The sequence below is a fragment of the Nioella nitratireducens genome (genome assembly GCF_001879715.1).
Lineage (GTDB): Bacteria > Pseudomonadota > Alphaproteobacteria > Rhodobacterales > Rhodobacteraceae > Nioella > Nioella nitratireducens.
This window is the reverse complement of the sequence record NZ_MNBW01000018.1, coordinates 1-57,263: the sequence shown is the minus strand read 5'-3', so window position 1 is coordinate 57,263 and position 57,263 is coordinate 1. Positions and strand designations below refer to the sequence as shown.

Below are 57,263 nucleotides of genomic sequence, written 5' to 3'. Positions count from 1 at the left end.
GACGGCCATCGCGCAGGTGGAAGCTGAGATTGATGCTGATCAGCGCACCGCGCCCATGCGACCGCCAAAGCCGCGTCAGACCAACCGGGGATCATTGCCCAAGCATCTGGAGCGGGTGGAAGTGGTCATTGAACCCGAGCTCTCCTGCGCCTGCGGAGCCGAGCGCCATGTCATCGGCGAAGATGTCAGCGAACGGCTGGATATCATCCCCGCGCAGTTCCGGGTGATCGTCACCCGTCGCCCCAAATACGCGTGCCGATCCTGCGAAGGCGGGATCGCCCAAGCCCCGGCGCCAGCCCACATCGTCGCGGGCGGTATGCCGACCGAGGCAACGCTCGCCCATGTGCTCGTCTCAAAATATGCGGATCACCTGCCGCTCTATCGGCAGGCGCAAATCTACAGCCGCCAGGGGATCGATCTGGATCGTTCGACCCTGGCCGCATGGGTGGGCAAGTCGGCTTTCGAATTGACCCCTGTCTATGATGCCCTGATGGCTGATCTGAAGCGCTCCACCAAGCTCTTCATGGACGAAACACCCGCACCGGTTCTGGCCCCAGGGCGCAAAAGCACCAAAACAGGATACTTCTGGGCGCTGGCCCGTGATGACAGGCCATGGGGCGGTGAGGACCCGCCCGGTGTCGCCTTCACTTTTGCGCCGGGACGATCTGGCCAGCATGCGGACACTATTTTGGAGGGCTTCAGCGGCATCCTGCAAGTCGACGGCTATGCAGGTTACAACCGCCTCCTCAAGCGACCTGCGCAGGACGTGACGTTGGCCTACTGCTGGGCTCACGCCCGTCGCAAACTGCACGACGTCACTCAGTCAAGCACGGCCCCGATTGCGCAGGAAGGTCTGGCCCAAATCCAGGCGCTCTATCGCATCGAAAAAGACCTGCGGGGTCAGCCAGCCGATCAACGATGCGTTGCACGGCAGGAACGCTCAAAACCCATCATCGACGCCTTCGAACTCTGGCTCGCCCAGAACCGCGCCCGTGTCTCTGCCAAGTCACCGACCGGGGAGGCCCTGAAATACATCGCTAAATACTGGGACGGGCTGATCCGGTTCCTCGACGACGGTCGCATCGAACTGGATTCCAACCCCGTCGAGCGCACCATCCGTCCCATCGCCCTAAACCGCAAAAACGCGCTCTTCGCAGGCCACGATGCCGGCGCGCAAAACTGGGCCGTCATCGCGTCCCTGATCGAAACCTGCAAACTCAACGGGATCGAACCCCAAGGCTATCTATCCGGCGTCCTGACCGCCATCGCAGGCGGGCACAAACAAACCGATATCAACCTGCTGCTGCCCTGGAATTACGGCAATCACGTGTGAACGGCGCACCGCTTACCCAGAATCCTGCAAATGGCGACTACGCTTTTCGCGTTCGGCGGCGCCGAGGCGGTGACGGTGGCGCGGATTTCGGCGCGCTCCGGCTTGGGGCGCGCCACGGTCTACGGCTACTTCGCCGATGCGGGCGATCTGGCGGCAGAGGTCGAGGAGGCGGCGGTGCTGCGGTTGGGGCGGCTGATGTCGGACACGCGGTTCAAGCTGGGGCCGCGACGTTTGCGTTGGGTCGTGTCGCAGATGCTGCATCGCGGGCTGGCCGAGCGGGAGACCGCGCGTCTTCTGGTGCGGCTCTGGCGTGACCGGCAGGACGTGCGGTTGCTGTTGGAAGGAACTCTGCGCGCCGACCTCCGCGCCGCGGGCAGCGCCGCAGCGACGCTGGAGGCCAAGGTGATGGCCGCGACGCTGGTCGGGCTGGTCGAGGCGGTGCTGCTGGGCGAGTTGCGGCTGCATGACCTCGATTCGGTGGCGGTCCGGGTGATGGGATGCAGTGAGGCGATGCGGGGTGAGTGAAGGTTTGGTGCAGGTGGTGCGCAGCCTGTGGAGCGTCTTGGAATTTTTTGATCCCCTATCGCCGGGTTCGTCGATAATTCTCAATGAGTGCGGAAATCGCCAAGAACGCCAGTATTGCAAAATGACCGCCTGAAAAAACTCCGGTTCGATAATTCAATATGACGAGACAACCCCATATTGCCCAAAATATCCGGAAGCTGCGAGGCGCATTTTTGAAAAATCTCATATGCGAACGATCTCCACTCTGATGGGTGCTCTGAGCATGTGGTGCGCTGAAGCGTAGCCTACTGTGTGTTGGGCTTCGAGCAATGCCCCGCGCTGAATCAAGGCTGTACCTTGTGGCGGCAGTGGAGCGTATATCACCGCAGGAGCCGCGTTGAGAGCAAGGTGAACTGCATCAAACCTCTGGGCCAATCCATGACGGCCAGGGACCTTGATCGCCAGGTCGCGGAATCCCACGTCCGCGGCGCAGTGGTCGACAGCTACACGGCGCTTGGCATACCCGTCCCAGAGCCCGTACCATAAGTCCGTCGGAGCAAAGGGGCAGCCTTGTCATCACCCGATTTGCGCAACTATTCCGTCCCAAGGGTCAGTCTGGCCCATGTGCGATCCCCGTCAATTCGCCCATCAGCGTGGTGCATAGCCGCTCATATTCATCTTCGATTGCCCGCCGGTCGTCGAAAAGCCGAGCCATGCGGTCCTGCAGGCGGGCATAGGCGGCGCAAGTTGCCAAGTCCACGGGCCGACCTGCATCGAAGGCCGGGACCGAATCCAGCCGGTCGCTGAAATTCAGCCAGCCCTCTGATCCCAGCAGCCGAAAAACGCCGTGCCTCTTGGCGGCCATGTAGAGCGGAACTGCCCCGACCGCGAGCGCATCGTAGATCTTTTCCGAGACGTAATCCGGCTGGTGCGTGTTTTCGAAAGCCGACATGTACCGGCAGCTCAGGTCGAAGCGGCAGAGTTTGTCGGCATGCCAGTCGGTCAATTCCTGACGTGGCGGGGCGGACACCCACCCCTGACCCTCCCGAACGACCCGAGTGCCCCGGCACAGCGCGGCGAATTCGCTGCGATAGACCGACAGGGCCCAGAGACCGGCGCTGGGATAGCAGGGGTGAAGCAAGCGGCCGGTGCGCCGGATGTTCAGAAAGACCGCATCGTGACGCGCGTGCGCGAACTGGCGGTGCCAATCCTCGGCGGACATCCCTGCGTTGCGCGAGAACAGCGGGCGATAGTGTGCAATGTAGCGCGAGTCGGTCAGCAGGAAGTAGGGGATATGGCGGGCATGAAAAATGGCCGAGGTCTGGTGGCTCAACACAGTGTATTGGATGTGGCCCCGACCGGTGTCATACCGTTGGCTGCGCGCCAGCGGGTCCGGCATCCAGATACTGTCCCAGAAAGGCTCTTCGGACAGCAAAAGGACATGCAGGTGCGGCAACCGGTCCAGAAGCGCGAGGATCCGGTCCCCGAACAGCTCGAAATCCTTGTAGTGGCTGACAACGAGCAGCTGCGCGTCCTCGGCCGTGTCCACCAGCGCAATGCGATCCCCGAGGCGTTCTCGAATGGGTGCGTAGGCCAAGGGCTGGCGGTTGCGGTAGCCGCCATAGACAAAGACGGAAATCCTGACCGCCCCGGCGCGCCCCGGGCGGTGGCGAGAGGCAAGGCGTGTCACGAACCGCTTTGTTCGTTCTGACCCGGCACCGCGATCGGAGACACCAGCGTCCGGACCTGTCGCAATGGCCTGGTGATACGCCAGGACCGAGATGCATAGAGCTCCTCTACGGTAAGGGCCAACCCGTTGCGCTCCTCTTCCAACGCCGCAAATTGGGCCTGCATTTCGTCGAGCCTGTCCTGCAATGACTTGCGCTGCCGGGCCTCACTGCGAAGGTCGGTCAGAGCACGGGCCAGCGCACGTTGGGACTCGGATTCAATGAGGGTGCGACGTTTCTCGATTTCGGTCGCCTCTTTGGTCTGCGTTTCCGTGAGACGCGACATTTCTTCAAGCAGAAGCCCCAACTGCTCTCGCAAAAGGGTAATTTCCTGTTCCTTGCGTTCGGCTTCGAGCCGCCTTGCCTCTTCCTGGTTGCGCAGCGTTTCCTTGGCATCTTCTGCGGCACGCGTCGTGTCTGCCAGACGGCCCTTTAACGTCGCGATCTCTGTGCTTTCCCGTTCTGCCTGCTCTGCGATGACGCGTTGCGCCTCCTGAAGCTGCAGACCCAACTGCTCTCGCAAAAGGTTAATTTCCTGTTCGTGCAACTCTGCCCGTTCTCGCCCTGCCCGAAGGTCCTCGGTCAGGTGCTTCAAGCAGTCGAATCCTTGGACTGAACGACCGAGCGCCGGAAGAGGCAGGAGCGTGTCGCTGGTCGTCAGACTGCTTGCTTCGAGTTCGTCAAGGCAGTCGCGCAGACTGTCGAGCCGTGGGATCGTGTGCGACACCAGAAGGCGGGCGAGCGCCAGGCCGTCGGGAATGTCGGAATACTGCGGATCGGGGATCCGGGCCAAACCCAGCCACGCGCCTACCCGGGCCAGATCTTCCGCTGAGGCCGGTGGCGAGAACAGCCGACCGTCGCAAAGCCGGATGCGGCGGCGGTGGCGGCGAACATGAGAGAGAAGACTGCTGTGCCGGTCAAGCCAGTCGCTAACGGCGGGAACAGGATCCCGCCCGGCAAAAAGGGCCTCGGCGACGGCCGTAGCCGGCGTATCCCAAACCAGGCCGACCAAACCCTCTCCCGCGGTCAGTCCTTCGTCAAGGCCGCCGTCCGGGATCATATTCACCTGAGCGCCCGACTCGCAAAGCGCTTGCCTCACGCAATCAGCGATGTCCTCCGTTACGAAGATCGGAACGGATGAGGAAGGGGCGCCTGACTGCATGGCGGGGTTTGGCATCGTCACTTTTGAATTTTTCGTCATGCTTGTCTAATCTCATTTCCATCCAATGTCGACATGGGTGCCAGTGCCGCCATGCGACCGGACACTAGGGGTCATATTCCAACCTGGCGCAAAGCCGTTCGTAGGCTGCCGAACGGCGCTCTGCCTCGATCTCTTCCGGAACGGGCCGGCGCGGACGCGGGCCGATGGCGGGGCTGCTTCGCCCGCTGTCGCCTGTGATCCGGATTGCGCCGATCAGGTCGATGGCGAAGGCCTCATAAGGAAGCGCCAGATAGTCGCACATTCGTTCCAGCTGTCCCTGAGGATCGGAAACGAAATCCTCATAGCGAACGATCCGGCAGCCATCATGGCGGTCGAGGAAATCAGTCGCGCGGCGGCTGTATTCCGCGAGCGTGACGGGTTTGAAGTGGGTCCATCCGGCCTTCTGGAGCGACAGAAAGCTGTCCAGCGGATGGCGCACGCTGACGAGCGACAGAGTGGGGAAGGCGGCGGTGAGCATGTCGTGCACCGTCGGCCGGGCAGCGGCGTCGGCTTCGGTGCAGAATTGGGAGTGGGAATGGTCGCGCAACACCATCCGCAACCCGCGACGCGACAGCCCCGTGAGGATGCTGTCGACACTGGCACGGAATGCATCGCGGATCACGCCATCGTCAATTTTCCGGTTGGCGTGGTTCAATGCGTTGATCAAGTCAGTCGGTGCGAATCTCGGCTGTTCTCCGGGTTTGGCGTTCACCATGCGGCTCAGCGGGTCGATCTCACTTAGCAGCACCACATTGGGCAGGGCAGCGATGCATTTCGACATCAACGTGCCGCCGGTGCAGGCCAGGTGGTGAATGCTGCGGATCGGCTCGGGCGGGGCGATGCCCTGGCACAGGGCCTCGCATTGTTCCAGCAGGCTCGGCAGTGGTTCGGACCCTGCGCCGCCACCCTCCTGCCGGTAATCCTCCAACAGCGAGAGAGCCTCGTTCAGTTCCGTTGCCAGAACATCTGATACGAGATCGGAGCCCATGCTCACTTCCCTTTCCGGGGGCGGGCTCCACCCGTCCGCGACTTTGCCGCAGTTTTCGTATTCGTTTTTCGCGGTGCCTTGTTCTTTGTGACAGCAGGGGAGTCTTTGGCTGAGGCCAGTTGCAATTGCTGCAGGTGTTCGGCGGCCTGCGCCAGTTTGGGGGTCAGCTTGCGCAGCAGGTCCTCCTGTTTGCGGCGTTGTTCCTCGCTGGCCTCGAACCGGGCGCGCAGGTTGTCGAGGTCGAGCTGCAACATGGCATTGAGGCGCGCCTGAAAGGACTGCTCGGTTCTGGCCTGTTCTTCCCGGCGTTCCGCGGCATCGAGCGCGGCGGATTTCTCGGAGAGCTCAGCGTCCAGCTCTTCAACTCGCTCAGAGCGCGACGACAGTTCGGTCTGAAATGTGTCCAGCTTCTCTTTCAATTCGGACAAGGCACTGCCCTGTTCTGCGGCGCGGGTTTCTGCTTCCGCAAGCTGCGCGGCCCGGGCCTCCGCAATTTTCTCGGCATCCAGAACCGCCTTGTGACCATCTGCAATCTGTGCCCGAAGTGCGTGCAGTTCCTCGTCCTGACGTCGGAGCTTTTCGTCACGCTCCGCGAGCTTGGACCCGCGATCATCCAGCTTTGTGTTCAGCGTCTCCAGTTCTCCGGTGAGTGTCTTGAGTGCTTGCTCGCGCTCGGTCAGAACCTTTTCCCGGTCAGCGGCGTCGCGTCTTGCTTCGTCGATAATCGCGTCGCGTTCCGAAAGGGCATTTCTGATCTCAGCGAGGTCTGCCGCATGTGCCGACTGCTGAAGTCGAAGGGCTTCCAGCTCTTCGTCCCGCTTCGCCAGGATTTCCTGTTGGTCACGCGCCTCCGCACGCTCCGTTGCGAGCGTTTCGTTGCAGACGGAAAGCTCCCGCGTCATGGCGCTGTGCTCGGCCTTCAGACGTTCGATTTCCCGTGCCTGCGGATCGGCCGAAAACTCCAGTTCGGGCCAATCGGGATCGTCCTCATTGGCGGAAGCGAGGGCGAATCCGCTGGCAATCAATCTGGCCTCGATGTCAGTGCGTGCCGGGGCATCAGAAAAGAACGGTTCGATTCCGCAGCGCAGGTGAAGCGACGACAGACGTTCCAGCACCCCCGCGGCGTCCAGCGCATCGAGGAGGCTGGTCTCGGCACCGGGAAGATCAATGACGCATATCAGTGGCTCGGGTCTACCAGCCAACTCCGAGGCGAAGGTTTCCGGGTCGATAAGATCGACCGGCTTGCGATCAAGCTCCTGCAGGCCGGGGAACAGAAAAAGAAGCGCATCAGTTGGTTCGGAAAGGCTGACCAGTCCCGGCAGGGAGTGGAAGATTGCTTCGGTCTTCTTCTCGGTTCCAGGGGTCGGGATACTCTGCAGATGGGTGACCTTGCTGGCGGACCATCGTCCTGGCAGAAGCTCATCAGCGTCAGCCACCGGATCGAACAAGACAAGTTGCGGTGGTGCTTCGAACGCTTCGACCAGCGCCGAGAGTCTCTTTGAGGCCCCGCCGCAGCTGATGATGATCAGGCTACCCGTCCCGATTGGGCCGCCATGCTGTGTGGTGACAAAAGCGTCCAATTGTCCTGATCCTTCCTATCGCAGCATTTCTGCTCTGTTTTCCAAACCGAAAGGCTTTTGTTCCCGTTTGTCCACGTTTCACGGTGCCAGGTCAATTGAGTTCCAGGGGATCGCGGTCGGGACGCGGGCCGGTCGTCATATCCAGCCCCGGCGATCTTATGTTCGGAACCGGTCCCGATTGTTCAGGAACCACCGATAGGTCTCGGCGATTCCTTCTTCCAGTCCGATTCTTGCCGTCCAGCCCATACTGGCCAGACGGCTAACGTCCATCAGTTTCCGCATGGTTCCGTCGGGTTTGCTGGTGTCAAACGAGATGCGGCCCTGAAAACCGCTGATTTTCGCCACCAACTGGGCCAGGTCTCCGATCGAGATATCCGTGCCGCTGCCAACGTTGATGTGGCTGAGCATTGGCCGCGTGTTCGCGTCATAGGTTTTTTTGTCAATATCGAGCACAAAGAGGCTTGCCGCGGCCATGTCGTTCACATGGAGGAATTCCCGCATCGGTTTGCCCGTGCCCCAAATAGCCACTTCTTCGCAGCCCTGCTGCACCGCCTCGTGGAAACGACGAATGAGCGCGGGCAGGACATGGGAATTTTCCGGGTGGAAATTGTCGCCGGGTCCGTAAAGGTTGGTCGGCATCACCGAGCGGTAATCGGTACCGTGCTGTCTGTTGTAGCTCTCGCAGAGCTTGATTCCCGCAATCTTGGCGATTGCATATGGCTCATTCGTGGGCTCCAATGTGCCTGTCAGCAATGCGTCCTCGCGCATGGGCTGCGGGATGCCCTTGGGATAGATGCAGGACGAGCCAAGTTGCAGCAGGCGCCGCACCCCGGCGTCAAAGGCCTGATGGATCACGTTGCATTCAATCATCATGTTTTCGTAGATGAAATCGGCGGGGTAGGTGTTGTTGGCATGAATTCCGCCGACCTTGGCAGCCGCCAGGATCACCACGTCGGGCTTCTCGGTTTGCATGAAGTCGCGCACGCCCTGCTGGTCGGTCAGGTCCAGTTCTGACGAGGTGCGGGTGACCAGTTCAATTTCCTCGCCATCGGCAATACGGGCTTCGAAGTTGCGCAGGATTGCGCCGCCTACCATGCCGCGATGGCCCGCTATGTAGAGTCGTTTCATGCTTCCTCGCAAATAGGGGGTCTCATAGGTTGGCAGAAGCTTTGGACCGATCCACCACGGATATGGTGGCGTCGCATTCCGAAAAGGGGCAGCTTCAGAACATGAAATCCGCGGGGGGTCCCAGACCTCAAAGGCATTTCAAGGCCACTGTGGTCAGCCCGTCGCTAGCCGTTTTGTCGGATCCTCTCATGATCGGTGTTCCTTTTGCTATGCGTTCTCTACCGATATCGGGAGGTCCATCCCATGTTCCTTCAGCAGCGCGTGGCGCTTGGCGGTTTTCAGATCCTCGGCCACCATCTCCGCGCACATCTCCTGTGCGGTGATTTCGGGCACCCAGCCGAGTTTCTGCTTGGCCTTCGACGGATCGCCCAGGAGGGTTTCCACCTCGGCCGGGCGGAAATAGCGCGGGTCGATCCGAACCAACACATCGCCGGGTTTTACAGCCGGCGCATTGTCGCCCCCGACGGACTCGACGATACCCAATTCGTCCACGCCATTGCCTTCGAAACGCAGGGTAATGCCGAGCTCTGCGGCGGACCATTTGATGAACTGGCGCACGTTGTACTGCTGACCCGTGGCGATGACGAAATCTTCGGGTTTGTCCTGTTGCAGCATCATCCACTGCATGCGGACATAGTCCTTGGCATGGCCCCAATCGCGCAGGGCGTCGATGTTGCCCATATACAGACAGGGCTCCAACCCCTGGGCGATATTGGCCAGGCCACGGGTGATTTTCCGCGTCACGAAGGTTTCGCCCCGGCGCGGGCTCTCGTGATTGAAGAGAATACCGTTGCAGGCGTACATGCCATACGCTTCGCGATAATTGACGCAAATCCAGTAGGCATACATCTTGGCCACCGCGTAGGGGCTGCGCGGGTAGAAGGGGGTGGTTTCGCGCTGCGGGGTTTCCTGAACCAGGCCATAGAGTTCGGAGGTCGATGCCTGGTAGAAACGGGTGGATTTTTCCATGCCGAGGAAGCGGATCGCTTCGAGCAGACGCAGCGTTCCGATCGCATCGACGTCGGCGGTGTATTCGGGGGCCTCGAAGCTGACCGCGACGTGGGACTGCGCGCCGAGATTGTAGACCTCGTCGGGCTGCACCTCGGAGAGGATCCTGGTCAGGTTGGACGTGTCGGTGAGGTCGCCGTAATGCAGCTTGAGATGGGCGTGGTTGGCATGTGGATCTTCGTAGATATGATCGATGCGCTGCGTGTTGAACAGCGAGGCCCGGCGCTTGATTCCGTGCACTTCGTAGCCCTTCTCAAGCAGAAGTTCCGCGAGGTAGGAGCCGTCCTGGCCAGTGATTCCGGTGATGAGAGCGCGTTTTTTCATTTTAGTACCCTAATTCAAGTGGAGCCGGATAAGCTGATGCTGCGTTGAACCTAATCCCGAACGGTTGATAGCTTTACAGGGTGTTTATAAAGTAATCTTTTTGGCATCGAATTTAGAAAATCATCTATTTCAGAAAAAGACTGAGGAACGAAGAATTCTTTCTCAGGGTTGTTTCCATATGTCCAATCGACGGAAAGACCCAGATCAGGGCATTGGGAAAGCCTTCCTTGCGTGGCAGCAAGTGCCGTCGGCGTCGAGAATTCTGAGAAAACATTGAGGGCAGCGAACAACCCTGCGTTATGACAAAACTCGTCGAGAATATGTCCTCCGACTATAAAGAAATCGCTAATTCCGTAAGCCAGAGGATACGGGAGATCACACGTGCCTTTGCCCTGAAAGAAACCTCTAATGACGGCCTGTTGATCCAGCGGCATTCTCGCGACGATGTCACTTGGAGGTGCGTCAATCGGACCGTTCACAACCCCTAGGCTTTCAAGGCGCAAGGCAAGCTCATCCGCTTGTGGAAAATAGCTCTTCCAATTCTGGATGCGCTGGTCAAAAATTCCCCCTTGTCCAAACAGCCTGCCAAGAGCTCGCAGCTTTTGCATGTTTTTCCACCATGCATTGGCGGAAAACGGCCACAGCTTTGTCACGAACATATCAAATCCGTCACCGGGGACACCGAAAACCTCTTCGAACCTGTTTCCCAGAACATCACGATTAATGATGCAGTCATCACCAGCAAAAATCACCACATCGCAGTTCATTTCTTTGATGAACTGGCGTGCGTCGGAGAAGAAACCGGAAAAATTGAACGCAGCCCGATAAACGGTGAAGGCATCCTTTTCACTCGTTTCAACCAATGGCTGAATAAAGCGGATCTCATCAAAATAATCACCGTAGAGCCGACGCAAGATAGGGAAGTTCTTCTCGAACGGGTAGTTGAAAAACAAGCACAGGCCAATACGCATTCAGAGCACCCCAAGCTTTGAGCAGTCCTCGATCCATGCTTCCAGAATGATATTTTCATCTGGGTCACAATACCCCTCAGAGATTGCAAGCTCATAACAGCGTCGAAGCATATTCGCTTTCGAAAGCCCTGACAGATCAAGCTTTTCAAGTCCCGAGATCAAGTCTCCATCATCACAATAATTCATGACTTCATCCTTGAAATCCCGAATAATTGAATGCTCATTTCGATCCTGATGAACGGTGGCGTCGTGAAAAACGATGCTCTTACCCATCTCTTGCACAATTCTTTGTGCAATATAGCCGCGGTATATATCCGTCATCCGGAAGCTACATGTTGCAGGCAGGTACAGCAAGAAGAACGCTTCCTTTCTCCAAGAGGTGTTCTGGCTGTTGAATGGGCACCAGCTTCCAACTTCTAGCTGCAAAGGACGGCAGCGATCAAAAAGAAATTCAACACCGGGATAGACGAAGCGATGAACTGCATCCACGTCTGGCGCACCATCGGCAAGCCCTTGAAGGATAAGTGCATTGTTCGATTTCAGCCCTTCACTTTCTACCGGAAACGGCTTGCCGATCAAAGACAAGGGAAAACCTCGCGGCCAGATATTCGATGCTGGAGCGAAATAGCGATAAATGTTAAGCCAACCGGTGCCTTTGTATGTCGGAATGGAACAAAACTCCTCCAGACCGGGCACCACTCCAAACATCTTGTCTCGATCGACGAAGAAGTCAGGTTTCGGCCAATTGTCGTCATCTGTTTCAACAATATAGGAAGCCCCAGACTCGATCGCTTTCAGATAGCCAAACATCTTGCGAGTGTAGGACCTTTCCCGGACGACTTTCGCGAGCGCATATCCCGACTCCGATTGATCATCATAGCCTATGAAGTCAATGTCATCCCGCACCGCGTAAGGTTCTGCGGGAGTTTTTGTATCCCCGGCGACGATCAAGCTCCATGAATTCTTTGCCGCACCCTTCGCGACCCGTTCCAAGGAAATAGTGGGCGCGTTGATTGTGGTCACCACAATGCAATGTTTCATCGATTATCCTTCAATATTTGTAGTCAAACCTGAATACTGATCTCGTCCCTAACATCAGTATCCGAACTCGGATCTTGCTGGAGCAAGCTTTTCCTAAAGATTATACAACGCACTCTCGAGCGGCATCATTTTTCTTACGCAGTCGAGCGCTTCGTTACCTATTTTCGGTACTTCCATTTCCTCAGATTTGTTAACTTGAGGCATCACTACTGATTCACCCGTTTTCTCACCTACCCAGTTTACAATACTCTCGGACTCTTCTATCAAAAAAATATTATCAACGACGGTCCGACTGTCACTACTCATTGCGTGAGCCTCAAGGCTCAAAGTTGATAAGTTCTCGGTTGAAATGAAGTTTGGCGCAAGTTCTTTCCATTTTTCGTTCATTCCCACTCGGCCATTCGCCACCCACTCATCAAATCCAATCCCTATCCTCCCACCCCAATCGGGATCGTAATTGTATCTGAAATTTTCATCGGGCTGGAAAAATTTGTAGTAAGAAGCCAGCATGTTTATTGGATTTCTAATAACAATAAAGTACTTCAGGCTTTGATCCAACAAACCACGTTCCTGCATCACCTTCATAAGGTATGGCGCAGTAATGTGAGGGTGAAATGGAGGGTTTTCACCGGCGACATTTATGCCGAAATCTCCACTTTCTTCAGACATTAGCTTGTCAAGCATTCGTCGAACGCTTGTCGACCCACACCTAGGTTTTGATATTGAAACGATCCCGCAGGAAAACAGCACTCGCATAGATCAGAAATCCTTCCCACTCATCTCCACCGTGATACCGTTCGGCGCCAGCCGCGTCGCCAATTCAGAAAATGAACTCCAGGTGCTGCCCAGCAACAGAGGCGCGCGCGACAACAGAATTGCATCGGCCATCGCGTAGCGCAACTGTTCCGACGACCGATCGTATGCAGTGCGTGGCAGGTATGCAACCCGGTCGCCATAGCGCGCGAGGAATTCCTGATAGGTTGCCGGCAAGTCCGCCGCGATGAAGATCCTGTCGGCTTTCCCGTCCTCGGTCAGCTTGTCCAGCCTGGCCATGAAATGGGCAAAGTGACTCTTTTCGCGCCACTCTGCTATTGCCTCATGATCTTCCTGCGTCCAGTTCCCGGCGCTTTCGTAGGGCAGGTGTTCGTATTGCTTGCCCCCTTCCATGCGTATGTGGGCCGACACATCGTTGGGGTTTCGCACGCCCGCGACCAGATCGCGGATGAATTCTACCGGACGCAGAGACTGGATGAAGCGGTTCTCGGTGTCCCAGTTGCTATGCTCCGAATTCAGCACGAAGGCCGCGCGCGCGTAGATGGATCGCCGGTCCCGCGGCACGATTGGGGCGTCTTTCTGCGCGCCAGTTTCTGCGGTCATGTAGTTGTAGACGTCGCATCCCAGGTTTTCGGCTTCGTCCGCGAACCGATGGTGGACGACGGCGCCCTGATAGTCGAACAGATCGCTAAACTGGCAGTCGCAATGGTCGTCAGGCTCCCACACAATCACCAGTTCGCGGCCCGTTGCCTGTGCGATTGCAGCCGCGGATCCGATCGCGCGGAGCCTGTTGCCGAGTCCGTGCTGGGCGTCGATGAAAACCTTTTTTCGCGGTGACGAGACCATCGGTGCCTGTTGCAGCAGGGATGCCGGGTTATCCCTGGCCTCCAGGAAGGCCTGCTTGCTCAGCTGCTCGACGGGACGCTGCATCACTCGGTCGAAGGTGTCGTGATCCAGGTCGCGCACTTCCGGTCCGTAATCCCAGGACATGAGCACCTGCAGCATCTGGCGGGAGGCCGCAGCGAATACTGCGTCGGGCACAATCGCCTCGTGACCGCCCGCGCGTGTCAGTGTCGTCCGGCCGGGGCTTTCGCTTATGATCCGAAGAGGCAGGAGCTGTTTCCGGTTGTTCCAGCCAGGCATCATGTCGCATAGCAGACGATTTCGCTGAATCATGTACCGCGGGGTGCCCTGGATCACGTCGCGTGCGGGGCGCAGGTCGTCGCCCCCCTCGCCGGTGCGATGTTCGTCGGAGTGGTGCAGGTGGTGGATTGTGTCGGGAGCGACGTCCTGTCGCGCGAAGCCAGCCGCTTCCAAGCGAGTGTAGAGATCGTCGTCGTCCCACCCATAGGTGGTGATGTACTCGTTGAACCCGCCAACGGCAGCAAGGGCCGACCGCGAGGTGTAGAAAAAACCGTTCACATGCACCTGATCGGATGCCGCAGTGCGCCAGTTCCCGGCGACAAACGTCTCAGCATCAGGTAGCAGATTGTGGCCGAAGAATGAGTCCGACAGAACGATGTCCGCGTCCGCTTTCAGGATGCGCTCATATCTGGCGGACCGAAACCCGATATTGAATGCATATGAGAGAACCCACCTCGGCTCGTCATCGATCCGGATGACCCGAATGCGCGGGTCGAAAAAACCGCCGTCAGACAAAGATTTGGAAACCGGAACTTTCGAGCCCCAGTCAACAATCACGATCTCTTTGATCTGAGGATGGGCCAACCAGCTCATCAATGCCTTGAGGAGGTTCTCGGTCCTGTTCATCGCGCAGGTCACGAGGCTGACCCCCTTATCGCCACCCGGTAGGATTCCGCCCAACAGCCTTTCTTCCCCTTCATCCGGAACGCCGGTCGCTTTAGTTGGAAGGTCCAACATCTCCTGATTTAGCGCGACATGGTTCGAAATCAATTGAGCAAAGTGGCGGTAAGCGCTTCTAGAAACATCGCTGTTTTCATTAGCAACAATTTTGCGAAGAGATCCTAAGCGGCACGCGGCATCGGTGCATTTGCCCTGAACGGCCTCCATGTAAATATCGTATAGCTTCCGGTTAAGGCTAATGAATCTTTGCATTTTCATGAAACTGGTCCAAGTATTCGTGCCGCATTAATACGATGTCCTGCTTTGTGCGTTTCTCGAGGTAAAAAGTTTTGGAGGACTCAATTTTCCCCAACTTGCGGTAAACCGTTATCACGGGCAGATCAAGAAGTGCAACCAACCAACGCGCCAATGCTCAACCTTTGAGCGCTGCCCGGCTCTGTTGATGGGGTGGATGCCCCGTCCCGACGGCATCGGGCTCTGTTGCACAAATCTCGTGAGGGAATCATCTTGTGAATCCAGTGTGGTAGCTGGGCGTCATGAGCAGACCCACACCCCAGACCTACGAGACCAAGAACTGGCCGGCATACAATGAAGCGCTCAAGCGCCGGGGCTCGCTAACGATCTGGCTTGACCCTGAGACGACCTGGGATGCCGCGCCGACAGGCCGTCGTGGCCGCCAGCAAACCTACAGTGACACCGCCATCCAGACGTGTCTGACGATGAAGGTCTTGTTCGGCATGGCGCTTCGGCAGACGACCGGGTTTGTCAAGAGCCTGCTGAAGCTGATCGGCTTGGACTGGGCAGTGCCCGACTTCAGCACGCTGTCCCGCCGCCAGAAGACCTTGGCCGTGAACATCCCGTATCGCGGCTCGAAGGGGCCTTTGCACCTGCTGATCGACAGCACCGGCATCAAGGTCGAGGGAGAAGGCGAGTGGAATGCGCGCAAGCATCCCTCTCACACATGCAAGCATGTGCTGCCGGGCAGCGGGCGGTTCCAAACGGCGGGTCTGGCGAAAGATTCACTTCGGGATCGACGAGCAGACATTGGAAGTTCCTGCGGTCGAGGTAACCGAGAGCCATATCGGCGATGCGCCGGTGCTGCCGGATCTTCTGGGACAGAATCCGCCCGATCAGAAGATCGGCAATGTCACCGCCGACCGAGCCCATGACACGCGCAACTGCCACGATGCGATCGCCGACCGGGGTGTCGCCACCGTCGTCCCGCCCCGAAAGAATGCCAAACCCCGAAAGCATATCACAGCGGGCGCCATCGCGCGCAACGAGGCCCTGCGAGCTTCGAAATACCTCGGCCGCGCGATGGCCAGACCGCGGTATGTCGATGCGACGCTGTGATCAGCGCACTTTATCCCAGCCAAATCCGGGCGACCTCTGACGGACGCGCCTGCATCAACCAATCGCCAGCCCGGGGGGCGGTCTGGCGATCGCGCGGCGTCTACGGCGCTATTTGCGCGGGGATGGTGGACGCGCACATTGCGCTTGATGCTTCACTTCAATCGGCCCAAGCTCTTGACGCGATCCCAGCCTGCGGCCATGGTTGACAAAAAGCCCTTTAATCCGTCCCGCTTGCACTTGCAGGAACCCATCAATCAAGATAGATTGCCCTTAACGAACAAGGATCGAGTCGGCATGTCGCAGACACTTAGAGATTTCATCAATGCCCGCGAGAGCGAAATCAAGGCGTCCATAAAGGCGCTGAATGATGAGTTGCGTGAACTTCGTGCAGCTAAATCTGCCATTGATGGCTCCGCGCCAGCAGCGGAACGCGCATCCGGCAATCGCGTGACGCATCGTGATATGATTGTTGCGGTGCTTGACGAGCGTCCAAATGGCGGCACGTCCGATAAGGTTATAGAGTGGGTCAACGCGGAGTTTGGCGTTGAGATCTCTCAAGCGAGCATGTCATCGCAATTGTCACGCGCAAAGTCTGATGGCGTCGTTAGCCTTGAGCAATCAACGAAGATTTGGCGGTCTGCAAAGCACTCCGCAAAAGAGAATGAGCCGCCCGTGGGCGGCTCAGAAACCGGGGAAGCTGTAACTTCCTCAGATCAAGTCGAAGGGGCACGTTCGGGACACCCTTTGACCAACTTTCCCGACCCGATGGGGCCGACCCGGCACGGTTAGATGCCGGGAGAGTAGATTGGGGGAGGTTCAATGGAACCAATAACCCCATCCCAGATCACAGGATGACTTCGAAGCACCTGTGATGTGCAGCCCCGTTGGGGGACCAAGAGCGGGGTGCCATGGCACCCCGTTCGCCTGTTTAAATCTGTATTCTACAATCAATCGTTAGTCAATAAATTTGGAGCAAAACCAGCACCTTGCCCATACCGAAAGCTCCAATAAATTGGGTAATAATAATCGCTTACCAGAAACCGTAGGTTGGGCAGTTTGCACACCGGCGCTCCGCCCATTCCTGCCTTGAAAGGTTCACTGGACCTTTCACCGGCCAAAGGCAGGACCGGCGCTCACCCCCACAACTCCGCACTCGCCGGGTGCACGCCTGCCGCATCATAAACCAGCGGCGCGTCGCGGTCCTCGGCCAGCAGAAGCGGCCCGTCCAGATCGACGATTTCGGCCCCTTGCGCCACCAGAACGGCGGGGGCCATGGCCAGCGACGATCCCACCATGCAGCCGACCATGACCTGGTAGCCCTCGGCGCGGGCGGCGTCGCGGAGCGCGAGCGCTTCGGTCAATCCGCCGGTCTTGTCCAGCTTGATGTTGACCATGTCGTATTTGCCCTTCAGTCCCGGCAGGCTGGCGCGGTCGTGGCAGCTTTCATCGGCACAGACGGGCAGGGGGCGCGCGATTTCGGCCAGCATGTCGTCGTCCCCGGCAGGCAAGGGCTGTTCCACCATCTGCACGCCAAGGCGCAGCAGGTGCGGGGCGAGGTCGGCGTAGACCTCGGCCGTCCAGCCTTCGTTCGCGTCGACGATGATGCGGGATTTGGGGGCGCCTTCGCGCACCGCCTCTAGCCGGGGCATGTCGTCGGGGGTGCCGAGCTTGATCTTCAACAGCGGGCGCTGGGCGTGTTCCGCCGCCGCCGCGCGCATGTTTTCAGGGCTGTCCAGCGACAGGGTGAAGGCGGTGATCTGCGGGCGCGGCGCGGGCAGGCCCGCGAGTTGCCAGACCGGCGTGCCGCTTTGCTTGGCAGCCAGATCCCACAGCGCGCAGTCGACGGCGTTGCGGGCGGCACCGGGGGGCAGGGCGTCTTGCAGATCCTGCCGCATGATGCCCTCGGGCAGGCTGTCGATCTGGGCGGTCACGCTGTCGAGGGTTTCATCGTAGCGGGCATAGGGCACGCATTCGCCCAAGCCCACCACGCCATCGGCAAAGGCCCGCACGGTCAGAACCTTGGCTTCAGTCCGGCTGCCACGGGCGATGGTGAAGACCTGCGCCAGCCGGAAGGTATCGGCGGTGACAGACAGCATCAGATGGCGTCCAGCGCATCCACAAGACGGGCCGCACCCTGACGGAACGGATCGACGGCAGGCAGGCCCATCCGCTTTTCGGTGGCAGCGAGGTAGGACAGCGCCTCGTCTTCGCCCATCGCGGCGGTGTTGACTGAAATGCCCACCACCTGGCAGGCGGGGTTGGCGATGCGTGCCAGCGGCAGCGCGGTGTCGCGCAGGGTTTCGAGCGACGGCAGGTCATAGCCCGGCAGGCCACGCATGTGGGCGCGGGTGGGTTCATGGGCGAGGATCAGCGCGTCGGGCTGGCCGCCATGAATCAGCGCCATGGTCACGCCGGAATAGGACACGTGGAACAGGCTGCCCTGCCCCTCGATATGATCCCAATGGTCGGCCTCGTTGTCCGGGGTCAGCCATTCGACGGAGCCAGCCATGAAATCGGCGACCACGGCGTCCAGCGGCACACCGTTGCCGGTGATCAGGATGCCGGTCTGGCCAGTGGCGCGGAAGCTGGATTTCATGCCGCGTGCCTTCATCTCGGCGTCGATGGCGAGCGAGGTATACATCTTGCCGACCGAGCAATCGGTGCCCACGGCAAGGCAGCGCTTGCCCGTGCGCTTTTCGCCATTGGCGATCGGGTATTTGACCTCGGGCACGCGCACGTCGTGCAGGGCGCGGCCACAGGCCTTGGCGACGGCGACAAGCTCTGGCTCGTCGCGCAGCAGGTTGTGCAGGCCGGAGGCAAGGTCGAAGCCCTCTTCCAGCGCCTGCACCAGCACCTTTTTCCAGGCGGTCGAGATCACGCCGCCCCGGTTGGCGACGCCCACGACCAGCGTCTTGGCGCCAGCGGCCTTGGCGGCGGCAAGGTCCATGTCGGGCAGTTTCACGTCGGCGCCGCACCCCTCCATCCGGAACTGGCCTACGGCATTGTCGGGCCGCCAGTCGCGGATACCTTGCGCCACTTTCGCGGCCAATTGGTCGGGCGCATCGCCCAGGAACAACAGGTAGGGGGTCTGGATCATCGACGGAACCTCGGGCAGGACAGGGGGACATTGCACCGGTCACGGTGCTCGCGCGCAAGCTAGCGCGCGACATGCTGCCAGTGCAAAGACCAAATTCAGGATTTCGAGGAGTCCAGCAGCGCGATCGGCGCCTCTTGTTCCTGATAGAAGTCCAGCGGTGCACGATCGGAAGCAACGGTGTTGCGTTTGAATTCATAGCGCATCCGGTCGCCTTCCAGCGCCGATGCCACGATCAGCGCCTGGTAGAGATGCCGGGGGCCTTCGTAGATATCGACCAGTCCGCGCAGCCTGGGCGCGCTTTCGGCATCCAGGGTAAAGCCCTCTTCGCCATATTGCAGGATCGGAAACACCTCGTCGCCCACATGCACCGAGCGGCGGCTGCGTTTGCGTTCGGCCTGTGCCTGGGCGGCGCGGAGGCCTTCGAGAACCTCTTTGGGCAAAAAGTCGGTCATGGTCGTGATCCTTTGGTCGTCCACAGTGGAAAATGGCCTCTTGCGAGATTCGGTCAACGCCGGGGCGCTGCCGCATCGCAGAACGGTGCGCATCGGCCACAGTGGCGCCCGGCGGGGTCTGCCACGCTCACGGGAGAGTGCCTTTACAAGCCCGTTGCACTGCGGCACGATAGCCATCATGTGAAAAAAAACAGTAGCTTACCGAGGCGTTGCATTCCCCATGACGACATCTGCGACACGCGCCGATCCCGGTGCAGGGCATCCTTTTCTGGTCTTTTTGAACACCGTGACCGATGACGGCAAGAGCCGCCGACACAACAGTTTCGAGACCGGGGCAGAGGTGATCGCCCTGTTGGAGGCCGAGGGGTTCGCGGCCCCGCCGACGCCGCTGACGCAAGAGCAGATGCACAACCTGCTGACCCTGCGCGAAACCGCTTATGCCGCGCTTTCGGCGGTTGCCGCCGGGCGCGCACCGGGGCGCGAGGATGCGCTGTATCTGACGCAGGCGTTGAAAGCGGCCTACCAGGAGGCCGAATTGCGGATCGACACCGACGGGCTGACCTTTGCGCCGAGCCCCTTGGGGCGGCTATATGAACAACTGGTTCTGTCGATGCACGACCTTCTGCGGTCGCGCGAATTCGCGCGGTTGCGGGAATGCCGCCGATGTTCGCACCTGTTCTTCGACAAGGGGCGTGGTGTGGGGCGGCGCTGGTGTTCGATGGCGCGCTGCGGCAACCGTGCCAAGGCCGAGACCTTCCGCGCCCGCCACCGCGACGCCGCCTGATCTGGAGCGCCGCCCAGAGGCGGCGACCAAGGGGCGATCCGGCGCACCCCCCGCACAAGGCGGGGGCCTTGCCGGACCGCTTGGGGCCCGCCCCAAACCCGGGAGTATTTTTACAAAGAAGAAGATGTGCACGGGGGCAGGGGCGCCCTGCGCCTGTGCGGGTGGTTTGGGGTGCCAAGATGTCTATCTGATGGGGTGAGTGACATTGGAGGACGCATCATGGGATTGCTGATCGACGGCACATGGCACGACACGGGATATGATACCAAGTCCACCGGCGGAGCCTTCAAGCGGAGCGAGGCGCTGTTTCGCAACTGGGTAACGGCCGATGGCAGCGCCGGGGCCACGGGCGCGGGCGGGTTTGCCGCCGAAAGCGGGCGCTATCACCTGTATGTCAGCCATGCCTGCCCGTGGGCCAACCGCACGATGATCTATCGCAGCCTGAAGGGGCTGGAGGATCACATAGATGTGTCGGTGGTGCACCCTGATATGCTGTCGGATGGCTGGACTTTCGGCACGGATTTTCCGGGCACCACCGGGGATCGGCTGTTCGGGTCGGACTTTCTGCGCGAGGTCTATCTGCGGGCCAAGCCCGATATGACCGGCCGGGTCACGGTACCGGTGTTGTGGGATAAGTCGCGCGGCACCATCGTGTCGAATGAAAGCGCCGAGATCATCCGTATGTTCAACACGGCCTTCGACGGCATCACCGGGGATACGCAGGATTTCTATCCCCAGCCGCTGAGGGAAGAGATCGACCGCCTGAATGCACGGATCTATGACGAGATCAACAACGGCGTCTACAAGGCGGGCTTTGCCACCACGCAAGCGGCCTATGACGAGGCCGTTCATCGACTGTTCGACGCGCTGGATTGGGTCGAGGATATCCTGTCGCGCAACCGCTATTTGACGGGCGAGCGGGTGACCGAGGCCGATTGGCGGCTGTTGCCGACGATCCTGCGCTTTGACGCGGTGTATCACCTGCATTTCAAGTGCAACCGGCGGCGGATCGTCGACTATCCGAACCTGTGGGGATGGGCGAAGGAGCTGTATCAATGGCCGGGCCTGCGTGACGTGGTGCACCCCGACCATTTCGTCCGGCACTACCACTATAGCCACGAGTCGATTAACCCCTACCGGATCATCCCGATCAATCCGGTGATCCATTGGAACGCCCCGCATGGGCGAGAGGCATTGCGGGCGGCCTGAAAATCGGTTTGAACCGATCCCGAGGATGAGGGGACGGCAATGGCTGGATCAGAGGCGAAGCGGGATCACGGCGGTGGAGTCGATGGGGCGGTGGCCCGATATGGCGGACCGCGCGAAGGGTGGATCGACCTGTCCACGGGCATCAACCCGGTGGCCTACCCTGTGCCCGCGGTTTCCGACATGGCGTGGACCGCGCTGCCCGATGACGGGGCCTTTGCGGCACTCGAGGCGGCGGCGCGCCGGTTTTGGGCGGTTCCCGATACGGCGGCGGTGCTGGCCGCGCCCGGAGCTTCGGCGCTGATTGCGCGACTTCCGGGCTTGGCCCCGGCCGGGGCGGTAGAGATCCCTGTCCCGACCTATAACGAGCATTGGGCAGCGTTTCGCGCAGCGGGCTGGACAGCGGGCACAGGCGGGGCGCTGGTGGCCGTGCATCCGAACAATCCCGATGGGCGGATCTGGACCGAAGCCGAGCTGGCGGGCGACCGGGTGCTGACGGTGATCGACGAGAGCTTTTGCGACGTGATGCCAGAGGCGAGCCTGATCCATCTGGCGACCCGCCCCGGCGTGGTGGTGCTGAAGAGCTTTGGCAAGTTCTGGGGATTGGCCGGGCTGCGGCTTGGCTTTGCCATCGCACGTCCCGAGATGATCGCGCGCATGGCGGCGATGGTCGGGCCATGGGCGGTGTCTGGCCCGGCGTTGGAGACAGGCACCGCAGCGTTGCGCGATACGGCGTGGGCCGAGGCGACGCGGGCGCGGTTGGCCGGGGATGCCGGTCGGCTGGACGCAATGATGACGCGGGCCGGGGCTGCGGTCGTGGGTGGCACCACGCTGTTCCGGCTGTACGATGTGGGCGACGCGGCGGGCTGGCAGGACCGTCTGGCCAAGCATCATGTCTGGAGCCGGATTTTCCCCTATTCCGACCGCTGGCTGCGGCTGGGCCTGCCCGGACCGGCGGCCCATTGGACCCGGTTGCAGGAGGCGCTGGCATGACGCCGATTCTGCTGTTGGGCGCGATGGCGCTGGATGCCGTCATGGGCGAGCCGCGCTGGCTGTGGGGTCGGGTGCCGCACCCTGCGGTTCTGATGGGGCGCGTGATCGGCTGGGCCGATGCGCGGTTCAACGTGGCGCCGCGCCGGGACAATGGCGTGCTGTTGGTGCTGTCGCTGGTGGCCGGGGCCGGGGCGCTGGGCCTGCTGATCGCGGCGCTGCCGCTTGGCTGGCTGTGGTCGCTTGTCGGGGCGGCGATCCTGTTGGCGCAGAAAAGCCTTGTCGTCCATGTTCAGGCGGTGGCCGACGGGCTGCGCTATGGCGTGGGCGAGGGGCGGCGCGCGGTGGCGATGATCGTGGGGCGCGATACGGGCGCCATGGACGGGCCAGCGGTGGCGCGCGCGGCGATCGAGAGCGCGGCCGAGAATTTCTCGGACGGGGTTGTTGCGCCGGCCTTTTGGTTCCTGATCGGCGGCTTGCCGGGGATTCTGATCTACAAGGTGGTGAACACGGCGGATTCGATGATCGGCTATCGCACGCCCCGGCACGAACAGTTCGGATGGGCCGCCGCACGGCTGGACGATGTGATGAATTGGGTTCCTGCGCGGATCACGGCGGGGCTGATTGCGCTGGCGTTCTGGTCCGCGCGGGCGGTCGAGGTCATCCGGTCCGACGCAGGCCTGCATCGCTCGCCCAATGCGGGTTGGCCCGAGGCGGCGATGGCCGGGGTGCTGGACGTGGCGCTGTCGGGGCCGCGCAGCTATCACGGGCAGGTGCGGGACTTTCCCTGGGTGAATGGCAGCGGCGCGCAAGAGATCGGGGTAGCCGAGGTCGAGGCCGCGATTGCCGTGCTGCGGCGGGTCTGGATCGTGATCGCCGGATTGATGCTGATCCTTGTGCTGTTGTGAGCGCCTGCTAGTCTTTGGCCGATAACAGCCACAGGATTTTCCAATGCGACTGATTTCCGCGACGCTTCTTGCGTTGACCCTTGCCACCGCCGCCCATTCCCAGCAATGCGGCGGCAGCTTTTCCGCCTTCGTCGATGGCCTGCGCCAAGAGGCGCTGCAACGGGGCCACGGGCCGCAGGCGGTCGCCAGCTTTTTCAACGGGGTGCAGCAGGATCAGGCCACCTTGCGCGCCGACCGGGCACAGGGGATTTTCACCCGACCCTTTGTCGATTTTTCGCGCCGATTGATCAGCCAGAACCGCATCGACCATGGCCGCATCAACGCAGACAGGTATCGCAGCACCTTTGACCGGGTGGAGCGGGACTTTGGCCTGTCGCGGGGGGTATTGCTGGCCTTCTGGGCGTTCGAAACCGATTTCGGGGCGTTTCAGGGCGATTTCAACACGGTCAATTCGCTGGTGACCCTGTCGCATGATTGCCGTCGGCCCGAATTGTTCCGCCCGCAGGTTTTCGCGGCGTTGGAGCTGTATGAGCATGGCGACCTTGATCCGCGTACCACCACCGGGGCGTGGGCCGGAGAAATCGGCATGGTGCAGATGCTGCCCGAGGACATCATCGCGCATGGTGTCGATGGCGATGGCGACGGGCATGTGCGGCTGCGAGACTCTGCGCCCGATGCGTTGTTGTCGGGGGCGAACCTGCTGCGCTCGCTTGGCTGGCGGGCGAATGAACCGTGGCTGGTGGAAATCGAGGTGCCGGACAGTTTCGACTGGTCATCGACCGGGCTACAGGACACGCGGCGGGTATCGCAATGGCAGCAGATGGGGGTGCGGGGCCGCAACGGGGCGCTGCCCAACACCAACCTGAGCGCGTCGATCCTGCTGCCGCAGGGGCGCAATGGCCCGGCCTTCATGGCCTATCCGAATTATTCCGTGCTGTTCGAATGGAACCAGAGCTTTGTCTATGTCACCACCGCAGCCTATTTCGCCACCCGGCTGGAGGGCGCGCCGGTCTATGACGCGGGCACCCCTGACCCTGGCCTTGACCAGGGCCAGATGCGCCAGTTGCAGCAGAGGCTGAGCCAGTTGGGCCATGACGTCGGCGGGATCGACGGCATTCTGGGGGCCAACACCCGCGCGGCGGTGCGCAGGGAACAGCAACGGCTGGGGATGCCTGCCGACGGCTGGCCAACGCCGGAGCTGTTGCAGCGGCTATAGGGCCGCCAGTCACCCCGCGTGTCGGGTGAACTGTGCCGCAAGCTCGACATGCGGGCTCCACCGGAACTGGTCGATGACCTGCACCCAGTCGAGGCGATAGCCCGCATCGGTCAGCGTTTTCGCATCGCGGGCAAAGGTGACCGGGTTGCAGGACACGAAGCCGATCCGCGACAGCCGCGCGGTGGCCAGCTCTGCCACCTGCGCCTCGGCCCCGGCGCGGGGCGGGTCGATGACGGCGGCGTCGAAGGCGGCCAGGTCATCGGCCATCAGGGGGCGACGGAAGAGGTCGCGCCCCTCGGTTGTGACCTGTTTCAACCCGTTGGCATGGCGCACACCGTGGTCGAGGGCGGCGATCATTTCCCGGCTGCCTTCGACGGCGTGAACCGGGGCGTTTGCCGCCAGCGGCAGGGAAAACGTGCCGCAGCCTGCGAAAAGGTCCACGATCATCTTGGCGCCTGACGTGGCCTCTTCCATCGCGGCGAGCAGGGCGGCCTCGCCATCCGGGGTGGCTTGCAGGAAAGCGCCGGGCGGGGGCACCACGGCGGCCTTGCCGAACTGTTGTGACGGGGGTGTTTCGGTGAAGACCGTTTCATCCCCCCATGTCAGGCGGGTGAACCGGGGCAGGAATTTCGGCAGCGACAGGCGCAGGCTTTCATCGAGCGGCTTGCCCCCGGTCACGGCGCAGTCAACGCCGTCCGCAGCGACCGTCAGGGCGAAGGACAGCGTGGCGCTGCGCGAGCCGCCCATGCGGGTCATCTCGGCCAGGGCAGGCAGCGCCTCGATCAGGTCGGGGTGCAGCACATGGCATTCGGTGATCGGCACGATGGTGTCGGAGCGGCGCGCATGAAACCCCACCAGCGCGCCCTTTTTCGTGCGTGTCCCGGCCAGCGTGGCGCGGCGGCGGGTCTGGGCCGGAGAAACGTGGATCGGGCGGAAAGCGGTGCTGACGCCCTGCGCGGCCAGTGCGGTTTCCACGACCTCTTGTTTCCACCGGGCAAGGAACCCGTCCGAGGCATGTTGCAGGGCGCAGCCGCCGCATTGGCGGAAATGGCGGCAGGGGGCCTTTACCCGGTCGGGCGAAGGCGTCAGGACGCGGGGGGCGTCCATGCGGCCATCATGGACGTCGCCATCGACGGTTTCGCCGGGCAGCGTCATGGGCACCAGAACGGGACCGGCGGCAATGCCGTCGCCCTTGTGGCCCAGTCTTTGAATCATGAGTTGGGTCATGGCGCGGGCATAACGCGGTTTGCGCCCGGCGGGAAGCGGTCAGGCCGCGGCGGTGGCCGGGCTGAACGCATAGCCTTCGGGCGACAGGATCGTGGCCTCTCGCAGCCCATGGGGCTTGTCGGCGGGCTGTTCCAGCACCATGTGACCTGCCGCCTCGGCCCGTTTCGCGGCGGCGTCCGGGTCAATCCCGAAGAGGTAGAGTTGCAGCCCACCCCCGCGCGGCGGGGATTCCGGCACCAGCCCAAGCAGCGGGTGGCCGCCAAAAGTGCCGTCGGAATGCAACTGCATCATCATCCCGTCATGGCGGACGATGGCGAAATCATCGGAAAGACGGTGGACGGTGAGGCCGAACATATCGGACAGGAACCCGGCCAGCGCACGCACATCCCCCGACAGCAGGTTGACGCCGATGCCTGTCAGGCTGCGGCCGAAATCCTCGGGGGTGACGGTTTCAAGGTCCATGGGGCCTCCTTATTCGGCGGCGGTTTCCTCGATCCCGATGAAGCCGCCCGACTGCCGTTTCCAATAGCGCGCATAAAGCCCGTCCGAGGCGAGCAGAGTGTCATGCGAGCCTTCCTCGACGATCCGGCCATGGTCAAGCACGATGATGCGGTCCATCTGGGCGATAGTGGACAGCCGGTGCGCGATGGCGATGACGGTCTTGCCCTGCATTACGTCGATCAGCGTGTCCTGAATCGCGGCCTCGACCTCGGAGTCGAGGGCGCTGGTAGCCTCGTCCAGCACCAGAACCGGCGCGTCCTTGAGAAAGGCGCGGGCGAGCGCGATACGCTGGCGCTGACCACCCGAGAGCTTGACCCCGCGTTCGCCAAGAAAGGCCTCATAGCCCTTGCGACCCATGTGATCTTGCAGGTCGAGGATGAAGTCATGCGCTTCGGCGCGTTTCGCGGCTTCGATCATCTCTTCCTCGGTGGCGTCGGGGCGGCCATAGAGGATGTTGTCGCGGGCGGTGCGGTTGAACATCGCCGTTTCCTGCGTGACGGTCGCGATCTGCTGGCGCAGGCTGTCTTGGGTCACGGTGCTGATGTCGATCCCGTCGAGCGTGATCTGTCCCTGTTCCGCATCGTAGAGACGCATCAGCAGGTTCACGAGGGTCGATTTCCCGGCGCCCGAGGCGCCGACGAGGCCAATCCTTTGACCCGGCTCGATGACAAGGTCGATCCCTTCGATCCCGCCCGCGTCACGGCCATAGGCAAAGCCCACATTCTCGAACCCGACGCGCCCGGCGATGCGTGGCAGGGGGCGGGCGTTCGGGGCGTCGGTCAGGGTGTGCGGCGGTGTGATGGTGCGCATCCCGTCCTCGACCTCACCGACATGGGAATAGACGCCCATCAGGGTGAAACTGACCCAGCCGGTCATCTGGGCGATCCGCATCGACACGGCCCCGGCGGCGGCGATGTCGCCGGGGGTGGCGATGCCCTGCCGCCACAGCAGGATGGTGGAGAAGATCAGCACAACCGGCAAAATGCCCGCGACGCCCATCAACGCGAAGCGGAAGGCGGTGGAGAGGGTGCCGAATTCCAGCATCCGGTCGCGGAAGAGGCCAAGCGCGTCGAGTGCGGCACGATCTTCGTGATCGGTATGGCCGAAGAGCTTGACGGTCTTGACGTTGGTGATGGTGTCGACGACCTGCCCGGTCACGTTGGCCCGCGCGGCGGCCCGCGCCTTGGACCGCGACCGGACGCGGGGCATGAACCACTTGATCATCCAGATGTAGCCGACGAGCCAGACAAACAGGACCACCGCGATGCGCCAGTCAATCGCGGCCAGCAGCACGGCAGAGCCCGCGAGCGACGCGATGGCAAAGACGAAGGCGTTGATCGATTCCGTGACTGTCAGGGTCAGCGCGTTGGCTGTTTGTGCCTGTTTCTGCGCGATCCGACCGGCGAAATCGTTGTCGAAGAAGGTGACGGCATGGCCAAGCGTCCAGCGGTGCAGGCGCGACTGGATCAGGGGGTAGATGTTGATCGGCAGGGTGATGCCGTTGAACGCCGCTGAAACCCCGAAGGCCAGCGGGCGCACGGCAAGGAAGAAGGCGACATACCCCAGAAGCATCGGCCAGTATTGCAGGACATAGCCCTGAGGGTCGCCGCTGTTGGACACGCTGTCGACGATGACGCCCAGATACCAGGCCGAAACGACCTCCATTGACCCGGCCAGCGCCGAGACGAGGCAGGCCAGCCAGATCACCGGCCACGACCCGTCAAGGCACCAGCGGATGAAGGCCCAGAGCGTGCGCGGTGGTGGGCCGCCAGCGGGCGCAAAGGCGTCGATCAGGTTTGCAAGGCGTCCCAGAAGCCGGTGCCATTGGGTCATTGGGCGGCCTCCTCGGTGCCGATGAAGCCGCCCGATTGCCGCGCCCAGAACCCGGCATAGAGCCCGCCCTTGGCCAGCAGGTCGTCATGGGTGCCGATCTCGGCCACCGTGCCGTCATCCAGCACCACGATCCGGTCCATATGGGCGATGGTGGACAGGCGGTGCGCGATGGCGATCACGGTCTTGCCCTCCATCACGCCGTAAAGCGTGGTCTGGATCATCGCCTCGACCTCGCTGTCGAGCGCGCTTGTGGCTTCGTCCAGCACCAGAATGGGGGCGTCTTTCAGGATCACGCGGGCAAGGGACACCCGCTGGCGCTGCCCGCCGGACAGTTTCACACCGCGTTCGCCGACATGGGCGTCATAGCCGATGCGGCCCTGCGGGTCTGCCAGGTCGAGGATGAAATCATGCGCCTCGGCGCGTTTCGCGGCCTCGATCATCTCTTCCTCGGTGGCGTCGGGGCGGCCATAGAGGATGTTGTCGCGCACCGAGCGGTGCAAAAGGGAACTGTCCTGCTGCACCATGCCGATGTTCAGGCGCAGACTGTCCTGCGTGACCTTGGTGATGTCCTGACCGTCGATCAGGATTCGCCCGCCTTCGGGGTCGTAAAAGCGCAAGAGCAGTTTCACCAGAGTTGATTTTCCCGCGCCGGAGCGGCCGATCAGGCCGACCTTTTCGCCGGGTTTGATGGTCAGTGTCACATCGCGCAAGCCGCCGCTGCCGCGCCCGTAGTGGTGGCTGAGGCCGTCCATGCGGACCCCGCCCCTGGTCAGGGCCAGCGGCGTTGCATCGGGGGTATCCACGAGGTCGATGGGTTGTGCGATGGTTTCCATCCCCTCGGCCACGACCCCGAGCGAGCGGAAGAAGGTCGAGACCGCCCACATGATCCAGCCGGTCATGGCATTGAGGCGCAGCGTCAGCGCCGTTGCCGCCGCCACCACCCCGACCGAAGCCGAACCTTGGACCCAGAGCCACACGCTCCAGCCCACCACGGCCACGACCAGAAAGCCGTTCAACGCGGTCAGCATCACGTCCATCATGGTAAAAATTCGCATCTCATTGGCGAAGGTGCGGCGGGTATGCTCGATCGCGTCCTTGGCGTAGGCGATTTCGCTGTCGTGATGGGCGAACAGCTTGACCGAGTGGATGTTGGTATAGCTGTCCACCACGCGCCCCGTGGTCATCGACCTCGCGTCGGAACTGGCCTTGGAGGCGGGGCCGACGCGTTTCATCGTCCAGCGCACCAGCACGCCATAGAACGCGAGCCAGACCAGAAGTGGCAGCACAAGGCGAATGTCGGCCTCCCACAGCAGCACGGCCGCGCCGATCAGGTAAGCGATGGAAAAGGTGATCGCATCGAAGACCTGAAACACCGCGTCGCCAGCGGCCGGGGGGGCCTGCATGATGCGGTTGGCCAGCCGTCCGGCAAAGTCGTTCTCGAACCAGCCCACGGATTGGCGCAGCACGTGCCGATGCGCGCGCCAGCGGATGAGCGTGCCGAAATTGACGAGGATGCCGTTGTTCAGCAGCGCCACGTCCAGCCCCTGCAACACGGGACGGACGATCAGGATGAAGACCGCGACGGCGACCAGTTCCAGCCCGTGAGCCGCCAGCACCTCGGCCGGGGTGGCGCCGGACAGAAGGTCGACGAGGCGGCCCATGTAGTGGATCAGCCAGACCTCCATCGCGGCCACGACGACCGACATGATGGCGGTGATCAGGAAGAGCCGCTTGAAGGGTTGCGAATAGTCCCACAAGAACGGCCACAGCCGGTTGGGTGGGCTGTCCGTCTCGGGATAGTCCACATAGGGATTCACCAGGTTTTCGAAAAACCGGAACATGCAACGCGCGCTTGAAAAGGGTCCTGTTGCGGCAGATATAGCCCGGTCGTTACAGGAAGACCATGATGGCAGATCCGGCGAGGGCTGCACTCATGCACAGTCGGAACACCGTCCACGCACGGGGGGTTGTCAGCAGCAGGGCCAGCAGTGATCCGGCAAAGCTCCAGAACAGGCAAACGAAGAGGTTGAGTCCGGAAAAGGCGAGGGCCAGCCGCTGTGCCTCGCCCATCGGGCCAAGGCCCGCCCCATAGCCTGCGGCGGCGGCCATCGCCACGGCCCAGACCTTGGGGTTGACCCACTGAAACAGCACCGCTTGCCATGCCGTAAAGGGTTTGTCCCCGGCCTTGCCGACCGAAAGTTGGCGGGTGTGGGTCAGCCGCCATGCCATCCACAAGATCCAGCCCGCCGCGATCATTTTGAGGGCAAAGGACAGCCCCGGTTGCGCCAGCAACAGCGCGCCGACCCCAAGGCCCACCACCGCCGCGATCACGCCGACGCCAAGCGCCACGCCCACCACATGCGGCAGCGTCGCGCGAAAGCCGAAGCGCGCGCCCGAAGCGGTCAGCAGGATAACATTGGGGCCGGGCGAGAACAGTCCGGCGAAAACAAAGGCGTAGAGCGGGTCCAAGATGCGTGTCCGGTGCTGCGGGTCGGCTGACAGGACGTCAGGGCGCAGGGGCTGTCAAGGCAGCAACTGGTCCCGTGTCAGGGTAAAGCCCGAGGCGATCCAGCGTGTCTCGATCTCGCGCAGGCGGTCGCCAAGGGCCGGGCCGCGCAGGCCGATCTGCATCAGGTCGCCGGGTTTCACCGGCACCTGCAGGCCATCGGCGGCGCGGGCGGAGTCAAGGTCCGATTGCGCGAGGGGGAGTTCCAGCAGCGCCACGCGCAAGAGCAGCACGTCGCGGGCGGCATCCGCCCCAAGACGATAGCCAAGTTCACCGGCCCCCATGAGCGAGCCGACCGCATCGCGCAGCATCGTGACCTGCCGCGCATCGGGTTTGGACAGGCGCAGCGCCTGCATCGGGGCGTCGCCACCAAGCGCGGCAAGGCGGCGGCAATGATCGGGCGCGACACCAAAGCCCTGTTCGGCATGGACAAGGATGGGCAGCGCCTTGGCCCCGGCCCCCGGCAGGGCGTGGCGCAGGATACCGGCTTGTTCCATCGCGGCGACAGCGGGGGCGGGATCGGCGGCGCGCAAGAGCTTGCACATCTCGTGCCCGATCCGTTCGCGCGACAACCGGTCGATGCCGTCGGCCATCTCGGCGCAGGCGGCAAGGCCATCGGGGTCGAACCCGGCCTGTTGATCGGCGTAGTGAGCGTGGAAGCGGAAGAAGCGCAGGATACGCAGGTAGTCTTCGCGGATACGGTCATGCGGGTCGCCGATGAAGCGCAGCCGCCCGGCCTGCAAATCCGCCACGCCCTGTCCCAACGGGTCGATCACCCGGCCCGAGGCATCGGCATAGAGCGCGTTCATGGTAAAGTCGCGTCGCATGGCGTCGTCTTCCACCGCGTCGGCAAAGGCGATCACGGCGCGGCGTCCATCGGTTTCCACATCCTTGCGAAAGGTTGTGACTTCGTGCGGCAGGCCTTTGGCGACGACGGTGATCGTGCCGTGGTCGATGCCCGTGGGCACGGGTTTCAACCCGGCGGCCTCGGCGATGCGGATAACGGTTTCGGGCCGCGCATCGGTGGACAGGTCGATGTCATCGGTGGGCAGGTTCAACAGCCCGTTGCGCACGCAGCCGCCGACGAAGAGCGCGTGAAAGCCCTCGGCCTCCAGCGCCTTGCACAGCGCTTGGGTGCCGGGGTGATGCAACCAGTCTGCCGCCAGGATCATGCCGCCACCCGGTCGGCCAGACCCTTGAGCATCCGGGCGGTCGCGCCCCAGATGTAATAGGGGCCGTAGGGGGCCACGTAATAGGACCGCCAGACCCCCCGCCAATGGCGCCGTTCCACCCGGTACGAGGCCGGGGTCATCAGGAAGGACAGGGGGACCGAGAAGACCTCGGCCACCTCGCCCAGCTCTGGCACCGGCGAAAAGGGCGCGCGGATGCGGCCCACGAAGGGGGTCACGGTGTAGCTGGTCACGGTTTCATGCGGCGGCAGGTGCCCGAGGATGTCCACTTGGCTTGGGTCGAGACCGATTTCCTCGTGGCTTTCGCGCAGCGCGGCGGCCTCGGGGCTGGCGTCGGTGGCATCGACCTTGCCACCGGGGAAGGCGACCTGTCCGGGGTGATGCTTCAACATCGCCGAGCGCTTGGTCAGGATGACCCGCGCGCCATTCGGTGTTTCGAGGATCGGCATCAGGACGGCGGCGGGCCGTAGTTTGCGCCCCTCGGGCAGGACAATGCCCGGGTTGAGGTCATAGTCGGACGAGGCCGGGGCAGCCCCGGCCAACGCCCGTTCTATGATCCCAAGCTCAGAGATCGGAGCCATCCGGGTTCTTGGTGGCCTCGAACCCGAGTGTCTGCGGATCGAACACGTAATGCGCCCCGCAGAACTGGCAATCGGCGGTCACTGTGCCTTCATCCGTGGTCATGTGGGCGATGTCCTTGGCCGAGTAGATCGACAGGCTTTCCCGCACGCGGGTTTCAGAACAGGTGCAGCCGAATTTGACCGGCAGCGCGGTGTAGATGCGCGGCCGCTCTTCGTGGAACAGACGCAAGAGCAGGTCGGTCGGCGCCACCGAGGGGCCGACGAGTTCCAGCTCTTCGACCGTGTCGAGCAGGATATTGGCGCGGTTCCAGTTCTCGGCATCGTCTTCGCCAAGGAAATCTTCCGGTTGCAGCAGGCCCTCTTCACCTGACCCGCCCTCGCCGGTGACATGCGGCGAGGCTTTGGGCATATGCTGGATCATCACGCCCCCCGCGCGCCAACCCGACTGGCCGCCCGGTTCCATGCTGCGCCCGAACGACAGGGCAAAGCGCGTCGGCAACTGTTCGGACTGGGCGAAATACGCCTCGGCGCAAGAGGACAGCGAGCCCCCCGCCACCGGCGTGATGCCCTGATAGGGGGTATTGCCCTGACCCTGGTCGATCAGGATCGCGAAATAGCCTTTACCGATCTGGCGGAACGGGTCCGTCCCATCGACGTAGCGGTCCTTGTCATAGCTGGCATAGGCGCGGATCTGGGCGCGCTCACCCTCTTTCGCGGGGGCATAGATGTCGGTCGCCAGAATGCGCAAAGGCCCGTCGCCGCGCACCTGAAGCGACAGCTTCCAGCGCAGCTTGATCGTCTGGCCGATCAGGGCCGTCAGCAGCGCCATTTCCGCCAGCATCGATTCGATCCCCGCTGGGTAGCTGTGCTGCGACAGGATCTGGTCGAGCGTCCCGTCGAGGCGGGCCACCCGGCCGCGAATATCTGCACGGTCGAGCTGAAAGGGCAGGACGGTGTCGTCCCATGCGATCTTGGTGCTGAGGGTCATTGGCTTTCCTTCTGCCACGAGGGCTGGCATACCGCGCCCATATAAGCGGGACAACCGCCTTGCCAACCCCAAAGCCGTGCCCGGTGCCCGAGGAGTCCGCCCGATGAACCGCCGTTTCGGACAGCCACCCGACCCCGCCCGCCGCTACACGCCGCGCCGCGGGGTGTATGCCGTGATCCTCGCGGGCGACGGTATTCTCGCCACGTTCCAGGAGCGGCCACTGGCCGAGTTGCAACTGCCCGGCGGTGGAATCGACCCCGGTGAGTCGCCCTTGGCGGCGCTGCACCGCGAGGTGTTCGAGGAAACCGGGTATCGCATTCAAACGCCGCGCCGCATGGGGATGTTCCACCGCTTCACCTATATGCCGGATTACGACATCTGGGCGCAAAAGCTGTGCACGATCTATGTCGCGCAGCTTGGATCGCGCCTGTCGGCCCCGAGCGAGCCGGGGCACCACCCGGTGTTCCTGCCGTGGGATGAGGCCGAGGCGGAATTGGCCGTGGATGGCGACCGGCATTTCGTGGGCCGGGCGCGCGCGCACCTCAGGGTGTGAACTGAAACGACAGGGCCGAGACGTCATCGTCGAAATCCGCGCGCCCGCCGAAGCGTTCCAATTCCGCAACCAGCTGCGGCAGGAAGCGGTCGTGCGGGGTTTCCGCGTGGCGGGCCAGGATGCTGGCCAGCCCGGTGTCGCCCAGAAACCCGCCCATGGGCGCGGCACATTCGGTGAAGCCGTCGGAATGCAGGATCAGCCGGTCGCCGGGGGACAGGGTCAGGTCGATGGTTTCAAAGCGCGCATTGGGCAACAGGCCAATGGGCATCCCGCCGTCCCCCGCCCATGTGACATCGCCGCCGGGATGCAGGATCGCGGGGTGCGGGTGCCCGGCCTGCACCATGCGCACCCGCCCTGTCGTCAGGTCCACATCTGCAAGGCAGAGGGTGAAATAAAGGTCGGTCTCGACCTCGTTGAACATCATGGCGTTGAGCTTGGCCGCAACGGCATCGGGCGGCAGGGCGGCCCAGTCCCCGCCGACCTGCTGGATCAGGGCGACGTTTTGTTCCGGCGCGGCGGTGCCAAGCAGCCCCGCCATCCGCGCGGTCACCAGTGCCGAGGTCACGCCATGCCCGGACACGTCGAGCGAAAAGAGCCCCAGCCGGTCGCCCGGAATCGGAAACATGCCGACGAGATCTCCCCCGACATGGCCACTGGAATGCAGGGCCAGCGCGACCGAGCCGTTCGTCACCGGGCGGAAGATTTCCGGCACCAGCGAATCTTGCAGGCGCTTTGCTTCCAGCAGGTCGCGGTCGAGCGCATCGTAAAGCGAGCGAATCTCGGCCAGCGTGGTGCGAATCTGCCGGTTCTGGCGGACGAGTTCGGTTTGCATCGCAACGATCCGCTCGCCCGCCTGAATCCGCGCGCGCAGTTCCGGGGGCGTCACCGGTTTGGTCACGAAATCATCGGCCCCGGCCTCCAACCCCTGCGCGATCTCGGACTTGTCGGATTTCGAGGTCAGAAGGATGACGTAGCCGTAACTTTCCCGGTCGAGCAACCTAAAGGCGCGGCAGAAATCCGGCCCGGACATGCCCGGCATCATCCAGTCGGTCAGCACGATGGGGATGGGGCTGCGGCGCAGGATATCGAGCGCCTCGGCTGGTGTTGCACAAACTGTCACCTCGTGCCCCCATTTGCGAAGCAGCGTCGCCAGAAGACGCCGTTGCGCGCGGCTGTTTTCCAGAACCAGCACATGCGAGGGCGCCAGCGCAGCAGCGCCAAGGGGCCGCTGATCGGCGCGTATGGTAATATCTTCCGGCAAACGGGGCCTCGTCGTGCATTCCTCGACTCCTTGCTGCCCCACCACGGGTTAAGGTCGGGTGAATGCTAAAATGCCCCCGATTTTCCGCGCCCGATGAAGCATTTGTTAAGCCCTGCCCGAGCAGACTGCGCAGCGGGGCGTTTGGGAATGAGTAAGATGAGTCTGATAGATCGAAACAGGTTGAAGGAGTTGCGCCAAGAGATCGGCGAGGAGGATTTTCACGACGTGGCAGCCGTTTTTTTGGAGGAAATCTCGGAAACGCTGGATGCGCTTTCGGCCAATCCGGGCCTCGCCCGGGCCGAGGATTTCCATGGGTTGAGGGGCAGCGCGCTCAACCTTGGGTTCAGCGCCTTCGCGGAGGCCTGTTTCGCGGCAGAGACCATGATTGACGCGGGCAGGCGGCCAGATCTGGTTCGGCTGGATTGGTTGTATCTGGAATCATTGGCCGCGTTCGGGCCGGACCTGCCGTCACTGGCGGCCTAGTAGGCGGTGACGGAGGGACCGGTGAACACCTGCTCGCCGACGCGCACGACCAAGTGCCCGTTCGGCAAGGTCCGAACAACCTGTCCTTGCACGTAGACGCAGCTACCAAGAGTGATCGTCTTGATCATGTCGAGGTTCCCAAACTCGGGCGGAAAAGGCCCGACTGGACTATTCCGCGGTCACGCATCGGGGTTCAGGATGCCGCAACAGCGTCGCATCGAAAACAGAGATTGCGATGGGAATCGCGTCCCGAAGAGCTGCTACACCCAATCGCGCAGGATCGGTATCAAAGGGATATCCGCTGGCGGCATTGGATAGTCGCGCAACTGGGTGGGTCGCGCCCAGGCCAGGGTCTGGCCCTCGCGCGGGGTGACAATGCCGGCCCATTTGCGGCAGGCAAAGAGCGGCATGAGCAGGTGGAAATCGTCGTAGCTGTGGCTGGCGAAGGTCAGCGGCGCGAGACAGCTTTCCCACGTGTCGATGCCCAGTTCTTCCTGCAACTCGCGGACGAGGGCGACCTCGGGCGTTTCGCCCGATTCGACCTTGCCGCCCGGAAATTCCCATAGCCCGGCCATTGGTTTGCCCTCGGGGCGTTGTGCCAGCAGCACCCGCCCGTCGCCGTCGATCAGGGCCACGGCAGAGACCAGAACGGTTTTCACGACCGGTAATCCGCGTTGATCGAAATGTATTGATGGGTCAGGTCGCAGGTCCAGACGGTCGCCTGCCCGTCGCCAAGGCCGAGATCGACGGCGACCAGCAGCTCTTCGCCAGTCATGTAGGCGGCACCCGCTTCTTCCGAATAGGTGGGCGAGACCCAGCCCTTTTCGGCCACCAGCACGTCGCCAAAGCGGATCGTCAGCAGGTCACGGTCAGCGGTTGCGCCGGATTTCCCGACGGCCATCACCACCCGTCCCCAGTTGGGGTCTTCTCCGGCGATGGCGGTCTTGACCAACGGCGAATTGGCGATGGATCGGGCCACCTTGTCGGCGTCACGGGGTGTCTTGGCGCCGGTCACCCGCACCTCAACCAGTTTGGTGGCGCCCTCGCCGTCGCGCACGATCTGAAGCGCGAGGTCGCGCAGCACGTCTTGCAGCGCGGCGGCAAAGACCTGTCCGTCGGCGCTGCGCGCCGAGGTGATCCTTCGGTTGCCCGCCTTTCCGGTCGCAGCCAGCATCACCGTGTCCGAGGTCGAGGTGTCGCTGTCCACCGTGATGGCGTTGAAGCTGCCGTTGGTGGCGGATTTCAGCATGGATTGCAGCGCCGGACGCGAGACGGCGGCGTCGGTAAAGACATAGCCCAGCATCGTCGCCATGTCCGGCGCAATCATGCCCGACCCCTTGGCGAACCCGGCGATGTGCACAGTCTGGCCGTCGATCTCGACCTCTGCCATCGCGCCCTTGGCGAAGGTGTCGGTGGTCATGATGGCGCGCGCGGCAGGTTCCCAGTGACCGGCATCGAGACCGTCGCGCAGGGCGGTCATCGCGTCGGTGATCCTGGCGGCGGGCAGCGGTTCGCCAATGACGCCGGTCGAGGCGGAAAACACATGGCCATTGGGCAAGCCCATCAGCTTGGCGAGCGTGCCGGTGACCTCATCGACGGTTTGCTGGCCGGCATGACCGGTGAAGGCGTTGGAATTGCCCGAGTTCACGATGATGGCAAATCCCTGTTCGCTGTCCTTGTCCAGCGCGGCCAGCTTGTCTTCGCAATCGCGCACCGGGGCCGAGCGGGTCGATGACCGGGTAAACACTCCCGCTACACTGCTGCCCGGAGCGATTTCCACCAGCATAACGTCGTTGCGGTTCTTGTATTTCACCCCGGCCGGGGCGGCCGCCAGACGGACGCCGTCGATGGCGGGAATGGCGGGGAAGCCCTCCTTGGGTGCCAGCGGCGATACCGCTGGCACCGATGTCTCCGGGGCGGGGGCTTCGGCGACAGCAGCGCGTTCGGCCTTGAGCTTCTTGCGCAGCTTGTTGAGCTTGCGCTTGAGGTCATCGACCTCGGTCTTGCTGGCTCCGGCTTTCGCCGCTTTGTCTTTCTTGGCCATGCCCGCCCCTCGTGTCGGATCAGTTGTTCAGCAGATCCACATCACGGATAAGTGCGGGGTCGATGTCAAGCTCAGGGCGCGCGACGTCCGCGGCGTCGGTGAGGTTCTGAATGTATTCGTCGACGCGCGCCTGGCGCAGACCCTCGACCAGTTGGTCACGCACTTCGTCCAGCGTGGGGGCGGCCTGCTCGCGGGTTTCGTTGAGCTTGATCACATGCCAGCCAAAGCGGGTCTGGACGGGGGCCGAAACTTCGCCGACCGACAGGTCCGTCACAGCGGCTTCGAACGGGGGCACCATCATGCCTTCGCTGAACCAGCCAAGCTCTCCGCCGTTGGGGCCGGACGGGCCGGTCGAATTCTCGCGGGCGAGATCGGCAAAGTCGGCACCGTTTTCCAGTTGCTCGATCAGCGCCTGTGCGGCGTCTTCGGAATCGACGAGGATATGCGAGGCGTTGTATTCGGTCACCGGTTCCACGTCTGCGTATTGCGCATCGTATTCGGCCTGAAGATCCGCGTCTGCGATTTCGCCTTGCGAAACTTCGTCGAGTGTCATGGCGGCGATGTAGGCGCGCTGCTCGTTTTCCAGACCGATGCGCATGGCGCCGGACATGCCGTCCTGAGCGGCGGAGGCGACGACCTCTTGCTGAACCAGCTGTTCCAGGATGCCTTGCAGCAGCACATCGTCCGGCAGGGTCTGGTACTGCTGCGGCAGTTGCGACTGCGCCACGATGACATGCCCAAGAGTGATATCATGGCCGTTCACGGTTGCCAGAACGGTGCTGGCATCCTGAGCGGAGGCGGGCGAGATCATGAGCGCAGCGACCGCTGCACTGGCGAGGAACGTTTTCGTCATAGAAGATTTCCCATGTTGCTTGACCGAGATGAGCCTCCCGGTCGCGTTGACACATTTCAAGCAGCCCCTTATGTCCCATGCGGGTTTGGCATCGGAGCCTGACCTGACTTGGGGGTCGTTGTAGACGTCCGCAAGGAGCCGAACAACCCGGTGCCCCAACGGTGAGACAGATAGCGGCCGCATTTCGCGGACCGAAGGTGCGGAAGGGCGACAGAACATATGCTTGGGCTTGGAACAATCGCGAAGAAGGTTTTCGGCACGCCGAATGACCGAAAGGTAAAAGCCACCCGCCCCCTCGTCGAAAAGATCAACGCGCTGGAGCCAGAGTACGAAAAGCTCTCGGATACGGATATCGTCGCCAAGACGGCCGAGTTCCGAAATCGCGCGCAAAATGGCGAAAGTCTGGACGATCTGCTGCCGGAAGCCTTTGCAAACTGCCGTGAAGCCGCCCGCCGCGCCCTTGGCCTGCGGGCTTTCGACGTGCAGTTGATGGGCGGTATTTTCCTGCATCAGGGCAATATTTCCGAGATGAAGACCGGCGAAGGCAAGACGCTGGTCGCTACGTTCCCGGCCTATCTGAACGCGCTGACCGGCAAGGGCGTGCATATCGTCACCGTGAACGATTACCTTGCCAAACGCGACGCGGACTGGATGAGCAAGGTCTACACCGCGCTTGGGATGACCACCGGTGTCGTCTACCCGCGCCAGCCCGATCCTGAGAAGCGCGAGGCCTATCAGGCCGACATCACCTACGCGACGAACAACGAGCTTGGGTTCGACTATTTGCGCGACAACATGCGCGCCAGCCTGAAAGAGATGGCGCAGCGCGGTCACAATTTCGCGATTGTCGACGAGGTGGACTCGATTCTGATCGACGAAGCGCGAACGCCGCTGATCATCTCGGGGCCGTCGGATGACCGGTCCGAGCTGTATGTGCGCATGAACGAGGTCATGCCCGAGATTCAGGACGACCACTACACCCACGACGAGAAGGCCCGGCAGGTGACCTATACCGACGAGGGCAACGAGTTCCTCGAACAGCGCCTGTCAGAGGTCGGTATCCTGCCCGAGGGGCAAAGCCTCTACGACCCTGAATCGACCACGATCGTCCACCACGCGACCAACGCCTTGCGGGCGCACAAGGTCTTTCACAAGGACAAGGATTACATCGTTCGCGGTGACGAGGTCGTTCTGATCGACGAATTCACCGGCCGGATGATGGCTGGGCGCCGCCTGTCGGACGGTCTGCATCAGGCGATCGAGGCCAAGGAAGGCGTCAAGATCCAGCCGGAAAACGTAACGCTCGCCAGCGTGACCTTCCAGAACTACTTCCGCCTTTATGACAAGCTGTCGGGCATGACCGGCACGGCAGTGACCGAGGCCGAGGAATTCCATTCCATCTATGGGCTGGGCGTGGTGGAAGTGCCCACCAATCGCCCGATTGCCCGGCTTGACGAGGACGACCAAGTCTATCGCACCGGGCAAGAGAAATACGACGCCATCGTCGCGCAAATCCGCGAAGCCCATGAAAAGGGCCAGCCGGTTCTGGTTGGCACGACCTCGATCGAAAAGTCGGAAATGCTGAGCCAGCTTCTGACCGAGGCCAAGTTGCCCCACAACGTCCTGAACGCCCGCCAGCACGAGCAAGAGGCGCAGATCGTTGCCGATGCCGGTAAACTGGGCGCGATCACCATCGCCACCAACATGGCGGGTCGCGGCACCGACATCAAACTGGGCGGCAATGTCGACTTCAAGGTGATGGAAGCCATCGCCGCCGATCCCGACACCCACCCCGATGAAATCCGCGCGAGGATCGAAGCGGAACATGCCGCTGACGAACAGGCGGTGAAGGATGCCGGTGGCCTTTACGTTCTGGCCACCGAACGCCACGAAAGCCGCCGGATCGACAACCAGCTGCGCGGCCGGTCTGGCCGTCAGGGCGATCCGGGGCGGTCCAGCTTCTTCCTGTCGCTGGAAGACGACCTGATGCGGATTTTCGGGTCGGAGCGGCTGGACAAGATGTTGAACACGCTGGGGATGAAGGATGGCGAGGCCATCGTGCACCCGTGGGTCAACAAGTCGCTGGAACGGGCGCAAGCCAAGGTCGAGGGGCGCAACTTCGACATCCGCAAACAGTTGCTCAAGTTCGACGACGTGATGAACGACCAGCGTAAGGCAATCTTTGGCCAGCGTCTGGAAATCATGGGTGCCGAAGATATCGGCGAGATTGCGCAGGATATGCGCCACCAGGTTATCGACGACATGATCGAGCAATACATGCCGCCGCGCTCCTACGCCGATCAGTGGGACACCGACGGCCTGCACGAGGCGATCAAGCAGGCGCTTGCCCTTGACCTGCCAGTTGCAGACTGGGCCGATGAAGAAGGCGTGGATGACGAGGTGGTGCGAGAGCGCATCGTGAAGGCGTCGGATGAATACATGGCCAAGAAGGCTGTGGATTTCGGGCCCGAGAACATGCGCCAGATCGAAAAGCAGCTTTTGTTGCAGACCATCGACGCCAAGTGGCGCGAGCATCTGTTGACGCTGGAGCACCTGCGCTCGGTCGTGGGCTTTCGCGGCTATGCGCAGCGCGATCCGCTGAACGAATACAAGACCGAAGGGTTCCAGCTTTTCGAAATGATGCTCGACGGGCTGCGCGCCGACGTGACCGAAAAGCTCAGCCGCATCCAGCCGCTGACGCCGGAACAGCAGCAAGAGGTCATTCGCCAGATGCAGGAACGCCAGCAGGCCACGCAGGACGCTGCCGATCAGGCCGTGGCGCAGGCCTCGGGCGTCGATCCCGATGCGCCGACGCCGCTGGTCGATGGCTTCGTGGATAACGATCCCACCACATGGGGCAATCCGGGTCGGAACGATCCCTGCCCCTGCGGATCGGGCAACAAGTTCAAGCATTGCCACGGTCGCCTGACCTGATCGAAAAAAAGGGCCCGGACCGACAGGACCGGGCCTTTGTTCAAGACAATACCCCTGCGTTTCCGCAGTCTCGCCCCAATTTGGCGCGAGTGTTCCCCGGTGTTCACCAGACCGGAGACCGCCATGAACCCCTCGCCGCGCATCATTGCCATCGCAGCCCTAGGACTGGGCGCCCTGTCGCTTGGCCTGCCCTTCGCTCTCGCAGGGCCAGAAACGGCAACAGGCATGGACGATACCGTTCCCGCTGGTCTGCCGGTCATGAACCTTGCGGTCGGAACGCCGGAGTCTGCGGGCCCCCTGCCTCCGGTCCCGGCGGAAGCGCCACAAGCCCCGGCGCTGACGCAGCCGACCCGCATCACCCAAGCCCCCGCCGATGTGGGCAGCGTTGCCGAGGAATCCGACCTCAGCCCCTTTGGCCTGCCCTGTGGGCTGTCCGTCAGTGCGACGGCGGGCGATGGAGCAATGGTGGCACTCGACATCATGGACCCCTGCCAGCCGTTCGAGCGGGTGGTGGTGGAACATTCCGGCCTGAACCTGACCGGGCAGACCGGCGTCATGGGCCTGCTGACGATGGATATCCCAGCCTTTGAAACCCCCGCGTTCTTTACCGTGCGAATGCCCGATGGCACGTCAGAGTCGGCGCTGACGGCGGTGCCTGATCTCGGTCGCTACAACCGTGTCGGGGTTCAGTGGGTCGAGGATCGCCAACTGGAACTGCACGCGATGGAATTTGGCGCCACCTATGGCGAGGCGGGTGATATCTGGGCCGAGAACCCCGGCGCGATCGACAGGGCACTGTCGGGCGAGGGCGGCTTTCTGTCCGAGGTGGGCGATGTCACCGTGGCAGAGCCGATGCTGGCGCAGATCTACACCTTTCCGCGCGACACCATGCTGGATCGTGGCAATGTGCGGCTGACCATCGAAGCGCCGGTAACCGAAACGAATTGTGGCCTGCCGACCGAGGCGCGCACGCTGGAACTGGGCGATGACGGACAGGTTTCGGTGGTCGGTCTCGACTTTACCGTGCCGGACTGTGACGCCGTGGGCGACTATCTGCTGTTGCAAAATCTGCTACAGGACCTGAGAGTCGCTTCAAACTGATCATTACCGGCATTCGAGCCCATGGGTTTATTTCTCAGGGCGGCCGTTCTGGCCGCTCTTTGCTTTTTCATGACCGGCCTCGCTGCCGTGGCACAGGATGTGCAGTTGCGGTCATTCGACGGCACCGTGGAACTGTCCGGCACGCTGATCGGGTTCGACGGTGAATTTTACCGCATCGATTCCATCTATGGCCCCCTGTCCGTCAGCGCCGAGGGTGTTTCCTGCCGCGGTCCGGGCTGTCCCAATCTGGAAAGCTATGTCGCCGAGTTGCGCCTTGCCGGGGCGCCCTTCATCGCCGAACAGATTCTGCCTGTGATGATCGAACGCTTCGCCGCGGCGCGCGGGATGCGGGTGCGGCGACAGATCCTTGCCGATGACCGCACGCTCTTTGCGCTGGAACGCAACGAGGATGAAACCCTGGCAGCCCGCTTCTACGTGACCCGCTCGACCACGGCGGACGGTCTGGTTGCACTGGAAACCCGCGATACCGATATCGCGCTGGCGGTGCGCGCGCTGACCGACGCGGAACGCAGTGCCGCCGAGGCCGCCGATCAGGGGGATCTGTCGATGCTGGCGCGCAGCCGGGTCATCGGGCTTGATGCGCTGGTGCCCTTGGTGGCACCGGGCAATGCCATCGACGCCCTGTCCCTGGACGCGCTGGCGCGGCTGTTCGCGGGCGAGATCACGAATTGGCAAGACCTGGGCGGCCCCGATGCACCGATCGCGCTGCATTTGATGGCCGCCGATCTTGGCGCCGCACAGGATTTCCTGATGCGCGTGATGACCCCGCGAGAGGCTCAGCCCGCGCCGCAGGTCATCCGCCACGACGACGCCACCGATCTGGCCGATGCCGTTGCGCGTGACCCCTTCGCCATTGGCATGGGCAGCTTTTCTCGCCCCGGCAATGCGCGGATCGTTCCGTTGGAGGGCGCGTGCGGCTTTGTTCAGCCCGCCACCGCCAGCAGCCTGAAATCCGAGGATTACCCCCTGACCGCGCCGCTGGTGGCCTATCTGCCGCTACGCCGGATGCCGCAGCTTGTGCGAGAGTTCCTGCGGTTTTTCGAGGGCGAAGAGGCGGATCGCGTGTTGCGGCGGGTCGGCGTGGTCAACCAGCGGATCACGCGCTTGCCCTTGTCGCGCCAAGGCGACCGGCTGGCCAATGCCATCGCGGCGGCAGGGGACCAGATTTCGCTGAACGACCTGCAAGAGCTTGTCGGCGCAATGGCCGGGGCCGAGCGTCTTTCGCCCACTTTCCGCTTCCAGGAAGGCACCACCGCGCTGGACGCCCAATCGGCGAGCGCGATTTCCCGACTGGCGCGGGCCATCGAACGCGGGGCGCTGGATGGGCGCGAGTTGGTGTTCGTGGGGTTTTCCGATGGGCAGGGCGGGGCCGACGCCAACCTGCGGCTGTCGCTTGGCCGCGCCGAGGCGGCCCGGCTGGCCCTGATCGAGGCCGCGTCCGACGGCGACCTCAATCGCGTGCGCCTTCAGGTTCTGGGCTTTGGCGAGGCGCTGCCCATGGCCTGCGATGACAGCGCGGCGGGACGGGCGGTGAACCGGCGCGTGGAAGTTTGGCTGCGCTGATCACGCGACCAGCTGCTCGGCCTTGTGCAGATCGACGCTGACCAGTTGGCTGACGCCCTGTTCCGCCATCGTTACCCCGAACAGCCGATCCATCCGCGCCATCGTCACTGCGTGATGGGTGATAATCAGGAACCGGGTGTCGGTTTGGCGGGTCATCTCATCCAGCAGATCGCAGAACCGCGTGACGTTCGCGTCATCGAGCGGCGCGTCGACCTCGTCCAGCACACAGATCGGGGCCGGGTTGGCAAGGAACACGGCAAAGATCAGCGCCAGCGCTGTCAGGGTCTGTTCGCCGCCCGACAGCAGCGAGAGCGTCGACAGTTTCTTTCCCGGCGGCTGGCAGAGGATTTCCAACCCCGCCTCTAGCGGGTCATCGGATTCGACCAGCACCAGCTTGGCCTCGCCGCCGCCGAAAAGATGGGTGAAGAGCATCCCGAAGTTGGTGTTCACCTCTTCGAAGGCGGCCAGCAGCCGTTCGCGCCCTTCGCGGTTCAGGCTGGCAATGCCGCCGCGCAGTTTGCGGATCGCCTCTTCCAGATCGTCCTTGTCGGCTTGCAGCGTGTCGCGTTCCTCGGCCACGTCTCGGGCATCTTCCTCGGCCCGCAGGTTCACCGCCCCGAGCGCATCGCGCTGGCGGCGCAGGCGCACCACGTCGGCGTCGATCTTGTCGACCGAGGGCATCGCGTCAGGGTCCATATCGAGGCTTTCCAGCAGCGCCTGCGGGGTGGTTTCCATTTCCTCTTCGATCCGCTCGGCGGCCGTGTGCAGCGCTTCGGCGGCACTGTCGCGCAGGGCTTCGGCCCGCGCCCGCGCCTCGCGTGCGGACGAGGCGTCGCGTTCCCGGTCGCGCTCCGAGGCGATGGCCTCTCGCAGGCGGGTTTCGCCCACGGCCAACGCATCGGCGGCGGCTTGGCGGCGCTCTTCGGCGGTGTCGATGGCCTCGGCCAGACGCTCTTTCTTCGTGGCGATCTCATTCGGCACAAGCCGGGCCTGTTCCAACTCGGCCTCGGTCGCGTCCTTGCGCTCATTCAGGTCGGCGATATGCGAGGTCGCGCTGTCCAGCCGCTTGCGCCACCCGGCGATGTCCTGCGCGATGCGCGCCAGTCGGGTGTCGCGCGCCTCGCCCATGCGCTTGAGTTCGTCGTGCGCTGCGCGGGCGGCCATAAGGGCAGAGCGCGCGGTTTCCACCTCGGCGCGGGCGGCTTCCACGCGGGTGCGGGCGGCGTCCAGATCCTCTAGCTCTGCCTTGGTCTGCTCCGCTTCGGCCATGTTTTCGCGGGCGGTCTCGGCCTCTTCCGCATGGCGTGCGGCGGCTTGGGTCAGGGTTTCCAGCTTGCCGGCGAGGATGTTCCGCTCGGCCTCGGTCCGCGAAAAGGTGCGGCTGGCCTCGGCCAGTTTCTGATCGGCGGCGCGGCGGGCGGCGCGGGCCTGCTTGTCGGCCTCGGTCAGCGCGGCAAGGCGGTTGGCGTTGGCCTCGTGCATGGCGCGGGCGCGGTCCGCGGCCACCTCGGCGCGTTCCAGCTCGGCGGACAGGTCGGCCAATTGGTTGGCCTGTTGCAAGCGCCGTGCCGCGGTGGACGAGCCGTCTTCGGCGGCCAGCGCATAACCATCCCACCGCCACAGGTCTCCGGTGCGGTTGACCAGCCGCTGGCCGGGCTGCAACTGCGCCTGAAGCGCCGGGCCGTCGCCGTTCTGCACCACCCCGATCTGGCGCAGGCGGCGGGCCAGAACCGGCGGCGCATCGACGTAATCGGCCAGCGACACGACCCCGGCGGGCAGCGGCTGCGGGGTGTCATACTGGGGCAGGGTGGTCCAGCCGGTGGCGCCGCCGTCGGCCTCTGGCGCCTTGAGGTCATCGGACAGGGCCGCGCCCACGGCGGCCTCGAACCCCGGCGCCACGCGCACGCGGTCCAGCAATTGGGCGGTGTCGCCCCGTTCCCGATCCAGCAGCTTGGCCAGTGCCCGGACTTCTGCGTCCAGCGTGTTCCACTCGCCTTCCGCCTCGGCGCGGGCGGTGCGGGCCTCGCCCTCGGCCGCTTGCGCATCGGACCGGGCGGCCTCGGCTTCGGTCAGGGTTTCCTCAGCGCGCCCGGCAAGATCGGTGGCATGGGTCAACTCCTGCTCGGCCTCGTCATGCTGGCGGGCAAGATCGTCAAGCGATGCCTCGGCGGCCTCGGCGTCCGACCGGGCCTTTTCGGCTTCGGCGGCATGACGGGCGGCGGCGCGGGCGGTTTCGTCCAGCAACCGTTGCGCCGATTGGTGGCGCGCGGCAAGGCGGGCGGCTTCTTCGGTCAGCTCGGAATGGGTGCTTTCCCGCTCGGCCAGTGTGTCGGTTGCAGCCTCGACCCGGTCCAGCGCGCCGTCCAGCGCATCCTCGTGGCCTTCCCCGGCTTGGCGCAATTCTTCCGCCTCTTCCTGCAAGACCTCGATTGTGCTGCCCGCATCGGCGTTGAGCGTGCTTTCCCGTTCCAGATCCCTGGATAGTTGCGCGATGCGGGCGCTGAGCGTTTCGATGGCCTTGATCGCGCGGGCTTCCTCGTCCGACAGCGCGGTCCGCTCGACTGTCACGCGCTGCAACAGGGCGGTGGCGATGGCCTCTTCCTCGCGCAGCGGCGGCACGGCTGCCTCGGACTCTTCCCTGATTTCGGCGGCTTCGCGCGACGCATGTTCGGCGCGGGCCGCTGCGGTCACGGCCTCGCGCAACGCGTCTTCGGCCTTGGCGCGCGCGTCTTCTGCCTCTTTCCAGCGCCGATAAAGCAGCATCCCCTCGGCTTGCCGCAGCTCTGTGCCGATTTCACGGTAGCGCGCGGCCTGCCGGGCCTGCCGGGTCAGTTGCGCCAATTGTGCCCCAAGCTGGTCCAGCACATCGTCGATCCGGGCCAGGTTGGTTTCCGCGCCTTTCAGCTTCAGCTCGGCTTCGTGGCGGCGCTGGTAGAGCCCGGAAATCCCGGCGGCTTCCTCAAGGATGCGGCGGCGCGCCTTGGGCTTGGCGTTGATCAGCTCCGAAATTTGGCCCTGCCGCACAAGCGCGGGCGAATGTGCCCCGGTCGAGGCATCGGCAAACAGCATTTGCACATCGCGCGCCCGCACATCCTTGCCGTTGGTCTTGAAGGCCGAGCCGGCGTCGCGGGTGATGCGGCGGATGATTTCCAGGTTGTCCGAATCGTTGAAACTGGTTGGGGCCAGCCGCTCGCTGTTGTCGATGGTCAGGCAGACCTCGGCAAAATTCCGGGCGGGCCGGGTCGATGCCCCGGCGAAAATCACGTCCTCCATGCCCGAGCCGCGCATCGCCGTCGGACGATTTTCGCCCATCACCCACCGCAGCGCTTCCAGAAGGTTGGACTTGCCGCAGCCATTGGGGCCGACAACGCCGGTCAGCCCATCCGCAATGACCAGATCGGTCGGATCGACGAAGCTTTTGAAACCGTTGAGCCTGAGCCGCGAGAACTGCACGTCTGAACTGCCTGCCGTTTTGATTCTGGGTTCCCCCAGTGTCCGGCAGGCAGGACTGCCGAGTCAACGCGCGGCCCCACGATATGGCGGGTTTCAGCGCATTATCCACAAGATATATGGGTTCTGCGGCCTATCCACAGTCCAGATCGGCGCGCATCACCGCCACGTCGCCGCGCAGGCTGTCTTCGATCACGCGGCAGCCGCTGACTTGTTGCATCGCCTGAAGCGCGCGGGGGTAGACCGCGCCGATGGACGGGTTGGGCATGAAGTTGGTGCGGATCGCCTCGGCCCGTGTGCCGCGAATCCGAATGGTGAAATCAACGCCGTCGATCGAGACATGGTTGGGGGCGCTGCCCATCATGGCGGGGGCGGGGCTGTCACAGGCGGCAAGCGCAAGGCAGAGCGGGATCAGAACATGTTTCATGTCGAAACCCTGCGACAAGATGGTTATCAAATCGTTAATTAACGCAGTCAATCATTTCTTGCCAAAGCGCGGCGTCTCGCGTATTTAGTTACCATTGTCAACTAAAGGAGTGTCCGGGATGACCCCCGCCGCAAACCGCTACTCGCCGCTCTATTTCCTCGCCTCGCTTGGTGCGGGCGGCTTGGCTGTCACCTTCTTCATGTGGCTGATGTTCTGGGTGCCGCATCCGGGCCTGCCGGTGCCGATCTTTGAAAACGCATGGGCGTTGCTGACCGGGGGCACCTTGCCGCAACAGGCGATGGTTCTGGGCGCGTGGACCGGGATCGCCATCTTCGGCCTGTGGAACCTGAAGCTTCTGGTCTTCAACCTGCGCCGCTTTGCCGCTTTCCGCCGGTCCGATGCCTATGAGGGCTTTGCCAGATCCAACGCGGGCAGCCAGGTTCTGGCATTGCCGCTGGCGCTGGCCATGTCGGCCAACGTCGCCTTCATCCTTGGCCTGACCTTCGTGCCGGGACTATGGGCCGTGGTCGAATACATGTTCCCCGCCGCGCTGATGGCCTTCCTTGTCATCGGCTATATCGCCTTCCGCGAACTTGGCTATTTCATCACGCAGCGGCTGCATTCCGGCGGATTCGACTGTTCGGCCAACAACTCCTTCGCCCAGATGCTGCCCGCCTTCGCGCTGGCCATGGTCGGCGTCGGGCTGGCCGCCCCCGCCGCCATGTCCACCGCCGCGCTGACCTCGGGCATCGCCATCGTGCTGTCGACCTTCTTCGTGACGGCGGCGGTCATCCTTGCGCTGATTGTCATGGTGATGAGCGTGCGCCCGATGCTGGAACATGGCGTGAATGTCGAGGCCGCGCCGACTCTGATGGTCGTGATCCCGCTGATGACCGTGATCGGCATCGCCATGATCCGAATGACCCACGGGCTGCATGTGCATTTCGACGGGTATGCCACCGCCGCCGATACGCTGGTGATGCTGACCCGCTTCCTGTCGGTCGAGGTGTTCTTTGCCCTGTTCGGTCTGGCCGTGCTGTCGCGCGTTGGCTACGTCGCTCGCTTCGTGACGGGGGCCGAGACCTCGGCCGGGTCTTACGCGCTGGTTTGCCCCGGTGTGGCGTTGTCGGTGATGATGCAGTTCTGGCTGAACAAAGGGCTGGTCGCCGCCGGTCTGGTCGCCAAGTTCTCGGTCGCCTACTGGGCCATCTCCGGCATCGCCGTCGCCCTGCAGGTCGCCATGATCGTTCTGGTGATCCAACTGGCCCGCAAGCACTTCACGCCAGCCCCGAAAGGCGCTGTTCCGGCCTGATCCTCCCTTTCAGGTCCATCTGGGAACCCCGGCCCGTGCAAGGCCGGGGTTTTCCTTTCCGCAAGGGGCGCTAGGGTCGGTCAAATCTGATCGGCCACGAAGGGACAGGCGGCATGATTTTCCACATCACGGTGTTGCTGGTGTTCCAGCTTGTGGGCGAGGTCATCAGCCGCGCCCTGTTTCCCGTCCTGCCGGGGCCGGTGCTGGGCATGGTCCTGCTCTTGGCCGCAATGGCGCTGATCCCCCGGCTCGCCACCGCGATCAAGGAGACGGCGACTGGCCTCCTGGGGCACCTGTCGCTCTTGTTCGTGCCTGCGGGCGTCGGCGTGATCGGCCATATGGACCTGCTGGTCGCGCACGGCGTGGCGATCTTCGCGGCGCTGGTCCTGTCGACGGTGCTGGCGATTGCGGTTGGTGCGCTGGTGTTCACCGGCGTGGCCAAGGCGATGGGGCTGGCCGATGACTGATGTCTGGCAACTCTGGACCTATCTCAGCCAAGGGCCGCTGCTGTGGCTGACCCTGACCCTTGTGGCCTATGTCGCGGCCGACCGGATTTCCCTGCTGGCGAACCGCGCGCCGCTGGCCAACCCGGTGCTCTTGGCGGTGATTATGCTGGCGGTGACGCTCTGGGTCACCGGCACGCCCTACGCGGTCTATTTCGAAGGCGCGCAGTTCGTGCATTTCCTGCTTGGCCCCGCCACCGTGGCCCTTGCCGTGCCGCTCTATTTCAACCTTGGTCGGGTGCGCAAGGCACTGGTGCCGATGCTGGCCGCCCTGCTGGCCGGGTCCACCACCGCAATCGCGGTGGCGCTCGGCGTGGGGTACGCGCTCGGGCTGGAGATGGAGCCGCTTCTCTCCCTCGCCCCGAAATCCGCCACCGCCCCCGTCGCCATGGGCGTGTCCGAACGTATTGGCGGCGCGCCCGCCCTGACAGCGGTCCTTGTTCTGCTGACCGGCGTCATCGGCGCGATCGTTGCCACGCCCCTGCTGAACCTGCTGCGCCTGCGCGACTGGCGCGCGCGCGGCTTTGCCGTTGGCGTGGCCGCGCATGGCATCGGCACCGCCCGCGCCTTCCAGGTGAATGAGACCGCCGGGGCCTTTTCCGGTATCGGCATGGGGCTGAACGCGATCCTCACGGCGGTGCTTGCCCCGCTTGCCGCCAGCCTGTTCTGACCGAATAGCAACAAATTGACCCTTGCGAATCGGGCCGCTGGTTGAGACAGGCGCTAGCCGATGCTACATTTGACGCATCCCGGCGCCGGGGATCTTTGCGGCGTGCTACCAAGGAGGACCACGTCCTGACTGGACCTGTTCAAGCGGCCATGGAAACGGCTGCACCAACGGCGCCCCGTTCGCGCCCGACCCAGACCCTGACGAGCGATGCGTTGCTCGACGCGGTGCTGACCTCTCTCAACGACGACAAGGCGGAAGAGATCGTCCAGATCGACCTGCGCGGCAAGACCCAGATGGCGGACCACATGGTCATCGCGTCGGGCCGGTCCTCGCGGCAGGTGGCGGCGATGTCGGAAAAGCTTGCCGAGCGGGTGAAAGAGACCTTCGGGCTGACCGTGCGCATGGAAGGCAAAGACAGCGGCGATTGGGTGCTGATCGACGCGGGCGATGTGATCGTCCACGTGTTCCGCCCCGAGGTGCGAGAGTTCTACCAGCTAGAGAAGATGTGGCTGCCCGCCGGCAGCGTCTGAGATCCTCTCATGCGGGTCAGTCTTTGCGTTGCGGGCCGGCTCCGGGCCGGGCCCGAGGCCGATCTTGTCACCGATTATCTCAAACGGTTCGATCGAACGGGGCGGGCGCTTGGCCTTGGCCCCGCGAAACTGGTTGAGGTCGAGGACAAGAAGGGCGGTGGCAAACCCGCCGAGGCGGAGCTTCTGCGCAAGGCCCTGCCATCCGGTGCCGTGGTATGCGCGCTGGATGAACGCGGGCGCGTGATGTCCTCGCCCGAGTTCGCGGGCGTCCTCGCCAAACGCCGCGATCAGGGCGCGCAGAACATGGCCTTCGTGATCGGGGGCGCAGACGGGTTAGACCCCGCATTGGTGGACCAGGCCGACATGGTGCTGAGCTTCGGGGCGATGGTCTGGCCCCACATGCTCGCCCGCGTGATGCTCTGCGAACAGCTCTACCGCGCCGCGTCCATCCTGTCGGGCAGCCCGTATCACCGCGTGTGAGGGGCGATCCAACGGGCGAGCGGCAGCGCTTCATGCCAGCCAAATCCGCGACAGATCGGATCGGGGCACCAAGCTCCCCACCGGCCTGTCACCTCCATCGCGGCCGGGACCAAGCCGCGGAGCGACGGGCCGCGGTGCGGCGATCCGACCGTTGAATGGCAGCCCTTTATAGCGGCCCGGCGATGCGCGGCGGCCTCGCGGCCTTTGTCCCGCGCGGGGCGTGCGCGGGTGTGCTTTGGCGGAAGGTTTGGGTTGGAGTGGGATTCCGTCCGGTCAGAATGGGCGGAGAGCGTGAAAGTCCGCTATGCGGAACAATGCGGACATTCCCCTGGCGGACACTTCGATCATCTTTACCGCCCGGCGTTTACGCCGGGCAGCGCCCGCCCGCCCCCAAGGCGGGCGCTTTCGCGCCCACCACGGGCGGCCGCTGCCCTCATCGCTGACATTCCGATCATGGTCCGCAATGTGCGCGAAACCGTCATCCGCTACGCCTACCGCTACCGTCCGGAATGGGCCGTGAACCACCGCCAAGAGACGTCTCTGTCATCTCTACCCCCCTAAACCCAAAACCCTCTTTCCGTATGCACAGGGGGTGTACGGGGGGTGTACAGGGGGTGTACGCGTGGCACCCCCTGTTTTTGCGTGTCGCGTGGCTGCGTCGACGCGGGCAGCAGGCGGGCCTTGCCCTAGGCTCCGCCGCCGCCTAGAACGCGGGGGACCGTTGCAGAAAAGGGGTCCGACATGGCCGTTCCCAAACCCGTGGTGCTGTGCATTCTCGACGGATGGGGTCTGGCCCCAGACGGCCCCGGAAACGCCCCTTTCCTTGCCGCAACCCCTTGTTTTGACAGGCTTATGGCAACCTGCCCCCATGCCACGCTGGTCACGCATGGCCCAGATGTGGGCCTGCCGACCGGGCAGATGGGCAACTCGGAAGTGGGCCACACCAATATCGGCGCGGGCCGGGTCGTGGCGATGGACCTCGGCCAGATCGACCTTGCCATCGAGGACGGGTCTTTCTTTGAAAATCAATCCCTTAACGATTTTGCCGAAACCCTGAAATCCACTGGCGGCACCGCCCACCTCATCGGCCTGACCTCCAAAGGCGGCGTCCACGCCCATCAGGACCACATGCTCGCCGCAGCCAAGATGTTGACGGACAAGGGCATTCCGGTCGCTGTCCATGTCATCACCGATGGCCGCGACGTGGCCCCGACAGCCGCGTTCCACGACATCCTGACCGTCGAATCCGCCCTGCCTGAAGGCGCGCAGGTGGTCTCGGTCTCGGGCCGCTACTACGCCATGGACCGCGACAACCGGTGGGACCGGGTCGAGAAAGCGTGGCGCGCGATGGTGCTGGCCGATGGCGACGCGATGAAAGAGGCACAGATCGGGATCGAGACTTCCTATGATCTCGACCAAACCGATGAATTCATTGAACCTTTCGTGATCGAAGGCTACGCGGGGATGAAGGATGGCGACGGCGTCTTCTTCCTCAATTTCCGCGCCGACCGCGCGCGGGAAATCCTGTCGGCCATTGGCGATCCGGAGTTTGACGGGTTCGATGTGACAGGCCGCCCGCCCCTTGCCGCGCTGCTCGGGATGGTGGACTACTCGGAACGACACAACACGTTCATGACCACGGTCTTCCCCAAACAGGAAATCAGGAACACGCTGGCGGAATGGGTCGCCAGCCACGACCTGACCCAGTTCCATATCGCCGAGACCGAGAAATACCCGCATGTCACCTTCTTCCTGAACGGCGGCAAGGAAGCCCCGGTCAAGGGCGAAGATCGTTACATGCCGAAATCGCCCAAGGTGGCGACCTATGACTTGCAGCCTGAAATGTCGGCCGGAGAGGTGACTGCACATCTCGTCGATGCGATCGAGAAGCAATACGACCTGATCGTGGTGAACTTCGCCAATCCCGACATGGTGGGGCATACCGGAATCATCCCCGCTGCGGTGAAGGCGTGCGAAGCGGTGGATTCTGGCCTCAGCGCGGCCGTGGCGGCCTTGGAAAAGGTCGGCGGCGCAATGATCGTGACGGCGGATCACGGCAATTGCGACATGATGATCGACCCCGAAACCGGCGGGCCGCACACGGCGCACACGTTGAACCCGGTGCCGGTGATCCTGTTTGGCGGGCCCGAGGGGGTCAAGATGCATGACGGGCGGCTGGCCGATCTGGCGCCCACCCTGTTGCGGCTGATGCAGCTTGAGCAACCCCAGGAGATGACAGGCACGTGCCTGTTTGCATGAAACAACTGGCGCTGATCACAGCGCTTTGCGCCAGCGCGTCGGCTGGACTGGCGCAGGACGGTCCGGCGCTGACGGCGCAGCGCGCGGCGCAGATGTTGGAGCGCGCCGCGTTGTCGATGTCCGAGGCCGAGGACGCCCGCGACCGCGTCGATGCCCTGACCGAGACGATCACCGCCTATGAAGAGGGGCTGGCCGCGCTGCGCGAAGGCATGCGCCGCGCCGCTATACGGGAACAGGCGATCACCGTTGTCTTCGAAGCCGAGCAAGAGCGTCTCGGACGGCTGCTCGGCGTGTTGCAATCCATGCAAGAGGCCCCGGCCCCGCTGATGCTGCTGCATCCTTCGGGGCCGGTCGGCACCGCGCGGGCGGGGATGATCCTGTCCGACGTGACCCCCGCAGTGGCCGGAGAGGCGACGGACCTGCGCCACCAGTTAGAGGAACTTGCCCTGTTGCGGGCGTTGCAGGATGGCGCGGAAGAGCAGTTGTCCGATGGGCTGAGCGGTGTGCAACAGGCCCGCGTGGCGCTGAGTCAGGCCATGGCCGAGCGGCGCACCTTGCCGCCGCGCCATGCCGCCGATACCGATGCGCTCATGCAACTGACCCATAGTGCCGAATCCCTGGATGGGTTCGCGGTGGCGATCCGGTCGCTCGACTCGCTGTCCGGTGCGGCCGGGGACTTGCCCTCGTTCACCGCGCAGCGTGGCGACTTGCCCTTGCCGGTGCGGGGGCGCATCCTGCGTGCGTTCGACCAACCCGATGCGGCGGGGGTGGTTCGCCCTGGTCTGATCGTTGCGACCGAACCGCGCGCCCTGGTTTCGGCCCCTTGGCACGCGACGGTGCGCTATGCCGGGCCGCTTCTGGACTACGGCAATGTCGTCATTCTGGAGCCGCAGGGCGACTATCTGCTGATTCTCGCCGGACTCGGAGAAGTCTTCGTGCGGGCCGGGGATCTGCTGGCGCAAGGCAATCCCGTTGCTTTGATGGGGGGCGAATCGCCAAACCGCGAAGAATTGATCGTTTCCTCGGGCCAATCGGCTGGCGGAGATCTGTCGGAAACGCTTTATATGGAAATGAGAGAGGCCGGAGAGCCCGTGGACCCGACCCCGTGGTTCGCGACACAAGACCAGTGAGGAGTTGAGATGACGAAGAGATTTGTGATGGCGGCGCTCGGCGGAACCGCGGCCGGCATCCTGCTGACCACGCAGGTCGCGGGCCCCCTGATCGCCCAGGAGAACACGCGCAACACCAGCGTTTATGAACAGCTGGACCTGTTCGGCGATGTGTTCGAGCGTATCCGCACCTATTACGTTGAAGACGTGGACGAGGCCGACCTGATCGAGGCCGCGATCAACGGGATGCTGACCTCGCTCGATCCGCATTCATCCTATCTGCCGCCGCAGGATTACGACGCGATGCAGACCCAGACCCGTGGCGAGTTCGGCGGTCTGGGGATCGAGGTCACGCAGGAAGAAGGCTTCGTCAAGGTCATCACCCCGATGGACGATACTCCAGCGATGGATGCGGGCATCCAGTCGGGCGATTTCATCACCCATGTGGACGGGCAGTCGCTGCTTGGCATGACGCTGGAAGAAGCGGTGGACATGATGCGCGGCGAGATCGGCTCGGAAATCGTGCTGACCGTCGTGCGCGAGGGCGAGCAGGAACCGTTCGACCTGACACTGGTGCGTGATCGTATCCGCCTGACCGCCGTGCGTCACCGGCTTGAGGGCAACACCGCCATCCTGCGTGTGGCCAGCTTCTCGGAACAGACCTTCCCCAACCTGCGGGACGGGCTGGAACAGATGATCGACGAGGTCGGCGGGATCGACAATCTCGAAGGCGTGGTTCTGGACTTGCGCAACAACCCTGGCGGCCTGCTGACCCAGGCGATCCGGGTGTCGGATGCCTTCCTAGAGCAAGGTGAGATCGTTTCGACCCGTGGCCGCGACCCCGCGGATGGGGATCGCTACAACGCCACGCCGGGCGACCTGATCGACGGGCTGCCGATGGTGGTGCTGATCAACGGAGGCTCGGCCTCTGCCTCGGAAATCGTGGCCGGCGCTTTGCAAGATCACCACCGCGCTGTGGTGGTGGGTACCAACAGTTTTGGCAAGGGGTCGGTTCAGTCGGTGATGCCGGTGCAGGGCGATGGCGCGATCCGTCTGACGACATCGCTTTATTACACCCCGTCGGGCCGCTCGATTCAGGCCCTTGGCGTGGCCCCCGACATCCTTGTCGAACAGCGCGAGGTCGGCGCGGTCGAGGGTAACGGTCGCCCGCAACGCACCGAGGCCTCGCTGCGCGGAGCATTGGCCAACACCACGCTTAGCGAGGATGAGATCCGGCAACTCCAGGAAGAGCAGGATCAGGTACAAGCCATGGCGGAATTGCGGGCCGAGGATTATCAGCTGGCCTATGCCATCGACATCCTGCACGGGCTGAGTGCCCTGCGTCCCCAGTAACGGGGGCGCAGCCGGTGACGCCCGAGCAGATTGCGAAACTGCCCTACCGGCTGAACGTCGGCGTGGTGCTGATCAACGGTGAAGGCAAGGTCTTTGCCGGGCAGCGTGCCGATATGGATGTGCCTGCCTGGCAAATGCCGCAGGGCGGTGTGGACAAGGGCGAAGAGCCCGAGACCGCCGCCCGGCGCGAATTGCTGGAGGAAACCGGCGTCGCACCGGAACATGTCACGCTGGTTGGCCAGACGGTCGACTGGCTGCCCTATGATCTGCCGCATGCTGTGGTGGCGACACGGTGGGGTGGCAAGTATCGCGGGCAAAAGCAGATGTGGTTCCTGATGCGCCTGGACGCGCCGGACGAGGTGGTGAACCTCGCCTACAAGGACGAGGAGTTTTCCGACTGGCGCTGGATGGACCCCGGCGAACTGCTTGACGCGATCGTGCCGTTCAAGCGCCCGATCTACCAGCAGGTGATGCGAGAGCTGGGGCTGGTCTGACGTCAGCGGGCCGATTTTCTGGCAGGATCACCATGATCCGTAATGGAGATGCCCGATGCTGAAATGGTTTGCCGCGACTCTGGCACTGGTCGGTTCAACTGCGCCCGTCTTTGCGTTGTCCTGCAACTTTCTCGATCCGGCAGGCATGTATCAGCAGGCCGCCAACTCCGATGATCGCTACGTAATCGTCCATGGATCATTCCTGCGGGATGGGCCGGACACCCCCCTGATCACGGAATCCGCCGAGGACGGGCAGGGCGTGCCCTACACCTTCCCGGCGTTGTTCTATGGCGATATCGGCAGCCGTGTGGGGTTTCGCACCCCGACCGAGCTGGAGGTGACGGTCGATGTCAGTTGCGTCCTCGACTATTGCGGGGCACCGCCGCCGGACGGGCGCGAGGTTCTGGCCTTTCTCAGGGTCAATCAGGATCGGGACTATTTCCTGTCGGTCGAGGCCTGCCCGGCATGGCTGATCTTCGACCCGGAGCAGGAAGAGTTGGACCGGATCGCGGCCTGCATGCGGGGCGATAGCTGCGAGGGAGCGGACTAGATGTGAGCTTTCAACAGGTTGTCCATTCGATCCTGACCGAGTTGGTTGGAGTTACCAAGCTTCAACACTGTTCGGAGG

Annotated in this window: 51 protein-coding genes and 2 pseudogenes; 25 read left to right on the top strand and 28 right to left on the bottom strand. The window is 63.1% G+C overall.

Annotated features, from left to right (window positions below):
• The 3 genes and pseudogenes from tnpC to BKY27_RS19965 form a co-directional block, all read left to right on the top strand.
• The coding region (gene tnpC, locus BKY27_RS16040; RefSeq protein ID WP_071675502.1) for an IS66 family transposase at positions 1–1,333 on the top strand (1,333 nt) is incomplete at its 5' end.
• 30 nt (positions 1,334–1,363) lie between these two features.
• Complete coding sequence (locus BKY27_RS16035; RefSeq protein ID WP_071675501.1) at positions 1,364–1,858, top strand: TetR/AcrR family transcriptional regulator; 495 nt, start codon at positions 1,364–1,366, stop codon at positions 1,856–1,858.
• Positions 1,859–2,185: 327 nt separating this feature from the next.
• Positions 2,186–2,383 (top strand): annotated as a pseudogene (locus BKY27_RS19965) (IS5/IS1182 family transposase); the annotation flags it as partial.
• Positions 2,384–2,447: 64 nt separating this feature from the next.
• On the opposite strand, the gene BKY27_RS16030 reads toward BKY27_RS19965, so the two are convergent.
• The 10 genes from BKY27_RS16030 to BKY27_RS15985 all read right to left on the bottom strand — a co-directional run bounded on the left by BKY27_RS16030 (position 2,448) and on the right by BKY27_RS15985 (position 14,610).
• Positions 2,448–3,527: a glycosyltransferase family 10 domain-containing protein gene (locus BKY27_RS16030; RefSeq protein WP_071675500.1), complete on the bottom strand. Its 1,080-nt coding sequence runs from the start codon at positions 3,525–3,527 to the stop codon at positions 2,448–2,450.
• A complete protein-coding gene (locus BKY27_RS16025; RefSeq protein ID WP_146636272.1) occupies positions 3,524–4,765 on the bottom strand; it encodes a hypothetical protein in 1,242 nt (413 codons plus the stop codon). Before BKY27_RS16025 ends, BKY27_RS16030 begins: the two co-directional genes overlap by 4 nt.
• A gap of 64 nt (positions 4,766–4,829) precedes the next feature.
• Positions 4,830–5,753: a sulfotransferase gene (locus tag BKY27_RS16020; protein WP_071675498.1), complete on the bottom strand. Its 924-nt coding sequence runs from the start codon at positions 5,751–5,753 to the stop codon at positions 4,830–4,832.
• Positions 5,754–5,755: 2 nt separating this feature from the next.
• Complete coding sequence (locus tag BKY27_RS16015; RefSeq protein WP_071675497.1) at positions 5,756–7,333, bottom strand: coiled-coil domain-containing protein; 1,578 nt, start codon at positions 7,331–7,333, stop codon at positions 5,756–5,758.
• A gap of 156 nt (positions 7,334–7,489) precedes the next feature.
• The gene (gene fcl / locus BKY27_RS16010) at positions 7,490–8,461 is read right to left on the bottom strand and encodes a GDP-L-fucose synthase (RefSeq protein WP_071675496.1); all 972 of its coding nucleotides are present in this window, start codon (positions 8,459–8,461) and stop codon (positions 7,490–7,492) included.
• A gap of 207 nt (positions 8,462–8,668) precedes the next feature.
• Positions 8,669–9,793 carry a GDP-mannose 4,6-dehydratase gene (gmd, locus tag BKY27_RS16005; protein WP_071675495.1) on the bottom strand — a complete coding sequence of 375 codons (1,125 nt, stop codon included), beginning with the start codon at positions 9,791–9,793 and terminating at the stop codon, positions 8,669–8,671.
• 50 nt (positions 9,794–9,843) lie between these two features.
• Positions 9,844–10,764: a hypothetical protein gene (locus BKY27_RS16000; RefSeq protein ID WP_071675494.1), complete on the bottom strand. Its 921-nt coding sequence runs from the start codon at positions 10,762–10,764 to the stop codon at positions 9,844–9,846.
• Entirely contained in the window at positions 10,765–11,805 is a 1,041-nt protein-coding gene (locus tag BKY27_RS15995) for an STELLO glycosyltransferase family protein (protein ID WP_071675493.1), read from the bottom strand.
• A gap of 93 nt (positions 11,806–11,898) precedes the next feature.
• The gene (locus BKY27_RS15990) at positions 11,899–12,474 is read right to left on the bottom strand and encodes a hypothetical protein (RefSeq protein WP_146636271.1); all 576 of its coding nucleotides are present in this window, start codon (positions 12,472–12,474) and stop codon (positions 11,899–11,901) included.
• Positions 12,475–12,564: 90 nt separating this feature from the next.
• Entirely contained in the window at positions 12,565–14,610 is a 2,046-nt protein-coding gene (locus tag BKY27_RS15985; protein ID WP_158514991.1) for a glycosyltransferase, read from the bottom strand.
• 329 nt (positions 14,611–14,939) lie between these two features.
• Between BKY27_RS15985 and BKY27_RS15980 the strand changes: the two are divergent.
• Both BKY27_RS15980 and BKY27_RS19960 read left to right on the top strand, forming a co-directional pair.
• Positions 14,940–15,729 (top strand): annotated as a pseudogene (locus BKY27_RS15980) (IS5 family transposase); the annotation flags it as partial.
• 225 nt (positions 15,730–15,954) lie between these two features.
• Positions 15,955–16,545, top strand: a complete 591-nt coding sequence (locus BKY27_RS19960) for a hypothetical protein (RefSeq protein WP_146636270.1) — start codon at positions 15,955–15,957, stop codon at positions 16,543–16,545.
• A 344-nt stretch (positions 16,546–16,889) separates the two neighbouring features.
• Here BKY27_RS19960 and dgcA read toward each other — a convergent pair whose 3' ends face one another.
• The 3 genes from dgcA to BKY27_RS15965 form a co-directional block, all read right to left on the bottom strand.
• Entirely contained in the window at positions 16,890–17,852 is a 963-nt protein-coding gene (gene dgcA, locus BKY27_RS15975; protein ID WP_146636269.1) for an N-acetyl-D-Glu racemase DgcA, read from the bottom strand.
• Complete coding sequence (dgcN, locus tag BKY27_RS15970) at positions 17,852–18,853, bottom strand: N-acetyltransferase DgcN (protein ID WP_071675489.1); 1,002 nt, start codon at positions 18,851–18,853, stop codon at positions 17,852–17,854. Before dgcN ends, dgcA begins: the two co-directional genes overlap by 1 nt.
• A gap of 95 nt (positions 18,854–18,948) precedes the next feature.
• Positions 18,949–19,305: a hypothetical protein gene (locus BKY27_RS15965; protein ID WP_071675488.1), complete on the bottom strand. Its 357-nt coding sequence runs from the start codon at positions 19,303–19,305 to the stop codon at positions 18,949–18,951.
• Between the two features lie 220 nt (positions 19,306–19,525).
• On the opposite strand from BKY27_RS15965, the gene BKY27_RS15960 reads away from it, so the two are divergent.
• The 5 genes from BKY27_RS15960 (at position 19,526) to BKY27_RS15940 (ending at position 24,409) form a co-directional block, all read left to right on the top strand.
• The gene (locus BKY27_RS15960; protein WP_071675487.1) at positions 19,526–20,089 is read left to right on the top strand and encodes a CGNR zinc finger domain-containing protein; all 564 of its coding nucleotides are present in this window, start codon (positions 19,526–19,528) and stop codon (positions 20,087–20,089) included.
• A 219-nt stretch (positions 20,090–20,308) separates the two neighbouring features.
• Positions 20,309–21,298 (top strand): glutathione S-transferase family protein, encoded by a 990-nt coding sequence (locus tag BKY27_RS15955; protein WP_071675486.1) that lies wholly within the window; start codon positions 20,309–20,311, stop codon positions 21,296–21,298.
• 39 nt (positions 21,299–21,337) lie between these two features.
• Entirely contained in the window at positions 21,338–22,288 is a 951-nt protein-coding gene (gene cobD, locus BKY27_RS15950; protein WP_071675485.1) for a threonine-phosphate decarboxylase CobD, read from the top strand.
• Positions 22,285–23,193, top strand: a complete 909-nt coding sequence (cbiB, locus tag BKY27_RS15945) for an adenosylcobinamide-phosphate synthase CbiB (protein WP_071675484.1) — start codon at positions 22,285–22,287, stop codon at positions 23,191–23,193. Before cobD ends, cbiB begins: the two co-directional genes overlap by 4 nt.
• A 43-nt stretch (positions 23,194–23,236) precedes the next feature.
• Positions 23,237–24,409 (top strand): lytic murein transglycosylase, encoded by a 1,173-nt coding sequence (locus BKY27_RS15940; protein ID WP_071675483.1) that lies wholly within the window; start codon positions 23,237–23,239, stop codon positions 24,407–24,409.
• Between the two features lie 9 nt (positions 24,410–24,418).
• Here BKY27_RS15940 and BKY27_RS15935 read toward each other — a convergent pair whose 3' ends face one another.
• Genes BKY27_RS15935 through hslO form a run of 8 tightly spaced genes read right to left on the bottom strand, consistent with a single transcriptional unit; the run spans position 24,419 to position 33,235 of the window.
• Complete coding sequence (locus tag BKY27_RS15935; RefSeq protein WP_071675482.1) at positions 24,419–25,636, bottom strand: class I SAM-dependent RNA methyltransferase; 1,218 nt, start codon at positions 25,634–25,636, stop codon at positions 24,419–24,421.
• Between the two features lie 39 nt (positions 25,637–25,675).
• Positions 25,676–26,098 (bottom strand): VOC family protein, encoded by a 423-nt coding sequence (locus BKY27_RS15930; RefSeq protein WP_071675481.1) that lies wholly within the window; start codon positions 26,096–26,098, stop codon positions 25,676–25,678.
• A gap of 9 nt (positions 26,099–26,107) precedes the next feature.
• Positions 26,108–27,970, bottom strand: a complete 1,863-nt coding sequence (locus tag BKY27_RS15925) for an ABC transporter ATP-binding protein (RefSeq protein WP_071675480.1) — start codon at positions 27,968–27,970, stop codon at positions 26,108–26,110.
• Complete coding sequence (locus BKY27_RS15920; RefSeq protein WP_071675479.1) at positions 27,967–29,811, bottom strand: ABC transporter ATP-binding protein; 1,845 nt, start codon at positions 29,809–29,811, stop codon at positions 27,967–27,969. The genes BKY27_RS15925 and BKY27_RS15920 overlap by 4 nt, the downstream gene beginning before the upstream one ends.
• A gap of 49 nt (positions 29,812–29,860) precedes the next feature.
• Complete coding sequence (locus BKY27_RS15915; RefSeq protein WP_324610014.1) at positions 29,861–30,439, bottom strand: LysE family translocator; 579 nt, start codon at positions 30,437–30,439, stop codon at positions 29,861–29,863.
• A 54-nt stretch (positions 30,440–30,493) separates the two neighbouring features.
• Positions 30,494–31,648, bottom strand: coding sequence for a CCA tRNA nucleotidyltransferase (locus BKY27_RS15910; protein ID WP_071675477.1), 1,155 nt, complete (start codon positions 31,646–31,648; stop codon positions 30,494–30,496).
• On the bottom strand, positions 31,645–32,247 hold the full coding sequence (locus BKY27_RS15905; protein ID WP_071675476.1) for a CoA pyrophosphatase: 603 nt from the start codon (positions 32,245–32,247) through the stop codon (positions 31,645–31,647). Before BKY27_RS15905 ends, BKY27_RS15910 begins: the two co-directional genes overlap by 4 nt.
• The gene (gene hslO / locus BKY27_RS15900) at positions 32,231–33,235 is read right to left on the bottom strand and encodes an Hsp33 family molecular chaperone HslO (protein ID WP_071675475.1); all 1,005 of its coding nucleotides are present in this window, start codon (positions 33,233–33,235) and stop codon (positions 32,231–32,233) included. Before hslO ends, BKY27_RS15905 begins: the two co-directional genes overlap by 17 nt.
• 103 nt (positions 33,236–33,338) lie before the next feature.
• On the opposite strand from hslO, the gene BKY27_RS15895 reads away from it, so the two are divergent.
• Positions 33,339–33,788, top strand: a complete 450-nt coding sequence (locus tag BKY27_RS15895) for an NUDIX hydrolase (RefSeq protein ID WP_071675474.1) — start codon at positions 33,339–33,341, stop codon at positions 33,786–33,788.
• Here the strand turns inward: BKY27_RS15895 and BKY27_RS15890 are convergent.
• Complete coding sequence (locus BKY27_RS15890) at positions 33,778–35,049, bottom strand: PP2C family protein-serine/threonine phosphatase (protein WP_233491863.1); 1,272 nt, start codon at positions 35,047–35,049, stop codon at positions 33,778–33,780. The two genes, BKY27_RS15895 and BKY27_RS15890, sit on opposite strands and share 11 nt — an antisense overlap.
• A gap of 147 nt (positions 35,050–35,196) precedes the next feature.
• Here BKY27_RS15890 and BKY27_RS15885 point away from each other — a divergent pair, with 147 nt between their 5' ends.
• Complete coding sequence (locus BKY27_RS15885; protein WP_158514990.1) at positions 35,197–35,532, top strand: Hpt domain-containing protein; 336 nt, start codon at positions 35,197–35,199, stop codon at positions 35,530–35,532.
• On the opposite strand, the gene BKY27_RS20540 is transcribed toward BKY27_RS15885, so the two are convergent.
• The 4 genes from BKY27_RS20540 to BKY27_RS15870 form a co-directional block, all read right to left on the bottom strand.
• Positions 35,529–35,660, bottom strand: coding sequence for a hypothetical protein (locus tag BKY27_RS20540; protein WP_267888897.1), 132 nt, complete (start codon positions 35,658–35,660; stop codon positions 35,529–35,531). The two genes, BKY27_RS15885 and BKY27_RS20540, sit on opposite strands and share 4 nt — an antisense overlap.
• Positions 35,661–35,792: 132 nt before the next feature.
• A complete protein-coding gene (locus BKY27_RS15880; protein ID WP_071675473.1) occupies positions 35,793–36,191 on the bottom strand; it encodes a (deoxy)nucleoside triphosphate pyrophosphohydrolase in 399 nt (132 codons plus the stop codon).
• A complete protein-coding gene (gene argJ, locus BKY27_RS15875) occupies positions 36,188–37,576 on the bottom strand; it encodes a bifunctional glutamate N-acetyltransferase/amino-acid acetyltransferase ArgJ (RefSeq protein ID WP_071675472.1) in 1,389 nt (462 codons plus the stop codon). The genes BKY27_RS15880 and argJ overlap by 4 nt, the downstream gene beginning before the upstream one ends.
• 19 nt (positions 37,577–37,595) lie before the next feature.
• The gene (locus BKY27_RS15870; RefSeq protein ID WP_071675471.1) at positions 37,596–38,429 is read right to left on the bottom strand and encodes a peptidylprolyl isomerase; all 834 of its coding nucleotides are present in this window, start codon (positions 38,427–38,429) and stop codon (positions 37,596–37,598) included.
• Positions 38,430–38,648: 219 nt separating this feature from the next.
• Here BKY27_RS15870 and secA point away from each other — a divergent pair, with 219 nt between their 5' ends.
• The 3 genes from secA (at position 38,649) to BKY27_RS15855 (ending at position 44,048) form a co-directional block, all read left to right on the top strand.
• On the top strand, positions 38,649–41,363 hold the full coding sequence (gene secA / locus BKY27_RS15865) for a preprotein translocase subunit SecA (RefSeq protein ID WP_071675470.1): 2,715 nt from the start codon (positions 38,649–38,651) through the stop codon (positions 41,361–41,363).
• A 123-nt stretch (positions 41,364–41,486) separates the two neighbouring features.
• Positions 41,487–42,464 carry a hypothetical protein gene (locus BKY27_RS15860; RefSeq protein WP_071675469.1) on the top strand — a complete coding sequence of 326 codons (978 nt, stop codon included), beginning with the start codon at positions 41,487–41,489 and terminating at the stop codon, positions 42,462–42,464.
• A 69-nt stretch (positions 42,465–42,533) separates the two neighbouring features.
• Positions 42,534–44,048, top strand: a complete 1,515-nt coding sequence (locus BKY27_RS15855) for a phosphate ABC transporter substrate-binding/OmpA family protein (RefSeq protein WP_233491862.1) — start codon at positions 42,534–42,536, stop codon at positions 44,046–44,048.
• Here the strand turns inward: BKY27_RS15855 and smc are convergent, their stop codons facing one another.
• Positions 44,049–47,501, bottom strand: a complete 3,453-nt coding sequence (gene smc, locus BKY27_RS15850) for a chromosome segregation protein SMC (protein WP_071675467.1) — start codon at positions 47,499–47,501, stop codon at positions 44,049–44,051.
• A 130-nt stretch (positions 47,502–47,631) separates the two neighbouring features.
• On the bottom strand, positions 47,632–47,925 hold the full coding sequence (locus tag BKY27_RS15845; RefSeq protein WP_146636267.1) for a hypothetical protein: 294 nt from the start codon (positions 47,923–47,925) through the stop codon (positions 47,632–47,634).
• Between the two features lie 118 nt (positions 47,926–48,043).
• On the opposite strand from BKY27_RS15845, the gene BKY27_RS15840 reads away from it, so the two are divergent.
• The 10 genes from BKY27_RS15840 to BKY27_RS15795 all read left to right on the top strand — a co-directional run bounded on the left by BKY27_RS15840 (position 48,044) and on the right by BKY27_RS15795 (position 57,185).
• Positions 48,044–49,237 carry a TsoY family (seleno)protein gene (locus BKY27_RS15840; RefSeq protein ID WP_071675465.1) on the top strand — a complete coding sequence of 398 codons (1,194 nt, stop codon included), beginning with the start codon at positions 48,044–48,046 and terminating at the stop codon, positions 49,235–49,237.
• Positions 49,238–49,350: 113 nt separating this feature from the next.
• A complete protein-coding gene (locus BKY27_RS15835) occupies positions 49,351–49,704 on the top strand; it encodes a CidA/LrgA family protein (protein WP_071675464.1) in 354 nt (117 codons plus the stop codon).
• Positions 49,697–50,410 (top strand): LrgB family protein, encoded by a 714-nt coding sequence (locus BKY27_RS15830; RefSeq protein ID WP_071675463.1) that lies wholly within the window; start codon positions 49,697–49,699, stop codon positions 50,408–50,410. Before BKY27_RS15835 ends, BKY27_RS15830 begins: the two co-directional genes overlap by 8 nt.
• 149 nt (positions 50,411–50,559) lie before the next feature.
• Entirely contained in the window at positions 50,560–50,940 is a 381-nt protein-coding gene (rsfS, locus tag BKY27_RS15825; protein ID WP_071675462.1) for a ribosome silencing factor, read from the top strand.
• A 9-nt stretch (positions 50,941–50,949) separates the two neighbouring features.
• Positions 50,950–51,420 (top strand): 23S rRNA (pseudouridine(1915)-N(3))-methyltransferase RlmH, encoded by a 471-nt coding sequence (rlmH, locus tag BKY27_RS15820; protein ID WP_071675461.1) that lies wholly within the window; start codon positions 50,950–50,952, stop codon positions 51,418–51,420.
• 741 nt (positions 51,421–52,161) lie between these two features.
• Positions 52,162–53,679 carry a 2,3-bisphosphoglycerate-independent phosphoglycerate mutase gene (gpmI, locus tag BKY27_RS15815; protein WP_071675460.1) on the top strand — a complete coding sequence of 506 codons (1,518 nt, stop codon included), beginning with the start codon at positions 52,162–52,164 and terminating at the stop codon, positions 53,677–53,679.
• Entirely contained in the window at positions 53,676–54,809 is a 1,134-nt protein-coding gene (locus BKY27_RS15810) for a murein hydrolase activator EnvC family protein (protein WP_071675459.1), read from the top strand. Before gpmI ends, BKY27_RS15810 begins: the two co-directional genes overlap by 4 nt.
• 9 nt (positions 54,810–54,818) lie before the next feature.
• Positions 54,819–56,141 carry a S41 family peptidase gene (locus BKY27_RS15805; protein ID WP_071675458.1) on the top strand — a complete coding sequence of 441 codons (1,323 nt, stop codon included), beginning with the start codon at positions 54,819–54,821 and terminating at the stop codon, positions 56,139–56,141.
• Between the two features lie 14 nt (positions 56,142–56,155).
• Positions 56,156–56,635: an RNA pyrophosphohydrolase gene (locus BKY27_RS15800; RefSeq protein WP_071675457.1), complete on the top strand. Its 480-nt coding sequence runs from the start codon at positions 56,156–56,158 to the stop codon at positions 56,633–56,635.
• A 55-nt stretch (positions 56,636–56,690) separates the two neighbouring features.
• A complete protein-coding gene (locus BKY27_RS15795) occupies positions 56,691–57,185 on the top strand; it encodes a hypothetical protein (protein ID WP_071675456.1) in 495 nt (164 codons plus the stop codon).
• Positions 57,186–57,263 lie beyond the last annotated feature (78 nt).

Coding starts and splice junctions, on each gene's coding strand:
- BKY27_RS16035 (WP_071675501.1), top strand. CDS start 1,364: ATGGCGACTACGCTTTTCGCGTTCGGCGGCGCCGAGGCGGTGACGGTG.
- BKY27_RS16025 (WP_146636272.1), bottom strand. CDS start 4,765: ATGACGAAAAATTCAAAAGTGACGATGCCAAACCCCGCCATGCAGTCA.
- BKY27_RS16020 (WP_071675498.1), bottom strand. CDS start 5,753: ATGGGCTCCGATCTCGTATCAGATGTTCTGGCAACGGAACTGAACGAG.
- fcl (WP_071675496.1), bottom strand. CDS start 8,461: ATGAAACGACTCTACATAGCGGGCCATCGCGGCATGGTAGGCGGCGCA.
- gmd (WP_071675495.1), bottom strand. CDS start 9,793: ATGAAAAAACGCGCTCTCATCACCGGAATCACTGGCCAGGACGGCTCC.
- BKY27_RS16000 (WP_071675494.1), bottom strand. CDS start 10,764: ATGCGTATTGGCCTGTGCTTGTTTTTCAACTACCCGTTCGAGAAGAAC.
- BKY27_RS15995 (WP_071675493.1), bottom strand. CDS start 11,805: ATGAAACATTGCATTGTGGTGACCACAATCAACGCGCCCACTATTTCC.
- BKY27_RS15990 (WP_146636271.1), bottom strand. CDS start 12,474: ATGTCTGAAGAAAGTGGAGATTTCGGCATAAATGTCGCCGGTGAAAAC.
- BKY27_RS15985 (WP_158514991.1), bottom strand. CDS start 14,610: ATGGAGGCCGTTCAGGGCAAATGCACCGATGCCGCGTGCCGCTTAGGA.
- BKY27_RS19960 (WP_146636270.1), top strand. CDS start 15,955: ATGGTTGACAAAAAGCCCTTTAATCCGTCCCGCTTGCACTTGCAGGAA.
- dgcA (WP_146636269.1), bottom strand. CDS start 17,852: ATGCTGTCTGTCACCGCCGATACCTTCCGGCTGGCGCAGGTCTTCACC.
- dgcN (WP_071675489.1), bottom strand. CDS start 18,853: ATGATCCAGACCCCCTACCTGTTGTTCCTGGGCGATGCGCCCGACCAA.
- BKY27_RS15965 (WP_071675488.1), bottom strand. CDS start 19,305: ATGACCGACTTTTTGCCCAAAGAGGTTCTCGAAGGCCTCCGCGCCGCC.
- BKY27_RS15960 (WP_071675487.1), top strand. CDS start 19,526: ATGACGACATCTGCGACACGCGCCGATCCCGGTGCAGGGCATCCTTTT.
- BKY27_RS15955 (WP_071675486.1), top strand. CDS start 20,309: ATGGGATTGCTGATCGACGGCACATGGCACGACACGGGATATGATACC.
- cobD (WP_071675485.1), top strand. CDS start 21,338: ATGGCTGGATCAGAGGCGAAGCGGGATCACGGCGGTGGAGTCGATGGG.
- cbiB (WP_071675484.1), top strand. CDS start 22,285: ATGACGCCGATTCTGCTGTTGGGCGCGATGGCGCTGGATGCCGTCATG.
- BKY27_RS15940 (WP_071675483.1), top strand. CDS start 23,237: ATGCGACTGATTTCCGCGACGCTTCTTGCGTTGACCCTTGCCACCGCC.
- BKY27_RS15935 (WP_071675482.1), bottom strand. CDS start 25,636: ATGACCCAACTCATGATTCAAAGACTGGGCCACAAGGGCGACGGCATT.
- BKY27_RS15930 (WP_071675481.1), bottom strand. CDS start 26,098: ATGGACCTTGAAACCGTCACCCCCGAGGATTTCGGCCGCAGCCTGACA.
- BKY27_RS15925 (WP_071675480.1), bottom strand. CDS start 27,970: ATGACCCAATGGCACCGGCTTCTGGGACGCCTTGCAAACCTGATCGAC.
- BKY27_RS15920 (WP_071675479.1), bottom strand. CDS start 29,811: ATGTTCCGGTTTTTCGAAAACCTGGTGAATCCCTATGTGGACTATCCC.
- BKY27_RS15910 (WP_071675477.1), bottom strand. CDS start 31,648: ATGATCCTGGCGGCAGACTGGTTGCATCACCCCGGCACCCAAGCGCTG.
- BKY27_RS15905 (WP_071675476.1), bottom strand. CDS start 32,247: ATGGCTCCGATCTCTGAGCTTGGGATCATAGAACGGGCGTTGGCCGGG.
- hslO (WP_071675475.1), bottom strand. CDS start 33,235: ATGACCCTCAGCACCAAGATCGCATGGGACGACACCGTCCTGCCCTTT.
- BKY27_RS15895 (WP_071675474.1), top strand. CDS start 33,339: ATGAACCGCCGTTTCGGACAGCCACCCGACCCCGCCCGCCGCTACACG.
- BKY27_RS15885 (WP_158514990.1), top strand. CDS start 35,197: ATGAGTAAGATGAGTCTGATAGATCGAAACAGGTTGAAGGAGTTGCGC.
- BKY27_RS20540 (WP_267888897.1), bottom strand. CDS start 35,660: ATGATCAAGACGATCACTCTTGGTAGCTGCGTCTACGTGCAAGGACAG.
- argJ (WP_071675472.1), bottom strand. CDS start 37,576: ATGGCCAAGAAAGACAAAGCGGCGAAAGCCGGAGCCAGCAAGACCGAG.
- BKY27_RS15870 (WP_071675471.1), bottom strand. CDS start 38,429: ATGACGAAAACGTTCCTCGCCAGTGCAGCGGTCGCTGCGCTCATGATC.
- secA (WP_071675470.1), top strand. CDS start 38,649: ATGCTTGGGCTTGGAACAATCGCGAAGAAGGTTTTCGGCACGCCGAAT.
- BKY27_RS15860 (WP_071675469.1), top strand. CDS start 41,487: ATGAACCCCTCGCCGCGCATCATTGCCATCGCAGCCCTAGGACTGGGC.
- BKY27_RS15855 (WP_233491862.1), top strand. CDS start 42,534: ATGACCGGCCTCGCTGCCGTGGCACAGGATGTGCAGTTGCGGTCATTC.
- BKY27_RS15845 (WP_146636267.1), bottom strand. CDS start 47,925: ATGAAACATGTTCTGATCCCGCTCTGCCTTGCGCTTGCCGCCTGTGAC.
- BKY27_RS15840 (WP_071675465.1), top strand. CDS start 48,044: ATGACCCCCGCCGCAAACCGCTACTCGCCGCTCTATTTCCTCGCCTCG.
- BKY27_RS15835 (WP_071675464.1), top strand. CDS start 49,351: ATGATTTTCCACATCACGGTGTTGCTGGTGTTCCAGCTTGTGGGCGAG.
- BKY27_RS15830 (WP_071675463.1), top strand. CDS start 49,697: ATGACTGATGTCTGGCAACTCTGGACCTATCTCAGCCAAGGGCCGCTG.
- rsfS (WP_071675462.1), top strand. CDS start 50,560: ATGGAAACGGCTGCACCAACGGCGCCCCGTTCGCGCCCGACCCAGACC.
- rlmH (WP_071675461.1), top strand. CDS start 50,950: ATGCGGGTCAGTCTTTGCGTTGCGGGCCGGCTCCGGGCCGGGCCCGAG.
- gpmI (WP_071675460.1), top strand. CDS start 52,162: ATGGCCGTTCCCAAACCCGTGGTGCTGTGCATTCTCGACGGATGGGGT.
- BKY27_RS15810 (WP_071675459.1), top strand. CDS start 53,676: ATGAAACAACTGGCGCTGATCACAGCGCTTTGCGCCAGCGCGTCGGCT.
- BKY27_RS15805 (WP_071675458.1), top strand. CDS start 54,819: ATGACGAAGAGATTTGTGATGGCGGCGCTCGGCGGAACCGCGGCCGGC.
- BKY27_RS15795 (WP_071675456.1), top strand. CDS start 56,691: ATGCTGAAATGGTTTGCCGCGACTCTGGCACTGGTCGGTTCAACTGCG.